The sequence below is a fragment of the Pseudoxanthomonas mexicana genome (genome assembly GCF_010093385.1).
GTDB lineage: Bacteria > Pseudomonadota > Gammaproteobacteria > Xanthomonadales > Xanthomonadaceae > Pseudoxanthomonas_A > Pseudoxanthomonas_A mexicana.
Genome location: NZ_PDWV01000031.1, coordinates 1 through 46,561, shown reverse-complemented (window position 1 = coordinate 46,561; position 46,561 = coordinate 1). Strand labels below are relative to the sequence as shown.

Genomic DNA, 46,561 nt, shown 5'->3' with positions numbered 1-46,561 from the left:
CCCCACCCCCGCCGGTACGCTGCCCTGACAGCACTCCGAGCCGGCATGTCTTCCCGTTTCGTCCACCTCCACCTGCACACCGAGTTTTCGCTTGCGGATTCGATCATCCGCGTGCCCGAAAAGCCGGACCACGCCGACCCGAAGAAGGCCAAGCAGGCCAACCTGTTGAGCCGGGCGGTGGAAATGGGCATGCCCGCGCTGGCGGTCACCGACCGCAACAACCTGTTCGCGCTGGTGAAGTTCTACAAGGCCGCCGAGGGCGTGGGCATCAAGCCCATCGCCGGCGCCGACGTGATGGTCGCCGAAGGCGGCGAAGCGCCATGGCCGGTGACCCTGCTGTGCCGCGACCGCGAAGGCTACCTCTCACTGTCGCGGCTGCTCTCGCGCGCATGGATGGAAGGCCCCCGCACCGACGGCGTCGCCATCGAGCCGGAATGGCTGCGCGCCGATCACCAGGGCCTGTTCGCCATCATCGGCCGGCAGAGCCTGGCCGGCCGCCTGGCGCTGACCGGCCGCCACGACCTGGCCGAACAGCACCTGGCCGACTGGCAGCGTACGTTCGGCGAGGACCTGCACCTTGAACTGACGCGCACACAGCGCGATGGCGAGGAGGCGTTCAATGCCTTCGCCCTGCATGCCGCAGGCACCCGCGGCATGCCGGTGATCGCCAGCAACGACGTGCGCTTCCTGTCGCCGGACGATTTCGACGCGCACGAAGCGCGCGTGTGCATCGCGTCCGGCCGCGTGCTGGACGACCCCAAGCGCCCTCGCGAATACAGCGCCGAGCAGTACATGAAGTCGGCCGAGCAGATGGCCGAACTGTTCGCCGACGTGCCGGACGCCATCGACAACACGCGGGCGCTGGCGCAGCGCTGCAACATCGAGATGCGGCTGGGTACGTACTTCCTGCCCGCGTATCCCGTGCCCGACGACGAAACGCTGGACAGCTGGATCCGCCGCCAGTCGCACGACGGCCTGAAGGCGCGTCTGGAGAAGAATCCGCTGGCGCCCGGCCATACGCGGGAGGACTACGAGAAGCGGCTGGATTTCGAGCTGGACACCATCTGCAAGATGGGCTTCCCCGGCTACTTCCTGATCGTGGCCGACTTCATCCAGTGGGGAAAGAACCACGGCATCCCGATCGGCCCGGGCCGCGGCTCCGGCGCCGGCTCGCTGGTGGCATGGGCGCTGCAGATCACCGACCTGGACCCGCTGCCGTACGGCCTGCTGTTCGAACGCTTCCTCAACCCGGAACGCGTGTCGATGCCCGACTTCGACATCGACTTCTGCATGGACCGGCGTGACGAGGTGATCGACTACGTCGCGCGCAAGTACGGCCGCGACCGCGTCAGCCAGATCATCACCTACGGCACCATGGCGGCCAAGGCGGTGGTGCGCGATGCCGGCCGCGTGCTCGGCTTCCCGTACGGCCTGGTCGACGGCGTGGCCAAGCTCATCCCCAATATCCTGGGCGTGTCGCTGAAGGACGCGATGGGCGAGGGCAGCAGCGAGGCAGCGTCGCAGGAACTGATCGACCGTTACCGCGACGAGGACGACGTCCGTGACCTGATCGACCTGGCGCGGCAGTTGGAAGACCTCACCCGCAACGCCGGCAAGCACGCCGGCGGCGTGGTGATCGCGCCGTCGCCGCTGTCGGACTTCTGCCCGCTGTTCGCCGAACACGACGAAGGCGGGCGCGGCAAGAACCCGGTCACCCAGTTCGACAAGGACGACGTGGAAGCCGTCGGCCTGGTGAAGTTCGACTTCCTGGGCCTGCGCACGCTGACGATCATCGACTGGGCGGTGAAGGCGATCAACGCGCGGCATGCGCGCGCCGGGCTGCCGCCGCTCGACATCGCCGCCATTCCCCTGGACGACGCCAGCGTCTACCGCGACGTGTTCGCCAACGGCAACACGGGCTCGGTGTTCCAGTTCGAATCCTCGGGCATGCGCCGCGCGCTGAAGGAAGCCAAGCCCGATCGTTTCGAAGACCTGATCGCGCTGAACGCGCTGTACCGCCCCGGCCCGATGGACATGATCCCGTCGTTCGTCGAGCGCAAGCACGGCCGCGAAGAATTCGAATACCCCGACCCGCGCACGCGGACCATGCTGGAAGAGACCTACGGCATCATGGTCTACCAGGAGCAGGTCATGCAGATGGCGCAGATCGTCGGCGGCTACTCGCTGGGCGGCGCGGACCTGCTGCGCCGCGCGATGGGCAAGAAGGTGCCGGCCGAAATGGCCAAGCACCGCGAGATCTTCCGCGAGGGCGCGGCCAAGGGCGGCGTGGACCAGCGCAAGGCCGACGAGATCTTCGACCTGATGGAGAAGTTCGCCGGCTACGGCTTCAACAAGTCGCACGCCGCCGCGTACTCGCTGGTCGCCTACCAGACCGCGTGGCTGAAGAAGCACTACCCATCCGAGTTCATGGCCGCCACGCTGTCCTCGGACATGGACAAGACCGAGAAGGTGGTCGGCTTCCTCGACGAAGCGCGCGGGCTGGGCCTGAACGTGCGGCCGCCGGACGTGAACCATTCGGACTTCATGTTCGTGGCCACCGATGCCGGCACCATCCGCTACGGCCTGGGCGCGGTGAAGGGCGTGGGCCAGGGCGTGTGCGAGAGCATCGTCGAGGCGCGGCGCGAGGGAGGCGAGTTCCGCGACCTGTTCGATTTCTGCAAGCGCGTCGATTCGTCCAAGCTCAACAAGCGTGCGCTGGAAGCGCTGATCAACGCGGGCGCGTTGGACGCACTGGGCCGCAACCGCGCCTCGCTGGCGCTGCAGTTGCCCGAAGTGCTGAAGGCCATCGACCAGATCAGCAAGAACCGCAACGCCGGCATCGTCGACATGTTCGGCTCCAGCAGCGGGGGCGACGACATCCACGTCGACCTGCCGGTGACGGACGAATGGCCGCTGATGCAGAAGCTGCACGGCGAACGCGAGACGCTGGGCCACTACCTCAGCGGCCACCCGATGGACCCGTACCGCGACGACCTGCGCTCGCTGGTCGGCAGCGACCTGAGCGAGCTGGACCGCATCTGGTCCAGCTCATCCGGCGGCGACAAGAAGGGCTGGCGCCCGGAGGTCAACGCGATCGTCGCCGGCCAGGTGGTGGGCATCCGGCGGAAGGGCGACAGCCAGGTGTTCGTGCAGCTGGAGGACGGACGCGGGCGTATCGAGTGCAGCGCGTTCTCCGACGCGCTGTCCGAGTTCGGTGCGCTGTTGACGCGCGACCGCGTGCTGGTCATCAAGGGCGGCCTGAGCGAGGACGAGTTCAGTGGCGGCTACAGCCTGCGCATCCGCCAGGTGTGGGACTACGCGCAGCTGTGCCAGCAGCACGCGCAACGCCTGCAACTGCGTCTGGACCTGCGCGTGCCGGGCCTGTGGGAACGCGTGGACGCCCTGCTGTCGCGGCACCGTCCCGGCGGCACGCCGCTGCGCCTGGACCTGCTGATGGGCGCTGGTGACGGCGTGATCGCCGGCATGCTGGACCTCAACGGCCAGAAGGCGGTGCGCGTGGATGCCGAACTGCTGGACGCTCTGCGCGCCATGCCCGGCGTGCGTACCGCCAAGCCGGCCTTCTACCGGCCCTGGGCGAACTGACGCCGCCACGTGCACGGCGTCACGGCCCTACCCCCCCGTACGTGACCGTCGGGGTGCTTCGGCTACACTTTCCCCCTTTCCGGCCCACGGCCCGCAGATGAATCCGAACTACCTCGACTTCGAACAACCCATCGCCGACCTGGAAGCCAAGATCCAGGACCTGCGCGCCGCCAGCACCGGGCCTGCGGTGAATGTCGATGCCGAGGTGCACGCCCTACAGGACAAGCTGCGCATCCGCACGGCGCAGATCTTCCGCGACCTGACGCCCTGGCAGGTCTCGCAGCTGGCCCGCCACCCGGCGCGCCCGTACACGCTGGACTACATCAAGGTCTTCTGCGACGAGTTCCAGGAACTGGCAGGCGACCGTGCCTTCGCCGACGACAGCGCCATCGTCGGTGGCCTGGGCCGCATCGACGGCCGCAGCGTGATGATCATCGGCCACCAGAAGGGCCGCGACACCAAGAGCAAGATCGCGCGCAACTTCGGCATGCCGCGTCCGGAGGGTTACCGCAAGGCGCTGCGCCTGATGAAGATGGCCGAGCGCTTCAAACTGCCGCTGCTGACCTTCATCGACACCCCCGGTGCGTATCCCGGCGTGGGCGCGGAAGAGCGCGGCCAGTCCGAAGCCATCGCCCGCAACCTGATGGAAATGGCGGAACTGAAGATCCCGATCATCTGCACGGTGATCGGCGAAGGCGGCAGCGGCGGCGCGCTGGCCATCGGCGTCGGCGACCGCACGCTGATGCTGGAGTACGGCACGTACTCGGTGATCTCGCCGGAAGGCTGCGCGTCGATCCTGTGGAAGGACGCCGCCAAGGCCAAGGACGCCGCCGAACAGCTGGGCCTGACCGCCAAGCGCCTGCATGGGCTGGGCCTGGTCGACAAGGTGGTGCGCGAGCCCATCGGCGGCGCCCACCGCAACCCGCGCCAGATGGCGGTGCGCCTGAAGGCCGTGCTGCTCAACGAACTGGATGCGCTGGAACGGCTCCCGGTCGAACAACTTCTGCAGAAGCGCTACGCGCGCCTGCGCGGTTACGGCGCGTACGAAGCGGCCTGAGCCCGGGCAGCGAGCGCCCGGACCGTCGGCGACGGACGGTTGACCACGATCAAGGCTGGCGCGCGCGCCGTGCGCGATGATGTACGCAGGCCGGCCCCTCGTCGGCCATGCATGCGGGAGAGTGGGATGGACCTGCTGTCGTTGCCCTGGTGGATGCTGCCGACGGTCCTGTTCGTGCTGCCCGTGATCGTGGCGCTGGGGGTGAACCGCTGGCGCTTCCATCGCGCGGGCGTCAGCCAGCACCTGGTGCTGGGTCTGTTCGTCGGCGCGTGCTGGACCGCCGCCCTGATCGTCATCCTGCAACAGGTCAGGTAGAGCGTCGCGCGCGGCACGGCCCGCGCGATGCGGCCGACGCATCGTTCCGTTCGCCGGAATCGGCTTCCGAAGCAAGGCAGCCCGGGGCGCAGGCGTGGCCACGATGATGGACCGAGGCTGCGTGCCGGCGGCTTCATCGCTAGCATGCGCGGATGCGCCCCCCGTCCCCGTCCCTGCCCCTGCTGCCCGCCGCCACGGAAGGACGCGTGTGGGTGGCGTTGAGCGGCGGACGCGATTCGACCGTCCTGCTGCATCGCCTGGCGCAGGATCCTGATCTGCAGCGCCGCGGACTGGGCGCCGTCCACGTGCACCATGGCCTGCAACCTGAAGCCGACGCCTGGGTGGCGCACTGTGCCGCTGCCTGTGCGGCGCTGGATGTCCCGCTGCAGGTGCGCCATGTACGGGTGGATGCCACCCGGGGCGAAGGTCCTGAAGCGGCGGCACGGCATGCCCGGCGCGAGGCGTTCGCCGCCGTCATGGCGCCCGGCGATATCCTGGCCACGGCCCACCATCTGGAAGACCAGGCGGAGACCTTCCTGCTGCGCGCCCTGCGCGCCTCCGGCCCCGACGGGCTGGCGGGGATGCGGCCCTGGCGCCGCTTCGGCCCCGGATGGCAATGGCGGCCGCTGCTGCGCACGCCGCGCGACGCATTGCAGGCCTATGCCCTGGCACACGGACTGCGCTGGGTCGAAGACCCCAGCAACGCCCGCACCGACGCAGACCGCAATTTCCTCCGCCACGACATCCTGCCCCGCCTGCGGCTGCGCTGGCCGCAGGCGGATGCGGCGTTCGCGCGCAGCGCGACGCTCAGCGCGGAGGCCGCCGACCTGCTGGCGCGCCAGGATGACCGTCTGCTCGCGGAAGCGGCCGCCGCCGACCCGGCCGCGCTGGCCATCGCCCCGCTGCGCGAGGTCGCACCCGCACAGCGCGCGCGTGTACTGCGCAGATGGATCGAGCGGCTGTCGCTGCCGCCGCTGCCGGCCGAAGGGGTGGCACGCATCGAAACGCACCTGCTGGATGCGCGGGCCGATGCGCAGGCGGAATTCGTCTGGCAGGGTGCAGTGGTGCGTCGATGGCGCGGGCTCCTGCATGCCGAGCGCAGGCGCGGCATCCTGCCCGCGGACTGGCATGCCGACTGGGACGGGACGGTCCCGCTCGCAGTGCCGGAGGGTGGCAGCCTGTCGCTGGAGGGCGGCGATCACCGGTTCGATACGCCCTTGCGGGTAGGTGCGCGCCGCGGCGGCGAGCGCATCGCCCTGCCCGGCAGGTCCCACCATCACGCCCTGAAGGACGTGCTGCAGACGCTCGGCATCCCGCCCTGGGAGCGCCGCCAGCTTCCGCTGCTCTGGCGTGGCGACATGCTGTGGGCAGCGGGCGATCTCGTCCTGTCGGCCGACGCCGACACCTGGTTGCGGACGCACGGTGCGCGACTGGTGTGGCAGCGCGGCTGAGCCTGCCCTGCGTTTGACCTGACCGCGCCCGATCCCCACACTTGCCGCATGGCCAAGAAGACCCCCGCAGACGCCTCGCCCGTCGCCCATTTCGAGCAGTCGCTGGACGAACTCGAACAACTGGTCGAGAAGATGGAACACGGCGACCTGAGCCTGGAAGCCTCGTTGGCCGCCTACGAACGCGGAGTCGGCCTGTATCGCCAGTGCCAGGCCGCGCTCGAACAGGCGGAACTGCGCGTGCGCCTGCTCAGCGATCCGGAACAGCCGGAGAACGGCGACGCCTTCGCGCCCGCGCCCGATGGCCGCTGATCCGCGTTTCGCCGCCTGGGCGGCAGCGCTGGAAGGCCATCTGGATCGGGCGCTGCCACCGGCCGACACCGCCCCGCGACGCCTGCATGCCGCCATGCGCCACGCCGTGCTCGGCGGCGGCAAGCGCATGCGCGCCCTGCTGGTCTACGCCGGCGGCACGCTGCTGCAGGCGGATGAGGCCACGCTGCATGCGCCGGCCATCGCGATCGAGCTGATCCATGCCTATTCGCTGGTGCACGACGACCTGCCGGCGATGGACGACGACGATCTGCGCCGCGGCAAGCCCACGGTGCACATCGCCTTCGACGAAGCCACCGCCATCCTCGCCGGCGACGCGTTGCAGACGCGCGCGTTCGAGGTACTGGCCTCGGCTACGGTCGCGGCGACCCTGCGGGTGGACTGGCTCGGCACGCTGGCGCAGGCCTCCGGTGCCGCCGGCATGTGCGGCGGCCAGGCGCTGGACATCGATGCCACCGGGTCGCGGCAGACACTGGACGACCTGCAGCGGATGCACGCCCTGAAGACCGGCGCCCTGATCCGCGCGGCCGTGCGCATGGGCGCGCTGGCCGGCGCAGCCGATGCCGCCACGCTCGCGCGGCTGGACGATTTCGCCACGGCGTTGGGGCTGGCGTTCCAGGTGCGCGACGACATCCTCGACATCGAGGCCAGTTCCGAACAGTTGGGCAAGACCGCCGGCAAGGATGTGGCGCAGGCCAAGTCGACCTATCCGGCCCTGCTGGGCATGGACGGCGCGAAGGCGAAACTCGCCGAACTGGATGCCCTCATGCGCGAGGCGCTGGCCCCGTACGGCGGCGGTGCCGATGCGCTGCGCGCGCTCGGCGAGCTGGCGATCCATCGCGCGCACTGAGCGAGGGCATGAAAAAAGCCCGGCATTGCCGGGCTTTTTGTTCCCCACAGTGATCGCTTACTTGATCAGGCGCAGGGCGAACGGATAACGGTAGGACTCGCCGTTGTTGGCCTTGATGCCGGCGATGATGCACAGCACCAGGTTGGCGATGCCGACCAGCGGCATCAGCAGCAGGCCGATCAGCACGAAGGCCAGGATCCACGAGATGACGATGGCGATGAACACCGTGATCTGGAAGTTCAGCGCTTCCTTGGACTGGTCCACGACGAAGCCCTTGGATGCATCGTCCTTGCTGACCAGCCAGATGATCAGCGCGCCGATCGGGCCGGTGACGATGCCCAGCAGGTGCGCCAGCAGCGACATGGTGCGCTGGTCCTGGGGCGCCTCGCCTGCGGTCGGCGGCGGCGGTGCGGTGACGTTGTCGAATTCGCTCATCTAGGTGATTCCCCTAAGTGGTGGGTGGGCGGTCGAGTGCGGCGATCCCCCGCAGCACTCCGCATGCCAAGCATAACGGGTAACCGCGCCGACGGCGGCCACGGAACCCGCTTTCGCCTATTCGCCCGCCACGGTCATGCGGCCGACAAGGACGGAGCCCACGCCGACATGGGAGCGGCGATCCACATCGCGGCCCACCGCCTCGATGCCCGCGAAGATCGTCTTGAGGTTGCCGGCGATGGTGATGCCGTCCACCGGGTAAGCGATCACACCCTGCTCCACCCAGAACCCCGCCGCACCGCGCGAATAGTCGCCGGTCACACTGTTCACGCCCTGCCCCATCAGCTCGGTGACCAGCAGGCCGGTGCGCATGCCCGCCAGCAGGTCGGCGAAACCGCCCGCGTTCGCCTTCACCTGCAGGTTGTGCACGCCGCCGGCGTTACCGGTGGTCTGCAGGCCGAGCTTGCGCGCCGAGTAACTGCCCAGCACGTAGCGCTCCAGCACGCCATCGCGGATGAGGTGGGAGCGCTTCGTCGCCACGCCCTCGGCATCGAACGCGGCCGAACGCAGGCCATGCGGCAGCAGCGGCAGTTCCTCGATGGCGAACCAGTCGGGAAAGATGCGCTGGCCCACATGATCCAGCAGGAAGCTGGCCTTCCGGTACAGCGCGCCGCCGGAGACCGCGCCCAGCAGGTGGCCGACCAGCGAACGCGCGACCTCCGCCGAGAACAGGACGGGATACTCGCCGGTGGCGAGCGAGCGCGGCTGCAGGCGCGCCACCGTGCGTTCGGCGGCCTTGCGGCCGATGGCCACCGGATCTTCCAGTTCCTGGTGCGACAGGGCGGTGCTGTACCAGCCGTCGCGCTGCATGGCATCGCCCTGCCCGGCGATCAGCGCGCAGCCGATCGTGTGCTGGGTGTCGCGCTCGCGGCCGATGAAGCCGTGCGAATTGGCGTACACCGACAGGCTTTCGCCGCTGCCGATGGAAGCGCCGTCGGAGTTCTCGATGCGCGCGTCGGCGTCGCGGCCGGCCGCTTCGCAGGCCAGCGCCAGATCGACGGCGCGGTCCATGTCCAGCGCCCAGGGATGCCAGACATCCAGATCCGGGAACTCTCGCGCCATCAGCGCGGCATCGGCCAGCCCGGCGGCCTCGTCGTCCTCGGTGAAACGCGCGATGGCGCAGGCCTGTTCCACCGTGGCCTCCAGGCTCTCCTCGCGCAGGTAGGCGGTACTGGCGCTGCCCTTGCGCTTGCCGAAGTAGACGGTCACGCCGATGCCGCGGTCGCGGGTGGCCTCCACCGTCTCCACGTCGCCCAGGCGCACGTTGACGTTGAGGCCGGTTTCCTCGCTGCAGCTCACCTCGGCCTGGGTGGCACCGTGGGCCCGCGCGCGGTCCAGCAGGCGCTGCGACAGCGCCTCCAGGCGTTCGAGCCGGGCCAGGCTGTCGGCAGGGGAAGTCAGGGCGGTGGCGTTCAATGCTTTATCCTTGTATCCAGTGATCCGCGCACGGGCGACGGATCGGCATTCGATCAGGCTTCCACGGCGCACCGCGGAAGCGACAGAGAGGCTTCACCATGCGCGGACGCGACCCCGAAACCGGCGAATTCTATAGCCCCAGCCGCACCCAGCAGCGGATCGAGGCGCTGGAGATCCGCAGCCTGGCCGAGAAGCTGGTGGCGCTTCCCGCCGCGCAGCTGGCGCGCCTGCCGATTCCCCAGGAGCTGATGCCGCACATCGTGGAAACGCAGCGCATCACCTCGCACATCGCGCACAAGCGCCAGTTGCAGTTCCTCGCCAAGCAGATGCGGCGCGAGGAAGATGAAGTGCTGGAGGCGATCCGCGACGCGATGGACGAGGGCGGCGAAGCCGCGCGTCGCGAAACCGCCCTGCTGCACCAGGCCGAACAGTGGCGCGACCGTCTGCCGGCCGATGGCGACGACGCGCTGGCCGCGCTGCTGGAGGAATTCCCCACGGCCGACCGGCAGAAGCTTCGCCAGCTGGTCCGCAACGCCACCGACGAACGCGCGAAGAACAAGCCGCCGCGTGCGTTCCGCGACCTGTTCCGCGAAGTGCGTGAGCTGCTGGCCTCGACGGACACGCAGGACGACGAAGCCGCCGCCGAGTAGCCCCTCTCCCGTCGGCGACCGAAGGAAATCCCTGCGGGAGAGAGGGGTTGGGGTGAGGGGCGACGAAAGTCGAGACGCATCAAACATCGTGACTCCGCTCGCCCCTCATCCGGCGCTTCGCGCCACCTTCTCCCGAAGGGAGAAGGTACAGACAGGCAGGCTTCACGCCTTCGTCCCGCCCACCGTCAGCCCTTCGATCAGCAGCGACGGCTGGCCCACGCCCACCGGCACGCTCTGGCCGTCCTTGCCGCAGATGCCGACGCCCTGGTCCAGCGCCAGGTCATGGCCGACCATCTTCACCTTCTGCATCGTCTCCGGCCCGTTGCCGATCAGGGTGGCGCCCTTCACCGGCGCGGTGATGCGGCCGTCTTCGATCAGGTAGGCCTCGGTCGCGGAGAACACGTACTTGCCGCTGGTGATGTCGACCTGGCCGCCGCCGAAATTGACCGCGTACAGGCCCTTCTTCACCGAGCGGATCATGTCTTCCGGATCGTCCTGTCCGGCCTGCATGTAGGTGTTGGTCATGCGCGGCATCGGCAGGGGCGCGAACGATTCGCGACGGCCATTGCCGGTAGGCGCCACGCCCATCAGGCGCGCGTTGTGGGTGTCCTGCATGTAGCCCACCAGCACGCCATCCTCGATCAGCATGGGGCAGTTCGTCGGCGTGCCTTCGTCGTCGATGTTGAGCGAACCGCGGCGACCGGGCAGCGTGCCGTCGTCGACGATGGTGACGCCCTTGGATGCGACCTGCTGCCCGATGCGGCCCGCATACACACTGGTGCCCTTGCGGTTGAAGTCGCCCTCCAGCCCGTGGCCGACGGCTTCGTGCAGCAGCACGCCGGGCCAGCCGCTGCCCAGCACCACCGGCATCACGCCGGCCGGCGCATCGATCGCCTCCAGGTTCACCAGCGCCTGGCGCAGCGCTTCGCGCGCGAGGTCTTCCGGCTTGCCGTCGGCGAACAGTTCCGCATAGCCGTAGCGGCCGCCCATGCCGGCATAACCGGATTCGCGACGACCGTTCTGTTCCACGATGACCTGCACGTTCAGGCGCACCAGCGGGCGCACGTCGGACGCCAGCACGCCGTCGCTGCGCGCCACCAGCACCGTGTCGATGCCGCCGGACAGGCTGACGGTCACCTGCTGCACGCGTGGATCGGCGGCGCGCAGGAAGCGATCCACCGCACGCAGCGCCTCGACCTTGGCCTCGTTGCCCATCGCATCGATGGGATCGTCGCCGGCGTACAGTGCGTGGCCGCCGCTGCGCACCAGCGCGCGCGGCGCGTGCGCCGCACCGTCGCGGGCGATGGCGCGCGCCGATTTCGCCGCGTCCAGGAGGGCCTGCGCGTTGATGTCGTCGGAATAGGCGAAGCCGGTCTTCTCGCCGGAGATCGCGCGCACGCCCACACCCTGCTCAATGGAATGCGCGCCGTCCTTGACGATGCCGTCCTCGACCGTCCAGCTTTCGCGACGCGCATGCTGGAAATACAAGTCGCCGAAGTCGATGCCCGGCCCCAGCAGCGTGCCGAAGGCGCGGTCGAGACCGGACGGATCCAGGCCGGCGGGCAGGAGGAGACGAGTTTCGGCGAGCGGGATCGGCAGGGTCATGTCTTCACCATGGGGGCGGAAGGCGGCCGCGACAAGCGCGGGCGCCCACGCGCGGGATGTCAGGGAGCGCCGGCGCTGTCGGCGCTGTCGGCGCGGTCGGCGCTGTCGGCGCTGTCGGCGCGGTCGTGCTGGCGGACGCGCGACTGTTCGCGCCCCACCCCCTCGACCTTGGGCGATTTCCACGGGCCGGTGACCCGGTAGGTCTTGGCACCCATTTCGGCCAGTGGCTTCTTCAGCACCGCATTGGCCACGGCACCCACCGCCGCGCCGATGGGACCACCGGCCACCGCGCCGACGGCGGTCAGCACGTTGGCGGATTTCGGCTTCACGTCGACCATCTGGTCGAACTGCTCGCTGCGCAGGTCGGTGTCACCGCGGATCAGGATCTCGGCCGCGGGTCCGTCGATCACCAGGTTCTCGCTGCGCGCCAGCCCGCCCGTGATGCGGAGGTCGCCATCGATGCGGTTGAACGCGAATCCCTTCGAGAAGAAATCACTGAAGTCGAGCATCAACCGACGCCGCACTTCCGCCACGCTCAGCAGGCCCAACACGCGGCCCGCGCCGGGCTCGACTTCCAGCAGGTGGCCATCGCGCGCGGCCAGCTTGACGCTGCCTTCCAGCGACGCGAGGCGGAAGGCGGTGGGGCTGCCCGGCCAGGCGGCCTGGGCGGTGATCTGGCCGTGGCCGCCGCCGACGCGGTCGCCCAGTCCCAGATCGTCCATCAGCACGCCGAAGTTCTCGCTCTTCACCTCGGCGGCGAAACGGGTGCGGGCCGCTGCCCCCATGCCGGTCCACTGCCCGCTCACGTCGATATGCTGGCCCGGCGAACGCAACTGCAGCTGGTCGACATGCATGCCGTCGGACTGCTGGCGCGTGCGCAGCTTGGCCGCGCCCAGTCGCGCGTCGCCGAAACGCAGGTCTTCGATGTCCAGCGACAGCGGCGGGATGTCCGCCGGGTTGAGATCGTCGGTAGCGCCGCGTGCGGACGCGACGGCAGCGCCGCTGTCGGTCGCGGACGCCTTGCGCCAGTGCACGCGCGCCAGCTTGCCGGCGATCGCCGCGCCCTTCGCGTCGGGGACCAGCAGCGCGCCGGACAGCGCTTCGCCATCCAGCGACACCGCCAGCGCCTGCTGCGCGGGTGCCAGCTGCAGGCGCGTATCGGGGAACACCGAGCCGATCATCAGCAGACGCTCGGCGGTGACGTCGATGTGGCGCAACGGCAGCGATCCCCCTTCGCCACCGCCCTTGGCCAGCGCCACCCACTCCATCGCGTCCAGCGTGCCGGCACGGCCGGTCGCGATCAGGCCGGACGCCGGAGCGGCGTCCTTGACTTCATGGCTGCCCAGCACGACGCGCACGCCGGTCTGGCCGTTGCTGTCGCGTGCGCGCAAGGCGAGCAGGTCCCCGAACGCCACGTCGATCTGCCCGCTGCCCATCGGCAGCGGCGCGCGAACGGTGGTTTTCAGCGGCGAACCCGGCGCCTTGCGCAGCGGCGCCGGCAGGCTCATCGCGGTGCCCACCAGGTCGGAGGTGAGGTTGAGCTGCGTCGGCGCCTCAGGCTTGCCCGTCGACGCGCGCGGAATGTTCACGCCCACCGTCCACGACGAACGTCCGTCCATGTAAGGCTTCAGCCACGCCATCTCGGGTGCGCGATCCAGCAGGCGATCGGCATCGACGACGGCGGACAGGTCCGCCTCGAACGCCTGGTTACGGTCGCGCGTGCCGCTGCCGGCGCGCAATCCGAGCACGCCCGCCTGTCCGTCGTGCACCACCTGCAACGGCCCCGACGCGAAGCCGCCATCATCGTACTTCGCCTTGCCCCGCACGTTCTCGAACACCAGGTCCCAGCGTTTCTCCGCCAGCTGCGCACCCTTCAGGTCCACGGTACCGGCGAGCTTGCGGCGTGCCTGTGCGTCGGCGTGCAGCGGCTGCAGCAGGTCGAAGGTCGCCGCCACCGGCCCCTTCGCCTGCAGGTGGTCCAGCGTATCGGCGTAGGTCTTGTGCAGCGGACTCTGCCGCAACATCGCCAGCAGCTTGCCGGCATCGGTGTCCGTGCGCGCGGTGATCTTCAGGTCGCCCTCGCCGAAATCGGCGATGCCGGCTTCGAACGCCGGCACCGCGACGTCCGCCAGCATGCCGCGCGCCTTTAGCAGGAAGCCGTTGCCGATGAAGGCGATGTCGCCATGCACCTGCTCCACCTGCGGCCAGTCGTGCTGGAACTTGAACTGCCCGTCCTCGATCCGCGCCACCGCTTCGAAGCGGCCGTTCTGGCGCGTGAACGGCCAGTCGTCGAGATCGCCGGTGACGATGGCGCGTCCATCGCGCACGGTGCCGCCGACCAGCGCGCCGTTCAGCCAGTCGACCGCGGCCTTGGACATCTTGTGGTGGATCCAGAAGCCCTTCGCCGCCGGCACCGGCGCGTCGTCGAGATCGGCGGCCAGATCGATCCACGGCCGCGTGCCATCCCCCTGGAACCACAGGCCACCGCGCACGTCGGCGCCGTAGTCCTTGCCCTGCACCTTCAGCGCCGAGGTACCCACGCGCCAGCCCTGGCCGTCGCGCCAGCCCAGGACATCGCCCTGCAGCCTGACGTCGTGGACCACGGCGAAACCGCTGGGCCAGTCGAAGCGCATGCGCGAAGCCGGATCGAGCTTCAGGCGGAAACCCGACGCATCGCCGTCGAAGTCGCCCGCCAGTCCGCTGAGTCCCGGCGCATCGCCGACCGGTGCGAACGAGATGTCACGCAGCGTGCCTTCGCCCTGCATCGCGCCGTCACGGCGCCCCATCAGTGCGAGCCGTGCCAGCCGCGCGCCCGGCTTGGCCTGCACCAGCCAGCGGCGCAGGCCGGGTTCGACCCTGTCGCTCAATCCCAGCCCCGCGAACAGCGGGGCCGCGTCCACTTCATCCGCCAGCACCGCATAGCGCGCACCGCCGGCCAGCACCAGGCCATCGAGAGTCTGTACCGCCGGAGCGCTGCCGACGCGCAGGCGCGGCGCATCGAGGCGCCAGCCACCGTTCACCAGTCGCCAGCGCATGCGACCTTCCAGTTGATCGAACGCCACACGGGTCGGCGCGGCGGATGCAGGCAATGGCGCGCCGCGCAGACCGACCTGGCGCAACTGCGCATCCGCCGTCACCAGTACCACGCGATGCCGGCGCAGCTCCGTCCATGCGCGCACGCGGCCATTGCCGCGTTCGGCCACCACACCGGCGTAGCGCAGCAGCGGAGACCACGCTCCGATGTCCTCGGCTGCCACATCCAGATACGCACGGCCGTCGCCTGCCCGGCGGTCGAAATCGATGGCGACGTTGAGCGGCGCGGCATCCTTGCGGATCCAGGCGCGCGTGCCCGCGCGCACGCGGTCGCCCTGCACGCGCAGGCGCAGGTCGATGTCGGGCACCTGGATATCCCACCCCAGCGACGGCGCGACGATGGCCAGGCGCCCGTCGATCACCTGCAGCTCGCCCAGGCCTTCCAGACTGGACAGCGGATCGTCGTCCGCCCGCTGCTGGCCGGGCAGGCCTCGCACGGACCATGCGCCGTCATCGCCGCGCTGCAACGTCAGGGCCAGCCCGCGCAGGCGCAGTTCGGTGAAGGAACGCCCCGGCAACAAGCCGCCATACATCGACACCAGCACCTCGGCCTGGCCGATGCGCACGCCGCTTTCGCCGGCTCCCAGCCGCAGGCCATCCAGCTGCAGCAGCGGACCACGGCGCGTCCACTGGGTCTTCACGGCATCGAAGGCCACCGGGCGGCCTGCGCGTTCGCTGAGCCAGGCCGCGATGCGGTCCGGATGGCGTTCGGCCAGCGGCAACACCTGGCTGGCGATCCCGAGCACCACGGCCATGCACACCAGCACGACCGCGGCGCCGTAGACGGCACCCCGACGGGCCAGGCGCAGGCGGCGGCGCAGCGGTGTGGGCATCAGCTCGCTGCGCTCGCCGGGATTCGGGAGTCGGCATTCGGGATTCGGGAAAGCAGGCCCCGGGATCCACCTTCACGAATCCCGAATGCCGAATCTCCCATCCCGGCCTTACAGCAGCACGACATCGAACTGCTCCTGCAGGTACTGGTCGTCGGCCTGGAAGCGGATCGACTTGCCCAGGAACTCTTCCAGCTCCGCCACCGCCGTCGATTCCTCGTCGGTGATGCGGGCGACCACCTTCGGCGAGGCGATCACCAGCAGGCGCGCCGCCTCGAACTGGCGCACGGCGCGGGTGATCTCGCGGAAGATCTCGTAGGTGACGGTTTCGGTGGTCTTGATGCTGCCGCGCCCGCTGCATTCCGGACACGGTTCGGACAGCTGGCGGGCCAGGCTCTCCACCGTGCGCTTGCGCGTCATCTCCACCAGGCCCAGCGGCGAGAACTCGTACACCGTGGTCTTGGCATGGTCCTTCGCCAGCGACTTCTCCAGCGTGCGCAACACCTGGCGGCGATGCTCGGGATCGTCCATGTCGATGAAGTCGATGATGATGATGCCGCCCAGGTTGCGCAGCCGCAGCTGGCGCGCGACCGCCTGCGCCGCTTCCAGGTTGGTACGGAAGACGGTTTCCTCGAGGTTGCGCTGGCCGAGGAACGAACCGGTGTTCACGTCGACCGTGGTCATCGCCTCGGTCTGGTCGATCACCAGGTAACCGCCCGACTTCAGGGGCACCTGCTTGTCCAGCGCGCGGCCGATCTCGTCCTCCACCCCGTACAGGTCCAAGATGGGGCGCTCGCCCGAATACAGTTCGATGCGCTCGGCCAGCACCGGCATGTACTTGGCGACGAAGGCCTGCAGCCGCTCGTGGGTTTCCTTGGAATCGACCTTCACCTTGTCCACGTCCTTGCGGATGAGGTCACGCACCGCGCGCAGCGGCAGGCTGAGGTCTTCATACAGAATGCTGCACGAGGGCGATTCGCGCCCGCGGCGTTCGACCACGTTCCAGACGCGCGACAGGTAGGCGATGTCCTCGGCCAGCGCCTCGACCGGCTGGCCCTCGGCGTTGGTGCGGATGATGTAGCCGTGGCCGCCGTGCAGGCCGGCCAGTTCGGTGACGGTCTGCTTCAGGCGATGACGCTCGGCTTCGTCCTCGATCCGTGCGGACACGCCGATCACCTTGGACTGCGGCAGCAGCACCAGGTAGCGCGAGGGTATGCTGATCTGCGTGGTCAGCCGCGCGCCCTTGCTGCCGATCGGGTCCTTCACCACCTGCACCACGATGTCCTGCCCGTCGCGCAACAGGTCCATGATCGGCGCGGGGGGCGGCGTGGGCAGGGCGGCCTCTTCGCCATCGACCACGGCGTCCGGCGAGGAACGCACGATGTCGTTGGCGTGCAGGAAGGCGGCGCGCTCCAGTCCGACTTCGACGAACGCGGCCTGCATGCCCGGCATCACCCGCTGCACCTTGCCCTTATAGATGTTGCCCACCACGCCGCGGCGCCAGCCGCGTTCGATGTGCAGTTCCTGCAGCATGCCGTTCTCGATCACCGCCACGCGGGTCTCGCGCGGGGTGACGTTGACCAGGATCTCTTCCGACATGGGGTCCTTCCTCAGGCTGACGCGGTGGCGGCGGTTGCCGTTGGATGGATGCCGAAGCCGCGCAGCAGCTTCGCCGTCTCGTGCAGGGGCAGACCCATCACGGCCGAGTAGCTGCCGGCCAGGCGGGTGACGAACTGCTCGGCGCGCCCCTGGATGCCATACGCCCCGGCCTTGCCCATCGCCTCTCCGCTGGCGACGTAGGCTGCGATGTCGGCCTCGTCCAGGTCGGCGAAGGTGACGTCGGTGACCACCAGCGCCTGCGCCTCGCGCCCGGCGCTCACCACCGAGACGGCGGACACCGCCTGGTGGGTGCGGCCGGACAGGCGGCGCAGCATGGCGGCGGCCTCCGCTTCGTCGGCCGGCTTGCCGAACACCTCGTCCTCCAGGATGACTTCAGTGTCGGCGCCCAGCACCACCGCGCCGGGGGTGGCCATGACCTTCAGCAACCCGGCACCGGCCTTTTCCCGGGCGACGCGGCGCACGTAGTCGATGGCCGGTTCGCCGGGCTGGCGCTGTTCGGGGATGTCCAGGTCGATCCGGCCGAACGACAGCCCCAGGCGGGTCAGCAGTTCGGCACGGCGGGGGGATTGGGAGGCCAGATAGAGCATCACGGAAGAATAACCCGCGGCGCCTGACTGAATGACCGCTGATGCCGGCCGCATCCCGGTAACCCTGCCGCAGATCACGGCCCGTTCATGTCATCGTGAACACCCTTGCGCGTCGACGACGACCGGGTGTCCCGCCATCCGAACCACGAAAAGGAGATCCCATGCGCCTGCCCCTGATCCGCCCCCTGCTGCTCGCCCTGACCCTGTCCCTGGGAACCACCGCCGCCATGACCAGCCACGCCCAGACCTCCCCTGCCTACGCCATCCCCTCCGACGGGACCCTGCTCAACGTGTCGGCGCAGGCCGAGGCCTCGCGCGTGCCCGACATCGCCACGATCTCCGCCGGCGTGGTCACCCAGGCCGTGGACGGCAACACCGCCATGCGCCAGAACAGCGAGCAGATGGCGAAGGTGGTCGCGGCCATCAAGGCTGCCGGCATCGCCGACAAGGACGTGCAGACCAGCGGGATCAGCCTCAATCCGCAGTACCGCTACGCCGAGAACGAAGCCCCCAAGATCACCGGCTACCAGGCCAACAACACGGTCAGCGTGAAGGTCCGCGACATCGCCAAGCTGGGCAAGGTGCTGGACGCGCTGGCCGGCGTGGGCGCCAACCAGATCAACGGCCCGAGCTTCGAGATCGACAACCCGGAGCCGGTCTATGACGAGGCCCGCCTGGCCGCGCTGAAGAAGGCCCAGGGCCGTGCCGAGACCTATGCGAAGTCGCTGGGCCTGAAGGTGCGCCGGATCGTCAGCATCTCCGAGGGCAATGGCGGCTTCCGTCCGGTCCCGATGATGGCGATGGCCAAGATGGAAGCCCGCGACGCCAGCGGCGCGCCGCCGGTCTCGCCGGGCGAAACCACGGTCTCGGTCAACCTGGACGTGGTGTTCGAACTGGGCAAGTGATCCCTGTCACGCGACGACCCAGACGGCGCCCTCCGGGGCGCCGTTTTCGTTGGCGGCCGGCCATCCCGGACTACGCCCAAGGTCGAAGCCCTCCCCTCTTGCAGCCAACGTGCGGGGGAGTACAGTCTGGACTTGCGGCGCCAGGACGTTGCAACCCCACTCCTCGCGGCCGAGCGTTGTTCCGTTCACAGCCCTCAGGAGGTGGATCATGGTTCGCGCACTACCCCACGGTTCCGACCCCGCATCGACAGCGGCCGCATCGCGGCCCTCGCCGCCGCCATCGCGGTCCATGCGATCGCGTTGCTGATGCTGCTGATGCCGATGGCGGCCCCGCCGATCAAGCCGGTGGCCCTCGACGCTCCCAAGGATCCCATCTTCCAGATCTACGAGAAGAAGGTTCTCCCCGATCCCGTACCCGTGATCGAGGAGCGCAAGATCGTCCCCGAAAAGAAGCCTGACGTGATCCAGAAGCGGGTCGATGTCGTGACGCCGGTGGCGGATACCCCCGTGATCGTCGAAGGGGGCAGCGAGCCCGTCATCGAGCAGTCCATGGTCGACACCGGCGCCATCACGAGTCCGGCCCTGGGTGGCCCGCTGCCTTCGGCGACGCTGGAGTATGTCCGTGCGACTTCACCGCGCTATCCGATCAACGAGCTGCGCAACGGCGTGCAGGGCACGGTGCTGCTGCGCGTGCTGGTGGACGTGGATGGCACGCCCGTCAGCGTGACCGTCGAGAGCAGCAGCGGCAACCGCAACCTGGACAAGGCGGCGCTCCAGCACGTACTGAAGACCTGGCGTTTCAAGCCCGCCATGCAGGACGGACAGGCAGTGCAGGCCTACGGCCTGGTGCCGATCGCCTTCAGCCTGCAGTGATGCGGGCCGCATGAACGAAGAAGCCCGCCGGATGGCGGGCTTTTTCTTGGGGTTCCGACAATGCACCACCGCATCAGGCGCGGTGATAGGGATGGTTCGCCAGCATCGCCGCCGCGCGATATACCTGTTCGGCCACCACCAGCCGCACCAGCATGTGCGGCAGCGTCAGCGGGCTGAGCGACCATTTCTCGTGCGCCGCGGCGACCACGTCGGGCGCATGGCCTTCCGGCCCGCCGATCAGCAGGGCGATATCGCGCCCCAGCGTGCGCCAGTGCTCCAACCGCTGTGCGAGCTGTTCCGACGAATACGGCTTGCCGGTGACCTCCAGCGCGACGACATGGGCGTTCTTCGGCAGTGCCGCCAGCACGCGCTTGCCTTCGTCGTCGATCGCACGCTGCGGATCGCGGCCCTTGCCGCGCAGGCCCGGCTCGATCTCGACCAGTTCGAACGGCAGCCAGTGCGACAACCGCTTCTGGTACTCGGCGAATCCCTGGGCGACCCATGACGGCGCACGCTCGCCGGTGGCGATGAGACGGCATTTCATGAAGGCATGATAGCCGCCTGCAAACGACGAAGGCGCCCGAGGGGCGCCTTCGCACGGAAACGACAGGGTCTCAGAGACGCGATTCGTCCGCGGTCTCGACGTCCTCTGGCGGCTGGTCGCCCACCGTCCACAGGCGCTCGAGCGCATAGAACTCGCGCACGCGCGGCAGCATGACGTGGACGATGACGTCGCCCAGGTCCACCAGCACCCATTCGGCCTCGCGCTCGCCTTCCACGCCCAGCGGCATGACGTCCAGCTTCTTGGCGAACTTCACCACTTCGTCGGCGATCGACTTCACGTGGCGCGTCGAGGTGCCCGAGGCGATGACCAGGTAGTCGGCAACGCTGGACTTGCCGCGCACGTCGATCTCGACGACGTCCTTGGCTTTCAGTTCCTGCACGGCCGCATGGACGTTGGCGAGCAGGTCCGGCAGGGCCGGCGGCGGGCTGGGGAGGCGGGTCTTGATGACGTGGGCTTGGCTGGACAAAGGCTTGGTGGCTCTGGAGATACGGGACGGATTATAGCGGACCGTGCGTCGCGGCCCGGTCAAGGTAGAGCCTTTCGTCGGCGATCGCCGTGGCGACGCGGGCCGGCACCAGGTGGCGCCAGGGCTCACCGGTAGAGATCCGGCGCCGGATGTCGGTGGCCGATTCGGGCTGCAACGGGTGGTCCAGCCGGTACACCAGGCCGGCGGGGGCCCTGCCCCGCGCCTCGGCCTCGGAGGTCCCGCGCGAGGCCAGCGCATCGGCCAGATCGGGCAGCAGGCCGGCATCCAAGAGGTTGCCGGGCCGGTCCGCCACCACGAAATGGGCCAGGCCGAACAGCGCCCGCCATTCGTGCCATCCCGGCAGTCCCAGCAGGCTGTCGGCCCCGATCAGCAGGGCCAGGGGGGCTGCGTCGCCCAGCTCCACGCGCAGTTCGCGCAGCGTGTCCACCGTGTACGACCGCGACCCCGGCAGCCGTGCGGCCCGGCGCAGTTCGCGCCGATCCACGCACAGGCCCTCCTCGCCCTGTACCGCGAGATCGAGCAGGTGCGCGCGCTGCGCCGCGCTCGCGCCCGGTGGCGCGCGGTGCGGGGGGTCTGCGGCCGGCATCAGGCGCACGGTCACGCACAGCGCGTCGCGCGCCGCGCGCGCGATGGCCAGGTGTCCGTTGTGGATGGGGTCGAACGTGCCGCCGTAGAAGAGCCGCAGCATCGCGCGTGCCGTCAGGCCACCAGCAGACGCACGGCCTTGGCGTCGGCGATGGCCAGCAGCAGCCGCTCCAGCGCCACCCAGGCATCGCCCTCGCCGCGTCCCTTGGCGGTACGGTCGATCTTCGAGGCCTCGGCGACGAAGCGGTCCCAACGCGCCGGTGAGGCGTGCCGTTGCAGTGCGCGCTTGAACGGCGCCTGCTTGGCCTCCCAGATGCCCTGCGCCTTCATCTCGGCGGCCAGATTGCCGCCACCGGCCTGCACGCGCGCCAGCGCAGCCGTGCGCAGCAGTTCCTTCACCACCATCGGCATCAGGCCCGCGACCATGTCCCCCTCGGCCCGCAGACCGGCGAGGATGCGCGATACCTGTGCGCCCTGCCCCGCCAGCACGGCATCGGTCAGGCGGAACACGTCGTAGCGCGCCGCATTGGCGACCAGCGACTCCATGCGCTCGGCATCGAGCACTTCGCCGTTGCTGAGCAGGGCCAGCTTGTCGATTTCCTGCGCCGCGGCGAGCAGATTGCCTTCAACGCGATCCGCCAGCAGCTGCACGGCATCGCGATCCGCACGCAGGCCCTTGCTGCGCAGTCGGCTTTCGATCCAACCCGGCAGTTCGTGCGGCTTGATGGCCCACGCTACCGCGACCACGCCGACGCGTGCGATGGCATCGCTCCACTTGCCCTGGTAGGCCTTGCCCCATTCGCCTGCGGTGATCAGCAGCACCACGTCGGGCGGCGGGTTCGCGCAGAAGGCGCTGATGACCTCGGCGCCTTCCTTGCCCGGCTTGCCACCGGGCAGGCGCACTTCCACCAGGCGGCGGGCACTGAACAGGCTGGGCGCGTTGAAGCTCGCCTCCAGCTGGCCCCAGTCGAAATCACGCCCGTCCGCATCGAAGCCTTCGCGCTCACCGATGCCCTGCGCCCGCGCCTGTGCACGCACGGCGTCGGCCGCCTCCAGCACGCGCAGCGTTTCGGGGCCGGCGATCAGGTAAACCGGATACAGCGGCTCGGTGGTACCGCGTGCCGCCAGCTGTTCCGGCTTCAGCTCCATCAGGGCGCCGCGTTCACCGGGCTGGAACGCACGACGCCATCGACGCGGCGGAGGATGGACGCCGCCATTTCGCGACGCAGCTCTTCCGCCAGCACCTCGCGCTCGGTCGTCGTACCCGTCGCATCCTGCGGCGGCGACACGTAGTCGCGCGACAGTTCGACCACCTGCTGCGGTACCAGGTCGGTACCGTCGGCCTTGGTGAATGCGAACACCACGGCGTAGCGCAGACTGAACTCCTGGGCACGGCCGAACTGGTCCACCGCAATGGGCAGATCGCCCCAGCGCTCGGACATGATGCGCAGCGTGGCGACCTGCGCGTCCGCTGCGGTGGCGGCGTCTTCCCCCGGCGGCGCGGCAAGCGTGGCGCCGGCAGCCTGCAGGCCACGCGACAGGCTGGTGACCAGCGCGCTGTACGACGTGGAGGCACCGACCACCCGGACCGGGCCCAGATCGGACGGCAATGCGATCCTGTTGCGCAGGTGGAAACCGCAGCCGGCCAGGAGGACCAGGGCGAGGACGAGGACGGGCAGGCGGAATCGGATCATGGGCGAAGTCTGGACGAGCCCGTCATGGGCGGCAATAGCCTAGCCGGACCGCAGGTGAACGCCGGGGCAAGGCGCCCCGGCTCATCATCCGGCGACGATGTTGACGATCTTGCCGGGCACCACGATCACCTTCCTGATGGCCAGTCCCTCCATGAACTTGGCGGTGTTGGGCTCGGCCTTCGCCAGCGCCTCCACCTGGTCCCGCGGCGCATCGGCGGCCACCTCGATCGTGCCCCGCAGCTTGCCGTTGACCTGCACCGCCAGCGTCACCGAATCGCGTACCAGCGCGGCCGCATCGACCTGCGGGAACGCCACGTCCTCGATCAGCGTCTCGGCGTGGCCCAGCGCCTGCCACAGCGCATGGCTGGCATGCGGGGTGATGGGGTTCAGCAGCAGCACCGCCGACTCCAGCGCTTCCTGACGCACCGCGCGCCCTTGAGGGCTGGCATCGTCGAACTTGCCCAGCGCGTTCGACAGCTCCATCACCGCGGCGATGGCGGTATTGAAGCTGTGGCGCTTGCCGTAATCGTTGCCGACCTTGTCGATGGTCTCGTGGGTCTTGCGGCGCACCGCCTTCTGCTCGGCCGTCAGGGACGCCACGTCCAGCGCCGGCGCGGGGCCGTCGGCGGCATGCTTCTGCACCTGCGTCCATAACCGGCGCAGGAAGCGCGCCATGCCTTCCACGCCGGCCTCGTTCCATTCCAGCGACTGCTCGGGCGGCGCGGCAAACATGGAGAACAGGCGCACGGTATCGGCACCGAACTTGTCGACCATCGACTGCGGGTCCACGCCGTTGTTCTTCGACTTGGACATCTTCTCGACCGCACCGATCCTCACCGGCTGGCCGTCGGCCTTCAGCGTGGCGCCGACAACGCGCGCCTTGTCGTCGCGCTGGATGTCCACGTCGGCCGGATTGATCCAGTCCTTCGAGCCGTCGGCGTTGTCGCGGTAGAACGTCTCGGCGATCACCATGCCCTGCGTCAGCAGGTTGGTGGCCGGTTCATCGCTGTCCACCAGGCGCGCGTCGCGCAGCAGCTTGTGATAGAAGCGGAAATACATCAGGTGCAGGATCGCGTGCTCGATGCCGCCGATGTACTGGTCCACCGGCAACCAGTAGTTGCCGCGCTTGTCCACCATGTCCTTGGCGCCGGGCGAGGTGTAGCGCGCGTAGTACCAGCTGGACTCCATGAAGGTGTCGAAGGTGTCGGTCTCGCGTTCGGCGGCGCCGCCGCATTGCGGGCACTTCGTCTTGCGCCATTCCGGGTCGGCCTTGATCGGCGACTTCACGCCGTCCAGGGTGACGTTCTCCGGCAGTACCACCGGCAGATCCGAATCCGGCACCGGCACGGCGCCGCAGCTGTCGCAATAGATCACCGGGATCGGACAGCCCCAATAGCGCTGGCGGCTGACGCCCCAGTCGCGCAGGCGGTAGTTCACCCGGCGCTGGCCCTGGCCCTTGCGCTCGAAGCGCTCGGCCAGCGCCTCGAAGGCACCGCGGTAATCCAGTCCGTCGAACTCGCCGGAATTGACCAGCTCCAGGTCGTCGCGGGTCTTGTCGCCGTACCAGTCGCGCCAGGTGGTCGGGTCGTAGGTCTTCTCGTCGTCGTTCCGCGGCGACTTCAGCGCGATGACCTGCTGGATCGGCAGCGCGTATTTGGTGGCGAACTCGAAATCGCGCTGGTCGTGTCCCGGCACCGCCATCACCGCGCCGGTGCCGTAGCCCATCAGCACGAAGTTGGCCACCCACACCGGCACCTTGTCGCCGGTGATCGGATGCACGGCGCGCAGGCCGGTATCCATGCCGCGCTTTTCCTGCGTTTCCAGTTCCGCTTCCGACACGCCGCCATGCTTGAGTTCCTCGAGGAACGCGGCCAACGCCGGATTTGCCGCCGCGGCCTTCAGCGCCAGCGGATGTTCGCCGGCGATCGACACGAAGGTCACACCCATCAGCGTGTCGGGGCGTGTGGTGAACACCGTCAGCGGTTCGTGGCCCTCGACGTTGAACTGGATTTCCAGGCCTTCGGAACGGCCGATCCAGTTACGCTGCATGGTCTTGACCGCGTCCGGCCAGCCCGGCAGGTTGTCCAGGCCGTCCAGCAGTTCCTGCGCGTAGTCGGTGATGCGCAGGAACCACTGCGGAATCTCCCGCTTCTCCACCAGCGCACCACTGCGCCAGCCGCGGCCGTCGATCACCTGCTCGTTGGCCAGCACGGTCTGGTCCACCGGATCCCAGTTCACCACCGAGTTCTTGCGGTAGGCCAGGCCCTTGCGCAGCAGGCGGGTGAACATGCGCTGCTCGTGCACGTAGTACTCGGGACGGCAGGTGGCGAATTCGCGCGACCAGTCGATCGCATAGCCCAGCGACTTCAGCTGGCTGCGCATGTGCTCGATGTTGGCGTAGGTCCACTTGGCCGGGGCGGTCCTGTTCTTGATCGCCGCGTTCTCGGCCGGCAGGCCGAACGCGTCCCAGCCCATCGGCTGCAGCACGTTGTGGCCGGTCATGCGCTTGTAGCGGCTGATCACGTCGCCGATGGTGTAGTTGCGCACGTGGCCCATGTGCAGCGCCCCGGACGGATACGGCAGCATCGACAGGCAGTAGTACTTCGGCTTGTCCGACCGCTCGTCGACTTCGAAGGCGCGTCGGGCCTCCCAGAAGGCCTGGGCCTGGGACTCGACGGTTTTCGGATCGTAGGAAGCGGGTTCGGCGGCAGTGGACATGGTGGTGTGCGGCAACGGCGACGGCAAAGCGGCCAAGGGTACCGCAGCGCACCATGGCCCGCCATGCCAGCGGTTAGCATGGACGGGTCGAAACCGGGGAATCCAGATGAACAGAACCGCCCTTGCCCTCGCTCTGGCCGCCTGCGGCCTGCCCGCTGCCCCGGATGCCCTGGCCGCCGGGCCGGCAGCGCCCCGCACCCTGGCGCTGCACTGCGAACGGGTGTTCGATGCCCGCAGCGGCAAGGTCCTGGGCGAGCACACCGTGCTGGTCCGCGACGGCCGGATCGCCGAGGTCATCCCTGGCCGCGCCAAGCTGGCCGACGCCGAATCCATCGTCCTGGCAGATCACACCTGCACGCCGGGATGGACCGACCTGCACGTTCACCTGGACGGCGAATCCAGCCCGCAGAGCTATTCGGAGGGCTTCCGCCTGGATCCGGTGGACTTCGCCTACCGCTCGGTGGGCTATGCGGAGAAGACGCTGATGGCCGGCTTCACCAGCGTGCGCGACCTCGGGGGAGACGTGACCCTGCACCTGCGCGACGCCGTCAACCAGGGCGCCGTGAAGGGGCCCCGCATCTTCGCCGCGGGCACCTCCATCGCCACCACCGGCGGGCACGCCGACCCCCCCAATCGCTTCAATCCCCTCCTGTCGCCCCTGATGGGCCCGCCCGGGCCGACCGAGGGCGTCATCAATTCCATCGACGACGCCCGCCAGGCCGTGCGCCAGCGCTACAAGGACGGCAGCGACGTCATCAAGATCACCGCCACCGGCGGGGTGCTGAGCTACGCCAAGTCCGGCGACGCGCCGCAGTTCACCGTGGACGAAGTGAAGGCCATCGTCGACACCGCACGCGACTACGGATTCCGCGTGGCGGCGCACGCGCACGGCAAGGAGGGCATGAAGCGCGCCATCCTCGGCGGCGTGACCAGCATCGAGCACGGCACCTACATGGACGAGGAGGTGATGCGGCTGATGAAACAGCACGGCACCTGGTACGTGCCCACGATCTCGGCGGGCCGCTTCGTCGCCGAGAAGGCGAAGATCGACGGCTACTTCCCGGCCGTGGTGAGGCCCAAGGCCGAGCGCATCGGCGCCCTGATCCAGGACACCGCCGGCAAGGCCTACCGCAACGGTGTGAAGATCGCCTTCGGCACCGACATGGGCGTGGGACCGCACGGCGACAACGCGCGCGAGTTCGTCTACATGGTGGAAGCCGGCATGCCGGCCGCCTACGCGCTGCAGGCGGCGACGATCCGCGCGGCGGAGGTGCTGGGCGTGGACGACCAGGGTGTGATCGAGGCCGGCAAGCGCGCGGACATCGTGGCCGTGCCGGGGAATCCGGTTGACGACATCAACGCCGTGCTGAAGGTGGATTTCGTGATGAAGGACGGCCAGGTCTATCGCCGTCCGACTCTCGACGCCCCTGCCCGATGATGCGATGACGAATGCGCCGCAACGCGGCGTCGTGCGGCATGGCCGAATCAGGTCATGCTCGCGCGGCCGATGTACTCATCTGCCGGCGCGCGATGCCACGCACAGCCAGCCGAGCCACGCGGCGTAACCCAGCCGCTGTGCGATGCCCGCGGGCATCAGCGCGACCGCGATCAATGCACTAAACAGCACTACCGCGGCCGCCACGATGCTCGCCTTCACCACGGGTCGCCAACGGCTTCGCCCGCGCATGCCGAAGGCGAACAGCGTCGCGCCCGGGACGAACGCCACCCACCACAGCAGCCAGGCCGTCGCATGCAGGCTGCTGGCCTCGTTGTGCAGGTCGTCCGGATCCAGCGGCAGCACGCCCAGGGCGATGAAGCCCAGCGCAGACAGCAGCAGCAGTTGGGCGCCTACACGCGCGGGCCAACCCGCATCGGCCGGCAGGCGGTGCCGCAGGTCCAGCGCAGCCACCGCGGCCAACACCCCCGTCAGCACGAAACCCAACAGGTTGAACCCCAGCGCATGCGGCACGCCTTTCGCGCCGAGCACAGCGACCGGGTGCCAGACCTGCGAGTAGCCCGACAACGCCACGCCGAAGCCGGCAACGGCGCCCACGAAAGCGATGGCGGCGAGCGCACCTGTCAGGGGAAGGAGTCGGGCCGTGAGGGAGGTCATGCAGGTCCGCGAAGGGTGAAATGACACGGGCAGGCCGTCATGGCCTGCCCGTTCGGTGACGCATCTTAACCCCGGCGCGTCATTCCTTCTCCCAGCCCGTCCGGCCGCCCTGCGCCGTGGCGTGGTTGTCCTTCAGGTAGTCCAGCGCCAGCGAGGCGCTGCGCACGAGCATGCTGTTGTCGGCGGCACCGAATGTCCATGCACCGGCCATGCCCTTGGCATGCTGGTAGAACTCGGGTTCGGCGATCACCTGTCCCGTGTCCTGGTCGGTAAGTTTCATCTTCACCAGGATGCGCGAGCTGCCCGCGAAGGCGCCCGCCCAGAAGCGCGCGCCGCCGCTGATGAAGCGGATCTTCTCGATGCGCGGTTCGATGACGAGGGTGCGTACGGGCGAATGCGTGGCCGGCGCCGCATTGCGTTCGCCCACCCACGCACCGACGCGTTCGTCGAGGTTGCGTTGGAACGACGCCAGCGCCTCCTGGTTGGCCTTGTGCCCGGCGTAATCCGACGCCAGTGTGGCTGGCCTGAGTTCATAACGGTCGAACTGGCCCAGGGCTTCGGCAGGGGGCGGGTTGGTCTCCGCCGAGGCCTGGATTTCATCCTTCGCCAGCGCGGGGCCTGCCACGGCACCCGCCAGCAGCAGGCCCAGCACGAAACGACGCACACCCATCACAGCCTCCCATCCGATCATGACGCGGCCCACGCCGCGGCGCGACGTTAGCAGAGCGCGCACGGCGCGCCCTATGCCAAAGGTTGCCAATGGAAGACGTCTTCCACCCCCACACCGAACGCCCGTGCGATGCGGAAGGCCAGTTCCAGCGAAGGCGCATACCGCCCTGCTTCCAGCGCGATGATGGTCTGCCGGGTCACGCCGCAGGCGTCGGCCAGCGCCTGCTGGGTCATCTCGCCGTGTTCGAAGCGCAGGCGGCGGATGTCGTTGGCGACCGGCGTGCCGGTCATGCGGCGCCACGCCGATCGCGCCAATACAGCATGGCGGTCGCCACGTACTCGCACAGCCAGCCCCACATCAGCGCGAACACCAGCAGGTTCGCGATCATGAAATGGGTCGCCCAGGCCAGCCGTTCGACCGGCGAGAAGGCCAGCATCAGCGCCAGCCCGACGATGCACGCGATCAGCGCGCCACGCCCCCAACCAGCCGCCCGCTTCTCGATCTCGCGGTCGCGCTCGTCCTCCTGCACGCGCCCTTTCCAGCGCGCGCCCAGCACGCCGGACAGCACGCTCCAGGCCACCAGCAACAGCACCAGGTGGCGCCCCACCGCCGACGCATGCGGGTTGTCCTGCAGCGCTGCCGCAGCGAAGACGTCCGCGCGGGCGAGGAAGTAGCCCGTCGCCGCGAGCATGAACGCCACGCCGACCCAGGCCCGCCATTCACCCGGCGCCAGTCCGCGCTCGGCTTTTCCCTGCGGCATCCGCGAAATGGCGTACAGCGCGCCCCATGCCAGCAGCACCAGCGTCGCTGTCCCGACCTTGCCCAGGTCCACGCCCAGCAGGGTGGATGGCCCGGCCAGCAGTGCCCAGAACGCCAACAGTCCCACCCCCAGCAGTCCCCACCAGCCCCAATGCTTCGATGCCATGACGTCCACTCCAGCAGACAATATGTAACTCAAACATTACATTTAATGAAATCCATGTCAAGTCTTCTTTACATCGCCTTGTATCCTCCGCGCCGCGCCACCATCTGAACGCGACGCCCCCCCCCCGCCAAGAGCGAACCGATGAGCGAGCTGTCCCACGTATTCGACGCCACCACCGACACCTTCGAAGCCGAGGTCCTGCGCAAGTCGCTGGACGTGCCGGTGCTGGTGGATTTCTGGGCCACCTGGTGCGGGCCGTGCAAGACCCTGGGGCCGATCCTGGAAAAGCTGGCGGGCGAGTACAACGGCGCGTTCGTGCTGGCCAAGGTCGACGTGGACAAGGAACAGCAGATCGCCGCGGCGTTCCAGATCCGCTCCGTGCCCACCGTCTTCCTGGTGAAGGGGGGACAGCTGGTCGACGGCTTCCCCGGCGCGTTGCCGGAAGGCCAGCTGCGCGAGTTCCTGGCATCGCACGGCATCCAGCCGGCCGAAGCCGTCGACGCCCCGGAAGAGGTTGTCGCGCTCGACCCGCAGGCCCAGGTGGCCGCGCTGCGCGAAGCCGTCGCCGCCGAGCCCGACAAGGACGAACTGAAACTGGACCTGGTGCTCGCGCTTCTGAAGACCGGTGAGGCGGCCGAGGCCGAGCGCCTGCTCGACGCCCTGCCCGCCAACCTGGCCACCGACGACCGCGCCGTGAAGGCGCGTGCGCGCCTGGGATTCGCGGCCGCACTGAAGGACGCGCCGTCGCCGGACGCCCTGCGCACCACCCTGCAGGCCGATCCGGCCGACCTGCGCGCGCGCCACCTGCTGGGCGTGCATGCACTGGTGGATGGCGATTCGGAACAGGCGCTGGAGCAGTTCCTCGACATGCTCAAGCGCGACCGCGCGTACGAGGACGGACTGGCCCGCAAGAGCCTGATCGATGCGTTCCGGGTGATCGAGGACGAGGCGCTCGTCGGCCAGTACCGCAGGAAGATGTCCTCCCTCCTGTTCTGACGCCGAACCTCGCCGTATCCGTTCCGTCCCCACGCATCGTTTTCATGAAGCCCAATACCCTGCGGCACATCTTCAATGTCTGGCCGCCGTTCCTGCTCAGCGGCATCCACGTCACCGAGCTGGCCCCGGACTGGAGCTTCGCCCGCGTCGAGCTGCGCATGCGTCCGTGGAACCGCAACTACGTCGGCACCCATTTCGGCGGCAGCCTGTTCGCGATGACGGACCCGTTCTGGATGATCCTGGCCAAGGAGCGCCTGGGCCGCGACTACTACGTGGGGGACAAGGCGGCCGAGATCGAGTTCGTGAAGCCGGGCAAGGGCCCGCTGCACGCCGAGTTCCGCCTGGACCCGCACGTGCTGGACGAGATACGCGCCGAGACCGCCAATGGCCAGAAATACCTGCGCTGGATGCCGGCGGATGTGTTCAACGCACAGAACGAGGTCGTCGCCCGCGTGCGCAAGCAGATCTACGTGCGACTGAAGCCCGAGGCACGGACCGCGACTGGCTGAACCCCGGTGGGCGCCACGGCGCCCCCGCGATGACGCTACAGCTGGACCCGTGTGCCGGCCTACAATAGCCCCATGCCCCCCGACCATCCGCCGCACCGCGCCTCGGTGCAGAAGCTTTTCATCACCGGCCTGCTGACGCTGCTGCCGATCTGGCTGACCTGGGTGGTCATCAAGTTCGTCTTCGTCCTGCTGTCGGACATCAGCAAGCCGTGGGTGGAACCGCTGTCGCACCGCATCGCGGCGACCTTCCCGCAGTCGCTGGGCTGGTTCAACGGGCTGTGGGTGCAGAACACCATCGCCATGGTGGCCACGCTGTTCGTCATCCTCGCCGTCGGCGCCCTGACCCGTCGCGTGGTCGGCCAGCGCCTGCTGCGCTGGTTCGAGGCGCTGATCGCCCGCGTGCCGCTGGCCAACGTCATCTACACCAGCGCACGCAAGCTGCTGGACATGCTGGAGACCAAGCCCGGCAGCACCCAGCGCGTGGTGCTGATCGACTTTCCGCACCGGGACATGAAATCGGTGGGCCTGGTGACGCGCGTGATCCGCGAGGAAGGCAGCGGACGCGAACTGGCCGCCGTCTACGTCCCCACCACGCCCAACCCGACATCGGGTTATCTGGAGATCGTGCCGGTCGAACTGCTCACGCCCACCGACTGGACGGTGGACCAGGCGATGAGCTTCATCATCTCCGGCGGCGCGGTGGCGCCCGACGCGATGCCGTTCACCCGCGCAGGGGAACGCTGAGCCATGCCCTCGGCGCGCACGCTGGACGACCGCGCGGTCCGCCTCTTCATCGTGCTGGCGGCGGTGTTCTGCGCCAACGCGGTGCTGGCCGAGTTCATCGGGGTGAAGATCTTCGCGCTGGAGGACACGCTGGGCGTCGCGCCGCTGGAGTGGAACCTGTTCGGTCAGACCGGCTCGCTCAGCTTCACGGCAGGCACGCTGCTGTGGCCATTCGTGTTCATCCTGACCGACACCATCAACGAATTCTTCGGCAAGCGCGGCGTGCGCTTCATCTCGTGGCTGGCCGTGGCATTGATCGTGTACGGCTTCCTGTTCGCCTTCGCGGCCATCGCGCTGGCGCCGGCCGGCTGGTGGGTGGAAGCGGCTCAGGCGCAGGGCGTGCCGGACTACCAGAAGGCCTTTGCTGCGATCTTCGGCCAGGGCATGTGGACCATCGCCGGCTCGGTGCTGGCGTTCCTGGTGGGGCAGCTGATCGATGTGTCGGTGTTCCATCGCATCCGCGCGGCGACCGGCGAGCGCTGGGTGTGGCTGCGGGCCACCGGTTCGACCGCGATCTCGCAGCTGGTGGACAGCTTCGTGGTGATCTACGTCGCCTTCGTGCTGGGGCCGCAGAAGTGGCCTACTTCGCTGTTCCTGGCAGTCAGCACCGTCAACTATGCCTACAAGATGCTGGCGGCCATCGCGCTGATTCCGCTGCTGTACCTGATGCGCCACGGTATCCGCCACTATCTAGGGCGCGAACGCGAACGACAACTGCGCGCGGAAGCCGCCCTGGACTGACACCGGGATCGGACACGGCGCGCGAAACGGGGAGACGCGATGAAAGCGACCTGGCTACTGGGGATGGCGATGATGTCGACCGGCGCACACGCCGCCACGCGCGAGGAAACGATCGACGCCTGGATGCGCGATTACACCGGCCAGGTCCCGGGGGCCTCGGTGCTGGTGCTCGAAGGCGGTGACGCGGTATTCCAGCGCAGCTATGGCCTGGCCGATCTGGAGGCCGGCGTGGCCAGTTCGCCTACGACCAATTACCGGCTGGCGTCGGTCAGCAAGCAGTTCACGGCCGCCAGCGTACTGCTGCTGGTCGAGGACGGCGTGCTGACGCTCGACGATCCGGTACGTCGCTGGCTGCCCACGCTGCCGGTGGCGGCGGAGGCCATCACCCTGCGCCACCTGCTCAGCCACACTTCCGGACTGATCGACTACGAGGACCTGCTGCCACCGGATCAGGCGCACCAGATACACGATGCCGATGTCCTGCGTTTGATCGAGCGGGAAGACCGCCTTTACTTTCCGGCCGGCAGCGACTACCGGTACAGCAACAGCGGCTATGCGCTGCTGGCGCTGGTGGTGGAGCGCGCTTCCCGCCAGCGGTTCGCGACCTTCCTGCAGGCACGGATCTTCTCGCCGCTGGGCATGACGGCGACGCTCGCACGCGAGGACGAGGGGCCTCCGGTGACGGACAGGGCGTTCGGCTACACCCGTGTCGGCGATCGATGGGAACGCACCGATCAGAGCACGACCAGCGCCGTGCTGGGCGATGGCGGCATCTACTCTTCGATCACCGACCTGGCGAAGTGGGATGCCGCCTGGTACGACGACCGCCTGCTCTCCGCGCCGTCACGCGCGCTGGCGGTTCAGGCGTCGACGGCCACACCCGAACCCGATGTGGCGCATTACGGCTTCGGCTGGCGCCTGCAGGGGCGGATGCAGTGGCATTCGGGCGAGAGCATCGGCTTCCGCAACGTGCTGCTGCGCTTTCCGGCGCAACGCCTGACCGTCATCGTGCTGAGCAACCGCGACGCACCCGAACCGTACCGCCTTGCCCGACAGATCGCCGCACTCTGGAACGGCACCCCCTGATCTCCGCCCCACGCCTTCTTAACCACGACTAATGTGAGGCGTAAATCGAGAAATACCGGCCATTTCCATGGCAGCACCGCTTTTATAATTGTGACCAGTTTTACATTTCCGCGTGAGCGAAGGGGGGCCAGATGCCAGCTATCAGAGGAAAGGTGTGGTGGCGATGGGGCTTGGCGTGGCTGCTGACGGTGTCATCGACGGTGCAGGCACAGGACTGGGCTTACCGAGTCCGTCCCGGCGACACCCTGTGGGACGTGGCAGGCGCACACCTGAAGCCTTCGATTCCCTGGCAGCGACTGCAGGACCATAACCGTATCGCCAATCCCTACCAGTTGCCGCCCGGCTCCACGCTGCAGATCCCGCTCGCGTGGCTGGATCGCCAGCCGGCCCGCGCAAAGGTGGTGGCCGTCCGCGGCAATGCCACGTCCCGTTCCGCCGCCGGACGGGATGCACCCGTGACCGCGGGCATGTCGCTGGGCAGCGGCGCCGTGCTGAAGACATCGCCGGACGCCTCGCTCAGCCTGGAGTTCGCCGATGGCTCGCGGCTGCTCCTGCTCGGCGACAGCGAACTGCTGCTGGATCGCCTGACCCGCTTCGGTCGGTCCGGCATGGCGGACACTCGCCTGCGGCTGCAGCGCGGCCGCATCGGCAACGAAGTGCGCCGGTTGCGCGGCCCGGCGGCCAACTTCGTCGTCGACACGCCCAGCGCGTCCTCCGCGGTGCGCGGTACGCAGTTCCGCGTGGAAGCACGCGAGGGCCGCACGCATGCGGAAGTCCTGGAGGGCCGCGTGGCGGTCAATGCGCGTAACCAGCGCGGCACGGTACTCCGGCACGGCTTCGGCGCGGTCGTTGTCCCCGGCCAGGCCTCCATCGCGCCCGTCGCATTGCTGCCGGCACCGGACCTGTCGCGCATCGCGCCGCTCACGCAGAGCGTCCGCCCGGAGCTCGCATGGCCCGAGGTCCCGGGTGCGCACCGCTATCGGGTACAGGTCAGTGACCACCACCGCTTCGACAGCCTGCGGGTCGACCTGGAGGTCGAGGCGCCGCGCGCGCAGTTGCCGGCGCTGGACGCGGGCCGCTACGCCATCCGCGTGCGGGCGGTCGACAAGGACGGCCTGGAAGGCCGCGATGCCGTGACCGCGCTGCAGATCGACGACCAGCCTGCGCCGCCTTATTCCATCGCGCCCGCCGCCGGCAGCGTCGTGCGCACGCCGGAGGTGGTGTTGCGCTGGACGAAAGCACCGGGCGCCGTGGCCTACGACTACGAAGTCGCGGGGGCGGCGGGCTTCGCGCAGCCCGTGGCGCGCGCGCGCGTGGACGACACCGCCTCCATCCGCCTGCCCGACCCGTTGCCGCCCGGCGACTATGCCTGGCGCATCCGCAGCGTCGATGCCAGCGCCAAGCCCGGGCCTTTCGGCGACAGCCTCGCTTTCACGGTGCGTCCGCTGGCCGAGGTGACCGCCATCGACACGGCGGCGGCCACCGACACCCGCGAGGTGACATTCCGCTGGCAGGCCGGCCAGCCTGGACAGCGCTACCGGTTCCAGATGTCGCGCACGCCGGACTTCCGCAAGACCGATGTCGACATGCTCGTCGACCAGGCCGAAGTGACGCTGCCACGGCTGCGCAGCGGCACTTGGTACCTGCGCGCCCAGACGATCGACGTGGACGGCTTCGAGGGGCCGTTCCCGGCGCCGCAGCAGGTCGATGTGCCCTGCCGCTGGTGCCGCATTGGCGCCGGAGCGGGTGCGTTGCTCATACTCTTGGCTCTGTGAGTACCCCCGCGCCCTCGCCCAAGTGGAAGTCCCGCCTGCTGACGGCGGTGGGCGCGGCTGCCCTGGCGATCCTGGTGACGCTGTCCGGCGTGACCGCCCCGTTCGATGCCTGGGTGTACGACAGGCTGGTGCTCGGCGCGGCGCCGGAGGCCGATCCGCGCATCGTGGTGGTGGACATCGACCAGAAGAGCCTGGCCGAGCTGGGCCGCTGGCCCTGGTCCCGGCGCACGCATGCGCAGCTGGTCGACCGGCTGACGATGGCCGAGGCCAAGGGCATCGCCTTCAATATCCTGCTGTCGGAACCGGCGCTGTTCGATCCGGAAGGCGACGCCCTGCTCGCCCGCGCGATCGGCCGCAGCGGTCGCGTCGTGCTGCCGGTGCTGGCCGAATCGGTCCAGCTCAACGGCCCCAGCGTGGAACTGATGCCGATCCCCGAGTTCGCGGCATCGGCAGCGTCGTTGGGCCACGCCGAGATGGTGCTCGACGACGACGGTGTCGCCCGCAGCGTCTACCTGCGCGCCGGGCTGGGCTCGCCGCACTGGCCCGCGCTGGCGCTGGCGCTGCTGCAACTGGACCAGCCCCCCGGGACGGCCACCGAACTGCCCGGCCGGCGGCGGGTGAAGACGGAACTGCCCGCGGCTTCGTCGTTCGACTGGGTGCGCGACCATGAAGTGCTGGTGCCGTTCACCTCGCCCCCCAATGCGTTCCGTCATGTGTCCTATACCGATGTGCTGAACCAGCGCATCCCCACGTCGCTGCTGCGCGGCAACTGGGTGGTCGTGGGTGTCAACGCCACGGGCATGGGACCGCTGGCTCGCGCACCGGGGCAACCGCCCGCGGCGAGCATGAGCGGCGCCGAGTACCAGGCCAACCTGTTGAACATGCTGCTGAAGGACGCCGCGATCACGCCCATGGCGGAAGGATGGCAGGCCGCGCTGGCGGCGCTGGTGGCCGGCTTCCCGCTGCTGCTGTCGATACTGCCGGCGTTCCGCCGCATCTGGCTGCCCACCGTGGCGACCATGGCCGGCACGCTGCTGCTTTCGGTGGCGCTGCTGCGCTTCGGGCATGTCTGGTTCTCGCCGATCCCCGCGCTGCTGGTGCTCGCATTGGGCGCCTCGCTGTGGATCTACCGTTTGCTGCGGCAGACCCACAAGCAGGCGCAATCCGACGCGCTCACCGGCTTGGCCAACCGCACGCGCTTCGACCAGGCCCTGGACCAGGAGTTGCGCGTGGCGCGCCGCAGCGGGCAGCCGCTGTCGCTGCTGGTGATGGACATCGACCACTTCAAGCAGTTGAACGACAGTCAGGGCCATGCGGCGGGCGATGCCGCGCTGAAGGCGCTCGGCCGCATCCTGCGCAGCCGCGCGCGGCGGCCGCGGGATCTCGTCGCGCGGCTGGGTGGCGACGAATTCGCCGTGCTGCTGCCGGAACCCTCCGCCCAGGCCGCAGCGACCATCGCGACCACCCTCCACGTGGATCTGGCCAACCTGGGCCGCAAACCGCACGGCACGAACGCGGGCAGCGCACCGCCCTTTACCGCCAGCATCGGCATCCACACGCACATGACGGGCGACGATGCGGGTCCTGAGGACGTGTTCGACCGCGCCGACGCCGCTCTGTACCGGGCCAAGCAGACCGGCCGCAACCGCAGCGTCAGCCACACCGGCGAGCCTGCAGCGGTGGGGACCTCCGCCACCCGCGTGTAGGCCCCCGCGGCCGGGACCTCAGACGTCCAGCACCATCCCTGGCCGCGCCAACTCCACCGGCGCGCCGTAGCGTTCGCCTATCTCGCCCGCCAGTGCCTCGCGCGCCTTGTCTTCGCCATGCACCAGCACCAGCGGCGGCGCAGGCTGGAAATGACCGTACCACTCCAGCAGCCCCTGCTGGTCGGTATGGGCCGAAAGTCCACCCACCGTGTGCCGCTGCGCGTTGACGCGGTAGTCGCGGCCGTGGATGCGGACCCACTGCGCGCCGTCCACCAGCCGCCGCCCCAGCGTGCCCTCGGCCTGGTAGCCGACGAACACGATATGCGCATTGCGGCGCCCCAGGTTGTAGCGCAGGTGGTGCTGGATCCGCCCGCCGTTGGCCATGCCCGAACCGGCGATGATGATGGCGCCGTTCTCGATCTGGTTGATCGCCATGGACTGCTGGGTCGTCTCGGCCACGTGCAGGTTGGGCAGGCGGAACGGATTGGGCGACTGCGCCCAGACCCGGCGGGCCTCCTCATCGAACAGGCCATGGTGCCGTCCATAGACGGCCACCCCCTTGGCCGCCATCGGGCTGTCCAGGAAGACCCGCCAGCGCGCCAGCTTCCACGTTTCCCAGTGCCGGGCGAACCAGTACAGCAGTTCCTGGGTACGGCCCACCGCGAACGCGGGAATCAGCACGTTGCCCCGGTCGCGCCAGGCATGCTCGAAGATCTCGCCCAACTCGCGGATGGTGTCCGGGCGGTCGCGATGGTTGCGGTCGCCGTAGGTGGATTCCATCAGCAGCAGGTCGGCCTGCTTCACCACGGCAGGATCGCGCAGGATGGGCGTGCCCTTCGGGCCCAGGTCGCCGGAGAACACCAGCTTGCGGCCGTCCGCCCACAGTTCCACGATGGCCGAACCGAGGATATGGCCGGCATCGCGCAGCGCGATGTCCACGCCGGGCAGGATCGTCGTGCGCTGGTCGTAGGCCAGCGGCTGCACCTGGCGCAGCGTCGCGTGCACGTCCTCGGCGGAAAACAGCGGCTGCGCTTTCGGTTCGCCCCGACGGCGGTAACGGTTGGCGCGCTCGGCCTCGGATTCGGACAGCGAGGCCGTGTCCAGCAGCATGATGGGCAGCAGCTCGGCGCTGGCGCCCTGGGTGTAGATGGGCCCGCGATACCCGCGCTTGACCAGCAGCGGCACCCGGCCCACATGGTCGATGTGGGCGTGGCTCAACACCACGGCGTCCAGCGTGCTGGGATCGAAGGGAAAGGGGTGTTCGTTGCGCGCTTCGGATTCGCGGCTGCCCTGGATCAGGCCGCAGTCCAGCAGGATGCGCCTGCCGGCGGCCTCGACCAGGTGCATGGACCCGGTGACCTCGCCTGCCGCACCGTGGAAATGGACCTGCATGGCAACTCCCTTTCTTCCCGTTACCGCCAGTATGGCGCCACGGGCCGCGACTGAGGGAAACGGTCCGTGAGCGGCGACGGCCCTGCCCCCGGATGCGGAGTTCCAGGTGCGGGCCCACCATGACCTTCGACACACCTGACCTACCCCCGACAGGCGTAGAGTCGCCGCACGCCCCCGCCCGGGGGGTCCTTTTTTCGACTGCCCCTGTCCGGGGCCGGAGTAGACCGTGATTGCCCGCAAACCCCAGATCCTGATGCCCTCGCTCGCGGGGGCCGCCGCGCTGGCCGCCTGCGCAAAGAAGGAAGACGCTGCCCCGGCCGCCGATACGGCCGCCAAGGCGCCGGATGCGCTGCAGCTGAAGCTCGACGAGAGCAGCCTGCCGGGCGTCAATCGTTTCCAGATCGGCGACCTCGACACCTCCAAGAACGCATGCACCGACTTCGCCGGCTACGCCAACGGCAAGTGGCTGGCCGCCAACGCCATCCCCAGCGACCGCACCAGCTGGGGCGCCTTCGAGATGCTGGACGAGCGCTCCACCGCCGTGCAGAAGCAGTTGGCCGAGCAGGCCGCGGCGCACCCGGGCGCGACCGGCGTGGAGAAGATCGTCGGCGACCTGTGGGCCACCGGCATGGACGAGGCCAAGGCCAACGCACAGGGCATCGAGCCGATCGCACCGATGCTGAAGGCGATCGACGGCCTGCAGGACAAGGACGCCATCGTCGCGTACCTCAACCAGTCCGCCGCCAAGGGCCAGGCCTTCCTGTTCGGCTTCGGCGCCGAAGCCGACTTCAACAAGCCCGACACCAACATGGCGTACGCCTTCCAGGGCGGCTTGGGCCTGCCGGACAAGAACTTCTACTTCGACGCCGACAAGAAGAACATCCGCGACGAGTACGTGAAGCACATCGCCAAGGTGCTGGAGCTGTCCGGCGTGGCCGCGGCCGACGCGCAGAAGCAGGCCAGCGACATCATGGCGTTCGAGACGCGCCTGGCGAAGGTGTCGAAGTCGAACGAGGAAATGTCGCGCGACGTATCGCTGTACTACAACCCGGTCACGCTGGCCGACGCAGACAAGCTGACGCCCAACTTCTCCTGGACGAAGTTCTTCGAATCGCAGGGCGTGGCGCCGCAGGAGAAGTTCTCGCTGGCCGTACCCGCCTTCCACCAGGAGGTCAGCAAGATGCTGGGCGACACCGACCCCGCCGCATGGCGCGCCTACCTGCGCTTCCACACCATCGACGGCGCGTCGCCCTACCTGAGCGATGCCTTCGCCAACGAGAACTTCAATTTCTACGCCAAGACGCTGCGCGGCCAGAAGGAGATCGAGCCGCGCTGGAAGCGCGTGCTGTCCACCATCGAGGGCCAGAGCGGCGAAGCGCTGGGCCAGATGTACGTGAAGGTCGCCTTCTCGCCAGAAGCCAAGGCCAAGATGGAAACCCTGGTGGCGAACCTGGGCACCGCGCTGAAGGCGCGCATCCAGAACCTGGCCTGGATGAGCGACGAAACCAAGGCCAAGGCGATGGAGAAGCAGGCCGCGTTCACCACCAAGATCGGCTACCCGGACAAGTGGCGCGACTGGACCGGCCTGTCCACCAGCCGCGACAGCTACATCGGCAACGTGCTGGCGGCGATGGAGTTCAACTACAAGTGGAACCTGGGCAAGATCGGCAAGCCCGTGGACAGGACCGAATGGGGCATGCCGCCGCAGATGGTCAACGCGTACTACAACCCGCTGCAGAACGAGATCGTGTTCCCGGCCGCCATCCTGCAGCCGCCGTTCTTCGACCCCAACGCCACCGATGAGATGAACTATGGCGGCATCGGCGCGGTGATCGGCCACGAGATGACCCACGGTTACGACGACCAGGGCAGCCGCTTCGGGCCCACCGGCAAGTTCGAGAACTGGTGGAGCGATGCCGATTCCAAGGGCTTCAAGGCGCTGACCGGCAAGCTGGTGGCGCAGTTCGACGGCTACCGCACCGCCGACGGCCAGAAGATCAACGGCAACCACACCCTGGGCGAAAACATTGCCGACCTGGGCGGGCTGGCCACGGCCTACGACGCGATGAAGAAGGCCACCGAAGGCACGCCGGACCCGATGACCGACGGACTGACGCGCGACCAGCGCTTCTTCCTCAACTGGGCTACGGTGTGGCGCCGCAACTTCACCCCGGAAGAGCTGAAGAACCGCATCGCCACCGACGAACACGCCCCGGCGCAGTTCCGTGCCATCGGCGCGCCGTCCAACCTGCCGACGTTCGCCGCCGCGTTCTCCTGCAAGCCGGGGGATGCGATGGTGCGCACGGGCGACCAGCAGGTCGTGATCTGGTAAGCCCCACCTGTGCATGATCCGAAAAGGCCCGGCATGTCCGGGCCTTTTCCCTTTCCGGCCCGGCAGATGCAGGCCCGGCGGTCCAGTCTGTGACACAGGGCGGATTGGCGACGCCAAGTGCGGCGGGATTTGCGCCACGGCACGACGGGGCCGGTACGGCGCCCTTGCTAGAATCGCCCGACCCCTGAATCACGGAAGCCCCTGATGTCCCTCCCGCGCACCGCACTCGGCCGCCCCACCTTGATCGCCTTCGCCCTCGTCATCGCCCTGGGCGCCCCGGATGCGGAAGCGCAGCGCAAGAAGCGCGCGGCGCGTGCCCCCGCCGTCAGCGCGGAGTGCACCGACTTCTACACGGCCACCAATGCGGACTGGCTGAAGAAGAACAGCGTGCCTGCGGATGCCGGTTCGGTCAGCGTGCTGGGCGCCTTCCGCGAGCGCACGCTGGAACAGCAGCGCGCGCTGCTCGACAGCGCGATGCGCACGCCGCAGGGCAACGTGCAGAAGCTGCTGGGCGACTTCTGGGCCAGCGGCCTGGATGAAGCCGCCGTCGAGGCCGACGGTTCCAGGCCGATCGCACCGCTGCTGGACCGCATCAACGCCATCAAGAAGCCCAAGGACGTCGCGCCGGCGATCGCCGCGCTGCACCAGGTGGGCATCCCGGTGGCCTTCAACTTCAGCCCCGACGTGGACCTGCAGGCGCTGGACCGCCACATCGGCTACTTCATGCAGGGCGGCCTGGGCCTGCCCGACCCGGCCTACTACACCCGTACCGATGCCGACACCCGCGAACTGCTCGGCCGCTATCGCGGCTACGTCAAGCAGGTACTGGCGCTGACCGGCACCCCGGCCAACCGGCTGGATGCCGAATCGGCGCTGGTGATCGACCTGGAGACCAAAGTGGCGCAGGTCTCCAAGCCCGTCGTCGAACTGCGCAGCCCGTTCGCGAACTACGCGCCGGTGCCGACCAAGGACCTGGGCAAGCAGTACCGCAACCTGCAACTGGACGCGTTCCTGAAGGCGCAGGGCGTCAGCGACGACACCGTTTCCCTGGCCGACCCGGCGCTGTTCAAGCGCCTGGACGGCCTGGTGGGCAGCCTGAAGCCCGACCAGTGGAAGGCCTATCTGCGCTGGCGCGTCGGCGATGCCATGGCGCCGTACCTGGCCAAGCCGTTCCGCGAGGCCGAGTTCGAGTTCCGCGGTCGCGTGCTGCGTGGCGAAGCCGCGCCGGCGCCGCGCTGGCGCCAGGTGCTGGACGCCATCAACCTGGCCGCGGGTCCGATGCTGGGCAAGGAATACGCCGCGCGCTACGTGCCCGCCGACCACAAGCGGCGCGCCGAGCAGATCGCCGGCCAGGTACGCGACGCCCTCGGCCGCGGCATCGAGCGCAGCCCCTGGCTCAGCGATGCCGCCAAGGGCGAAGCCAAGGCCAAGCTGGACAAGCTGAAGATCGAAGTCGGTACGCCCCGCCGCGACCTCGACTACAGCGTGCAGCCGATGGGCCGCGGCAGCTTCGGCGGCAACATGCTGATCGCCTCCACCTGGCGCCATCGCGAGGAGATGAAGCGCATCGGCAAGGGCAACGCCGACCGTCGCTGGGACGTGCTGCCGCAGCAGCCCGCGCTGGCCTACGACCTGGCGCAGAACCGCCTGATCGTCACGGCGGCGGTGCTGCAGGAAGAGATCTTCGATGCGAAACAGCCGGCCGCCGTGCAGTACGGCGCATTCGGTGCGCTGGTGGGCCATGAACTGAGCCGCGGCTTCGACGTGAAGGGCCGCATGGTCGACGCCAAGGGCCAGCTGCGCGACTGGTGGACGCCCGCCGATGTGGCCGCGTGGAATGCGCTGGGCGACAAGGTGGTCGCGCAGTACAACGGCTACGCCTTCCCGGTGCTGAAGAACGTCAAGGTCAACGGCGCGCTGACGCGGGACGAGAACCTGGCCGACCTGGCCGGCGTGGAGCTGGCATGGGACGCCTTCGCCAGCGCCGAGCCGCAGGCCAACGCCGCCGCGAAGCAGTCGTTCTACAAGGCCTGGGCCACGCTCTGGGCGCAGAACCTGACGGACACCGAAGCCGCGCAGCGTGCGGCCGTCGACGTGCACGCACCGGGCCAGTGGCGCGCCAACGGCCCGCTGACGCAGCAACCGTCCTTCGCGCAGGCCTTCGCCTGCAAGGCCGGCCAGCCGATGCAGGCGAACGAAGCCGGACAGATCCGCATCTGGCGCTAAGACGGTCGCGAAGGACGGCATGAAAACGGCGCGGATATCCGCGCCGTTTTTCTATCGCTACATCACTTGACGATGCGCATCCGCGGTGGCCCACGACGGCCCCTACCGAACGGCGGCTGCCCGCGCCAGTAGCGGATCATCAGCCAGCCGAACACCATGCCACCCAGGTGAGCGAAATGCGCCACGCCCGGCTGCAGGCCGGTGAAGCCCAGCACCAGCGCGAGCACGGCGTAGAAGATGACCAGCGTGCGCGCCCGGATTTCCATGGGCAGCGGAAACACGATCATGCGCTGGTTGGGGAACAGCATCCCGTAGCCCAGCAACAGGCCGAACACGCCGCCCGAGGCGCCGACCGTCGGGTATGGAGGCGCGCCCCCGGCCATCATCCACCAGCCCACCGCCAACTGCAGCAGACCGGCGCCGGCGACGCAGACCACGAAGAACGTCAGGAAACGCTTTCCACCCCAGGTCTGCTCCAGCGGCGACCCGAACATGTAGAGCGCCAGCATGTTGAACGCCAGGTGCCCGATGCCCCCGGTATCGTGCAGGAAGCCATACGTCAGCAGCTGCCACGGCATGAAGCCGTACCCAAGCGGCCACAGCGCAAGCCAGTCCATCAGGGCGTTGCCCGACACCAGCTGCAACAGGTAGACGGCGACGTTGGCGATCAGCAACGCGCGGGTGACGGGGAGAAGTCGGGGGAACATGGCAGGCCTCGGAACGGTCGCCCGACATCATACGGGACGCGTCTCAACGTTCGCCCGGCCCCCACAGCGCCTCGTCCAGCGTATCCGTCCTGCGCGGTCGCTTCACCCGCCCGTTCTCCACCTTCACGCCTTCCGCGCGCAGGCGCTGGCTCTGCTCGCGATACGCCCGCGAGCCTTCTGGGAACGCAATGCGTCCATCCGATCGCAGCACGCGGTGCCAGGGCAGCCCGGGATCCTCGTTCTGGCTGAGGATGCGGGCCGCCAGCCGGGCGCGACCGGGCAGTCCGGCGCGCTGCGCCACTTCGCCATAGCCGGCCACCTGCCCGCGCGGGATGGCGCGGATCGCGGCCAGGATGCGGTCTTCGGGAGACTTGGCGCTCATGCCGGATTAGCATAGCGGCATCGGCAACACGGGAGCACGCCATGCACAACTTCGAACAGGTCCGCGGCCATCTGAATTCATCGGGCTACAAGGTCACCATGCACGACCCCTTCGTCGCCTGCGTGGAACTGTCGCTGGGCAACGGCAAGCGGCACCAGGCCATCTTCCTGTCCGAACTGGGCAACGACGACGAGCGCGGTTACCTGCGCGTGAGTACGGTCATCGCACCGATGACCGGCATCGACGCCAAGCGTGCGCTGAAATTCAACTGGCAGAGCAGCGTGGGCTACCTGGCCATCGGCGAACTCGACGGCGTGCCCTACCTCCAGCTGTGCGAGAACCGCCCCTACGAAAGCCTCAGCCCGGCGGAAGTGGACCGGCTGGTGCTGGAGATCGGCGGGCTCGGCGACAGCATGGAACGCGCGCTCTCCGCCGAGGGCGACCTGCTGTAGGGCGGGCCCCGCCCCGCCATCGCGGCATCGGAAAGAAAACCGCCGGGCAAGCCCGGCGTTTCTGTGTTCATTCCCTGTCGCGTCGGCATCAAGCCCAGCCGATCGCTTCCAGCAGGCGCAGCAGGCCGTAGGCGATGCCGCCGGCGGCGGGAATCGTCAGCACCCAGGCCCAGAGGATGCGCTCGATCACGCTGAACTTCAGCGCGCGCGGATTCTTGGCGAAACCCACGCCCATGATGGCGGTGGAGATGCTGTGGGTGGTCGACACCGGCATGCCGAAGTGCGCGGCCACGGTCAGGATGGTGGCCGAACTGGTCTCCGCCGCGAAGCCGTTGATCGGGTGCAGCTTCACCATCTTGTGGCCGAGGGTTTTGATGATCTTCCAGCCCCCCATCGCGGTGCCCAGCGCCATCACGATGGCGCAGGTGATGACGATCCACATGGCGATGTCCTGCTCGCCCGCCGCGCCCGGATGCAGGAACGCGAGCCAGCCCGGCAGGTCGTCCAGCGCACCGCTGGCCTCCGCGCCGAACAACGTCAGCGCGATGATGCCCATGGTCTTCTGCGCGTCGTTATGGCCGTGGGCGTACCCCATGTAGGCGGCCGACAGGATCTGCGCCTTGCCGAAGAACCGGTTGACGAAGTGGGGGCGCGCCAGCCGGCCGAGCCAGCCGCCCAGACGCGACAGCAGCGCGATCAGTCCCCACAGCGCCACCATCACCAGGATGCCGAGCAGGAAGCCCGCGATCGGCGAGGTGATCATGGGCAGCACCACCTTCCACAGGATGCCCTTGTTCTTGGTCCAGTCGCCCACGGCCTCGGACCAGATCAGCGCCGCCCAGTCGTTGTGGGCGGCGGCCAGCGCCGCGCCGCACAGACCGCCGATCAGCGCATGCGAGGACGACGAAGGCAGGCCCTTCCACCAGGTGATCAGGTTCCACACGATACCGCCCAGCAGGGCGCACAGGATGACCTGCGAGGTCACCTGCACCACATCGGTATTGACCAGGCCCGAGGCGATCGTCTTGGCCACGGCGGTGCCCATCAGGGCGCCGACCAGGTTCATGCCCGCCGCCAGCATCACCGCCTGACCCGGCGACAGCACCTTGGTGGCCACGACGGTGGCGATGGAGTTGGCGGTGTCGTGGAAACCGTTGATGAACTCGAAGATCAGCGCGGCCAGGATCACCACCAGCACGAGGGTCAGCATGACAGAGCGCCCTTAGCTGTTCTTCAGCACGATCTGGTAGGCCACCACGCCGGCCTCGCGGCAGCGGTCGATGGCTTTTTCCAGGATCTCGAAGAACTCCTTCAGCAGGAACATCTGCAGGTGGTCCAGGCGGCCGGAGTAGATGTCGCGGTACAGCTCCAGCATCAGCCGGTCGGCCTCGTTCTCGATCGCGCGCAGCTTCTCGTTGAGCGAGGTCATGCGGTCGATGTTCATCTTCTTGATCTCGTGGACCATCTCCACGACCACGGACGCCGCCTGCTCCAGCATCGCCGCGCGCGGCGCGAAATCGATGCCCTCCAGGTGCTGGATGGCCAGCGAATACCGGTCGGCGAACTTCTCCACCTGCTTGGGGATCTTGTACAGCGCCGAACCCAGCGCCTCGATGTCCTCGCGCTCGATCGGGGTGATGAAGCTGTCCACCAGCGCCTTGCCGATCTTGTCCGAGGCCGCGCGCTCGCGCAGGCGCGCCAGCTTGAAGGCATCCAGCGCCGGCTGGCGGTCGGTGGCCTTCATCATGGTGTGCAGGGCCTTGGCGCTGTCGTGGGCGGCTTGGGCGGCTTCGTCCAACAGCGTGTAGAACTGCTGGCCGGAGCCGAAGATCGTCTGGAGGGAGAACATCGGGCGGTCCCACCGTCACGGGATGGACGGCTTCAGGGGCGGAATTATGACCGTTTCATGACTCGGGCGGACAGTCCGGCCGCCGGGGCAGGCCTCCGATTAGCCAAACGTCTTGTTCAGCTTCGCGCCTTGTCCACCAGACCGTTTGCTAAACTCGCCCCGCGCCTCCGGGTGCACCCTATGGACGACGA

General features: G+C 68.7%; 41 protein-coding genes. 20 read left to right on the top strand and 21 right to left on the bottom strand.

Features of this window, described 5'->3' with window-relative positions; translation table 11 throughout:
• Window positions 1-45 precede the first annotated feature (45 nt).
• The 6 genes from dnaE to CSC76_RS12100 all read left to right on the top strand — a co-directional run bounded on the left by dnaE (window position 46) and on the right by CSC76_RS12100 (window position 7,603).
• A complete protein-coding gene (gene dnaE, locus CSC76_RS12125) occupies window positions 46-3,603 on the top strand; it encodes a DNA polymerase III subunit alpha (protein ID WP_162110268.1) in 3,558 nt (1,185 codons plus the stop codon).
• 97 nt (window positions 3,604-3,700) lie between these two features.
• Window positions 3,701-4,660, top strand: a complete 960-nt coding sequence (locus CSC76_RS12120; RefSeq protein WP_162110267.1) for an acetyl-CoA carboxylase carboxyltransferase subunit alpha — start codon at window positions 3,701-3,703, stop codon at window positions 4,658-4,660.
• 126 nt (window positions 4,661-4,786) lie between these two features.
• Window positions 4,787-4,975: a hypothetical protein gene (locus CSC76_RS12115; protein ID WP_162110266.1), complete on the top strand. Its 189-nt coding sequence runs from the start codon at window positions 4,787-4,789 to the stop codon at window positions 4,973-4,975.
• A gap of 152 nt (window positions 4,976-5,127) precedes the next feature.
• Window positions 5,128-6,426, top strand: coding sequence for a tRNA lysidine(34) synthetase TilS (gene tilS, locus CSC76_RS12110; RefSeq protein ID WP_162110265.1), 1,299 nt, complete (start codon window positions 5,128-5,130; stop codon window positions 6,424-6,426).
• Window positions 6,427-6,474: 48 nt separating this feature from the next.
• Complete coding sequence (locus tag CSC76_RS12105; protein WP_162110264.1) at window positions 6,475-6,735, top strand: exodeoxyribonuclease VII small subunit; 261 nt, start codon at window positions 6,475-6,477, stop codon at window positions 6,733-6,735.
• On the top strand, window positions 6,725-7,603 hold the full coding sequence (locus CSC76_RS12100; protein ID WP_162110263.1) for a polyprenyl synthetase family protein: 879 nt from the start codon (window positions 6,725-6,727) through the stop codon (window positions 7,601-7,603). Before CSC76_RS12105 ends, CSC76_RS12100 begins: the two co-directional genes overlap by 11 nt.
• 57 nt (window positions 7,604-7,660) lie before the next feature.
• Here the strand turns inward: CSC76_RS12100 and CSC76_RS12095 are convergent, their stop codons facing one another.
• Both CSC76_RS12095 and pmbA read right to left on the bottom strand, forming a co-directional pair.
• Complete coding sequence (locus CSC76_RS12095; RefSeq protein ID WP_162110262.1) at window positions 7,661-8,038, bottom strand: DUF4870 domain-containing protein; 378 nt, start codon at window positions 8,036-8,038, stop codon at window positions 7,661-7,663.
• A 117-nt stretch (window positions 8,039-8,155) separates the two neighbouring features.
• The gene (gene pmbA, locus CSC76_RS12090; protein ID WP_162110261.1) at window positions 8,156-9,514 is read right to left on the bottom strand and encodes a metalloprotease PmbA; all 1,359 of its coding nucleotides are present in this window, start codon (window positions 9,512-9,514) and stop codon (window positions 8,156-8,158) included.
• 98 nt (window positions 9,515-9,612) lie between these two features.
• On the opposite strand from pmbA, the gene yjgA reads away from it, so the two are divergent.
• Window positions 9,613-10,164, top strand: a complete 552-nt coding sequence (yjgA, locus tag CSC76_RS12085) for a ribosome biogenesis factor YjgA (protein WP_162110260.1) — start codon at window positions 9,613-9,615, stop codon at window positions 10,162-10,164.
• A gap of 162 nt (window positions 10,165-10,326) precedes the next feature.
• On the opposite strand, the gene tldD is transcribed toward yjgA, so the two are convergent.
• The 4 genes from tldD to CSC76_RS12065 all read right to left on the bottom strand — a co-directional run bounded on the left by tldD (window position 10,327) and on the right by CSC76_RS12065 (window position 17,899).
• On the bottom strand, window positions 10,327-11,769 hold the full coding sequence (tldD, locus tag CSC76_RS12080) for a metalloprotease TldD (RefSeq protein ID WP_162110259.1): 1,443 nt from the start codon (window positions 11,767-11,769) through the stop codon (window positions 10,327-10,329).
• A 59-nt stretch (window positions 11,770-11,828) separates the two neighbouring features.
• Window positions 11,829-15,695, bottom strand: coding sequence for a YhdP family protein (locus CSC76_RS12075; protein ID WP_162110258.1), 3,867 nt, complete (start codon window positions 15,693-15,695; stop codon window positions 11,829-11,831).
• 108 nt (window positions 15,696-15,803) lie between these two features.
• Window positions 15,804-17,291: a ribonuclease G gene (rng, locus tag CSC76_RS12070; RefSeq protein WP_162110257.1), complete on the bottom strand. Its 1,488-nt coding sequence runs from the start codon at window positions 17,289-17,291 to the stop codon at window positions 15,804-15,806.
• An 11-nt stretch (window positions 17,292-17,302) separates the two neighbouring features.
• On the bottom strand, window positions 17,303-17,899 hold the full coding sequence (locus tag CSC76_RS12065) for a Maf family protein (protein WP_162110271.1): 597 nt from the start codon (window positions 17,897-17,899) through the stop codon (window positions 17,303-17,305).
• A 161-nt stretch (window positions 17,900-18,060) separates the two neighbouring features.
• Between CSC76_RS12065 and CSC76_RS12060 the strand changes: the two genes are divergently transcribed.
• On the top strand, window positions 18,061-18,804 hold the full coding sequence (locus CSC76_RS12060; RefSeq protein WP_162110256.1) for an SIMPL domain-containing protein: 744 nt from the start codon (window positions 18,061-18,063) through the stop codon (window positions 18,802-18,804).
• Between the two features lie 201 nt (window positions 18,805-19,005).
• Window positions 19,006-19,677, top strand: coding sequence for an energy transducer TonB (locus CSC76_RS12055; RefSeq protein WP_162110255.1), 672 nt, complete (start codon window positions 19,006-19,008; stop codon window positions 19,675-19,677).
• A gap of 73 nt (window positions 19,678-19,750) precedes the next feature.
• Here the strand turns inward: CSC76_RS12055 and rlmH are convergent, their stop codons facing one another.
• The 6 genes from rlmH to leuS form a co-directional block, all read right to left on the bottom strand.
• Window positions 19,751-20,221: a 23S rRNA (pseudouridine(1915)-N(3))-methyltransferase RlmH gene (rlmH, locus tag CSC76_RS12050; RefSeq protein ID WP_162110254.1), complete on the bottom strand. Its 471-nt coding sequence runs from the start codon at window positions 20,219-20,221 to the stop codon at window positions 19,751-19,753.
• A gap of 70 nt (window positions 20,222-20,291) precedes the next feature.
• A complete protein-coding gene (rsfS, locus tag CSC76_RS12045; protein WP_162110253.1) occupies window positions 20,292-20,708 on the bottom strand; it encodes a ribosome silencing factor in 417 nt (138 codons plus the stop codon).
• A 31-nt stretch (window positions 20,709-20,739) separates the two neighbouring features.
• Window positions 20,740-21,417, bottom strand: a complete 678-nt coding sequence (nadD, locus tag CSC76_RS12040) for a nicotinate-nucleotide adenylyltransferase (protein ID WP_162110252.1) — start codon at window positions 21,415-21,417, stop codon at window positions 20,740-20,742.
• An 11-nt stretch (window positions 21,418-21,428) separates the two neighbouring features.
• The gene (gene holA / locus CSC76_RS12035) at window positions 21,429-22,463 is read right to left on the bottom strand and encodes a DNA polymerase III subunit delta (RefSeq protein WP_162110251.1); all 1,035 of its coding nucleotides are present in this window, start codon (window positions 22,461-22,463) and stop codon (window positions 21,429-21,431) included.
• Window positions 22,463-22,993 (bottom strand): LPS-assembly lipoprotein LptE, encoded by a 531-nt coding sequence (locus CSC76_RS12030; protein WP_162110270.1) that lies wholly within the window; start codon window positions 22,991-22,993, stop codon window positions 22,463-22,465. Before CSC76_RS12030 ends, holA begins: the two co-directional genes overlap by 1 nt.
• Before the next feature lie 99 nt (window positions 22,994-23,092).
• Window positions 23,093-25,726, bottom strand: coding sequence for a leucine--tRNA ligase (leuS, locus tag CSC76_RS12025; protein WP_162110250.1), 2,634 nt, complete (start codon window positions 25,724-25,726; stop codon window positions 23,093-23,095).
• A 106-nt stretch (window positions 25,727-25,832) separates the two neighbouring features.
• Between leuS and CSC76_RS12020 the strand changes: the two genes are divergently transcribed.
• A complete protein-coding gene (locus CSC76_RS12020; RefSeq protein WP_162110249.1) occupies window positions 25,833-27,164 on the top strand; it encodes a metal-dependent hydrolase family protein in 1,332 nt (443 codons plus the stop codon).
• 75 nt (window positions 27,165-27,239) lie between these two features.
• On the opposite strand, the gene CSC76_RS12015 is transcribed toward CSC76_RS12020, so the two are convergent.
• The 4 genes from CSC76_RS12015 to CSC76_RS12000 all read right to left on the bottom strand — a co-directional run bounded on the left by CSC76_RS12015 (window position 27,240) and on the right by CSC76_RS12000 (window position 29,434).
• Window positions 27,240-27,839, bottom strand: coding sequence for a DUF998 domain-containing protein (locus tag CSC76_RS12015; RefSeq protein ID WP_162110248.1), 600 nt, complete (start codon window positions 27,837-27,839; stop codon window positions 27,240-27,242).
• Between the two features lie 79 nt (window positions 27,840-27,918).
• Window positions 27,919-28,509, bottom strand: coding sequence for a hypothetical protein (locus CSC76_RS12010; RefSeq protein ID WP_162110247.1), 591 nt, complete (start codon window positions 28,507-28,509; stop codon window positions 27,919-27,921).
• Window positions 28,510-28,580: 71 nt separating this feature from the next.
• Window positions 28,581-28,799 carry a helix-turn-helix transcriptional regulator gene (locus CSC76_RS12005; protein ID WP_162110246.1) on the bottom strand — a complete coding sequence of 73 codons (219 nt, stop codon included), beginning with the start codon at window positions 28,797-28,799 and terminating at the stop codon, window positions 28,581-28,583.
• On the bottom strand, window positions 28,796-29,434 hold the full coding sequence (locus CSC76_RS12000) for a hypothetical protein (RefSeq protein ID WP_162110245.1): 639 nt from the start codon (window positions 29,432-29,434) through the stop codon (window positions 28,796-28,798). Before CSC76_RS12000 ends, CSC76_RS12005 begins: the two co-directional genes overlap by 4 nt.
• Before the next feature lie 141 nt (window positions 29,435-29,575).
• Here CSC76_RS12000 and trxA point away from each other — a divergent pair, with 141 nt between their 5' ends.
• The 7 genes from trxA to CSC76_RS11965 all read left to right on the top strand — a co-directional run bounded on the left by trxA (window position 29,576) and on the right by CSC76_RS11965 (window position 37,030).
• Window positions 29,576-30,430: a thioredoxin gene (trxA, locus tag CSC76_RS11995; RefSeq protein WP_162110244.1), complete on the top strand. Its 855-nt coding sequence runs from the start codon at window positions 29,576-29,578 to the stop codon at window positions 30,428-30,430.
• A 44-nt stretch (window positions 30,431-30,474) separates the two neighbouring features.
• On the top strand, window positions 30,475-30,939 hold the full coding sequence (locus CSC76_RS11990; RefSeq protein ID WP_162110243.1) for a DUF4442 domain-containing protein: 465 nt from the start codon (window positions 30,475-30,477) through the stop codon (window positions 30,937-30,939).
• Window positions 30,940-31,011: 72 nt separating this feature from the next.
• Window positions 31,012-31,683 (top strand): DUF502 domain-containing protein, encoded by a 672-nt coding sequence (locus CSC76_RS11985; protein ID WP_162110242.1) that lies wholly within the window; start codon window positions 31,012-31,014, stop codon window positions 31,681-31,683.
• Between the two features lie 3 nt (window positions 31,684-31,686).
• A complete protein-coding gene (locus tag CSC76_RS11980) occupies window positions 31,687-32,463 on the top strand; it encodes a queuosine precursor transporter (protein ID WP_162110241.1) in 777 nt (258 codons plus the stop codon).
• 63 nt (window positions 32,464-32,526) lie between these two features.
• Entirely contained in the window at window positions 32,527-33,549 is a 1,023-nt protein-coding gene (locus CSC76_RS11975; protein ID WP_238394959.1) for a serine hydrolase domain-containing protein, read from the top strand.
• A 170-nt stretch (window positions 33,550-33,719) separates the two neighbouring features.
• Window positions 33,720-35,324, top strand: a complete 1,605-nt coding sequence (locus CSC76_RS11970; RefSeq protein WP_162110239.1) for a FecR domain-containing protein — start codon at window positions 33,720-33,722, stop codon at window positions 35,322-35,324.
• A complete protein-coding gene (locus tag CSC76_RS11965; RefSeq protein WP_162110238.1) occupies window positions 35,321-37,030 on the top strand; it encodes a CHASE2 domain-containing protein in 1,710 nt (569 codons plus the stop codon). The genes CSC76_RS11970 and CSC76_RS11965 overlap by 4 nt, the downstream gene beginning before the upstream one ends.
• 18 nt (window positions 37,031-37,048) lie before the next feature.
• Here the strand turns inward: CSC76_RS11965 and CSC76_RS11960 are convergent, their stop codons facing one another.
• Complete coding sequence (locus tag CSC76_RS11960; RefSeq protein ID WP_162110237.1) at window positions 37,049-38,422, bottom strand: MBL fold metallo-hydrolase RNA specificity domain-containing protein; 1,374 nt, start codon at window positions 38,420-38,422, stop codon at window positions 37,049-37,051.
• Between the two features lie 253 nt (window positions 38,423-38,675).
• On the opposite strand from CSC76_RS11960, the gene CSC76_RS11955 reads away from it, so the two are divergent.
• Entirely contained in the window at window positions 38,676-40,754 is a 2,079-nt protein-coding gene (locus tag CSC76_RS11955; RefSeq protein ID WP_425500866.1) for a M13 family metallopeptidase, read from the top strand.
• 204 nt (window positions 40,755-40,958) lie between these two features.
• Entirely contained in the window at window positions 40,959-42,980 is a 2,022-nt protein-coding gene (locus tag CSC76_RS11950; protein WP_162110236.1) for a M13 family metallopeptidase, read from the top strand.
• Between the two features lie 62 nt (window positions 42,981-43,042).
• Here CSC76_RS11950 and CSC76_RS11945 read toward each other — a convergent pair whose 3' ends face one another.
• Together CSC76_RS11945 and CSC76_RS11940 are read right to left on the bottom strand one after the other, a co-directional pair.
• The gene (locus CSC76_RS11945; RefSeq protein WP_162110235.1) at window positions 43,043-43,687 is read right to left on the bottom strand and encodes a rhomboid family intramembrane serine protease; all 645 of its coding nucleotides are present in this window, start codon (window positions 43,685-43,687) and stop codon (window positions 43,043-43,045) included.
• Between the two features lie 43 nt (window positions 43,688-43,730).
• Complete coding sequence (locus tag CSC76_RS11940) at window positions 43,731-44,069, bottom strand: MGMT family protein (RefSeq protein WP_162110234.1); 339 nt, start codon at window positions 44,067-44,069, stop codon at window positions 43,731-43,733.
• 41 nt (window positions 44,070-44,110) lie between these two features.
• Here CSC76_RS11940 and CSC76_RS11935 point away from each other — a divergent pair, with 41 nt between their 5' ends.
• Window positions 44,111-44,521, top strand: a complete 411-nt coding sequence (locus CSC76_RS11935) for a hypothetical protein (RefSeq protein WP_162110233.1) — start codon at window positions 44,111-44,113, stop codon at window positions 44,519-44,521.
• Window positions 44,522-44,609: 88 nt separating this feature from the next.
• On the opposite strand, the gene CSC76_RS11930 is transcribed toward CSC76_RS11935, so the two are convergent.
• Window positions 44,610-45,731, bottom strand: coding sequence for an inorganic phosphate transporter (locus CSC76_RS11930; protein ID WP_162110232.1), 1,122 nt, complete (start codon window positions 45,729-45,731; stop codon window positions 44,610-44,612).
• Between the two features lie 12 nt (window positions 45,732-45,743).
• Window positions 45,744-46,370, bottom strand: a complete 627-nt coding sequence (locus CSC76_RS11925; RefSeq protein WP_162110231.1) for a DUF47 domain-containing protein — start codon at window positions 46,368-46,370, stop codon at window positions 45,744-45,746.
• Window positions 46,371-46,561 lie beyond the last annotated feature (191 nt).

Coding starts and splice junctions, on each gene's coding strand:
- dnaE (WP_162110268.1), top strand. CDS start 46: ATGTCTTCCCGTTTCGTCCACCTCCACCTGCACACCGAGTTTTCGCTT.
- CSC76_RS12120 (WP_162110267.1), top strand. CDS start 3,701: ATGAATCCGAACTACCTCGACTTCGAACAACCCATCGCCGACCTGGAA.
- CSC76_RS12115 (WP_162110266.1), top strand. CDS start 4,787: ATGGACCTGCTGTCGTTGCCCTGGTGGATGCTGCCGACGGTCCTGTTC.
- tilS (WP_162110265.1), top strand. CDS start 5,128: ATGCGCCCCCCGTCCCCGTCCCTGCCCCTGCTGCCCGCCGCCACGGAA.
- CSC76_RS12105 (WP_162110264.1), top strand. CDS start 6,475: ATGGCCAAGAAGACCCCCGCAGACGCCTCGCCCGTCGCCCATTTCGAG.
- CSC76_RS12100 (WP_162110263.1), top strand. CDS start 6,725: ATGGCCGCTGATCCGCGTTTCGCCGCCTGGGCGGCAGCGCTGGAAGGC.
- CSC76_RS12095 (WP_162110262.1), bottom strand. CDS start 8,038: ATGAGCGAATTCGACAACGTCACCGCACCGCCGCCGCCGACCGCAGGC.
- yjgA (WP_162110260.1), top strand. CDS start 9,613: ATGCGCGGACGCGACCCCGAAACCGGCGAATTCTATAGCCCCAGCCGC.
- tldD (WP_162110259.1), bottom strand. CDS start 11,769: ATGACCCTGCCGATCCCGCTCGCCGAAACTCGTCTCCTCCTGCCCGCC.
- CSC76_RS12075 (WP_162110258.1), bottom strand. CDS start 15,695: ATGCCCACACCGCTGCGCCGCCGCCTGCGCCTGGCCCGTCGGGGTGCC.
- rng (WP_162110257.1), bottom strand. CDS start 17,291: ATGTCGGAAGAGATCCTGGTCAACGTCACCCCGCGCGAGACCCGCGTG.
- CSC76_RS12065 (WP_162110271.1), bottom strand. CDS start 17,899: ATGCTCTATCTGGCCTCCCAATCCCCCCGCCGTGCCGAACTGCTGACC.
- CSC76_RS12060 (WP_162110256.1), top strand. CDS start 18,061: ATGCGCCTGCCCCTGATCCGCCCCCTGCTGCTCGCCCTGACCCTGTCC.
- rlmH (WP_162110254.1), bottom strand. CDS start 20,221: ATGAAATGCCGTCTCATCGCCACCGGCGAGCGTGCGCCGTCATGGGTC.
- nadD (WP_162110252.1), bottom strand. CDS start 21,417: ATGCTGCGGCTCTTCTACGGCGGCACGTTCGACCCCATCCACAACGGA.
- holA (WP_162110251.1), bottom strand. CDS start 22,463: ATGGAGCTGAAGCCGGAACAGCTGGCGGCACGCGGTACCACCGAGCCG.
- leuS (WP_162110250.1), bottom strand. CDS start 25,726: ATGTCCACTGCCGCCGAACCCGCTTCCTACGATCCGAAAACCGTCGAG.
- CSC76_RS12020 (WP_162110249.1), top strand. CDS start 25,833: ATGAACAGAACCGCCCTTGCCCTCGCTCTGGCCGCCTGCGGCCTGCCC.
- CSC76_RS12015 (WP_162110248.1), bottom strand. CDS start 27,839: ATGACCTCCCTCACGGCCCGACTCCTTCCCCTGACAGGTGCGCTCGCC.
- CSC76_RS12010 (WP_162110247.1), bottom strand. CDS start 28,509: ATGGGTGTGCGTCGTTTCGTGCTGGGCCTGCTGCTGGCGGGTGCCGTG.
- CSC76_RS12005 (WP_162110246.1), bottom strand. CDS start 28,799: ATGACCGGCACGCCGGTCGCCAACGACATCCGCCGCCTGCGCTTCGAA.
- CSC76_RS12000 (WP_162110245.1), bottom strand. CDS start 29,434: ATGGCATCGAAGCATTGGGGCTGGTGGGGACTGCTGGGGGTGGGACTG.
- trxA (WP_162110244.1), top strand. CDS start 29,576: ATGAGCGAGCTGTCCCACGTATTCGACGCCACCACCGACACCTTCGAA.
- CSC76_RS11990 (WP_162110243.1), top strand. CDS start 30,475: ATGAAGCCCAATACCCTGCGGCACATCTTCAATGTCTGGCCGCCGTTC.
- CSC76_RS11985 (WP_162110242.1), top strand. CDS start 31,012: ATGCCCCCCGACCATCCGCCGCACCGCGCCTCGGTGCAGAAGCTTTTC.
- CSC76_RS11980 (WP_162110241.1), top strand. CDS start 31,687: ATGCCCTCGGCGCGCACGCTGGACGACCGCGCGGTCCGCCTCTTCATC.
- CSC76_RS11975 (WP_238394959.1), top strand. CDS start 32,527: ATGGCGATGATGTCGACCGGCGCACACGCCGCCACGCGCGAGGAAACG.
- CSC76_RS11960 (WP_162110237.1), bottom strand. CDS start 38,422: ATGCAGGTCCATTTCCACGGTGCGGCAGGCGAGGTCACCGGGTCCATG.
- CSC76_RS11955 (WP_425500866.1), top strand. CDS start 38,676: ATGCCCTCGCTCGCGGGGGCCGCCGCGCTGGCCGCCTGCGCAAAGAAG.
- CSC76_RS11950 (WP_162110236.1), top strand. CDS start 40,959: ATGTCCCTCCCGCGCACCGCACTCGGCCGCCCCACCTTGATCGCCTTC.
- CSC76_RS11945 (WP_162110235.1), bottom strand. CDS start 43,687: ATGTTCCCCCGACTTCTCCCCGTCACCCGCGCGTTGCTGATCGCCAAC.
- CSC76_RS11940 (WP_162110234.1), bottom strand. CDS start 44,069: ATGAGCGCCAAGTCTCCCGAAGACCGCATCCTGGCCGCGATCCGCGCC.
- CSC76_RS11935 (WP_162110233.1), top strand. CDS start 44,111: ATGCACAACTTCGAACAGGTCCGCGGCCATCTGAATTCATCGGGCTAC.
- CSC76_RS11930 (WP_162110232.1), bottom strand. CDS start 45,731: ATGCTGACCCTCGTGCTGGTGGTGATCCTGGCCGCGCTGATCTTCGAG.
- CSC76_RS11925 (WP_162110231.1), bottom strand. CDS start 46,370: ATGTTCTCCCTCCAGACGATCTTCGGCTCCGGCCAGCAGTTCTACACG.